Origin of the sequence: Commensalibacter melissae (genome assembly GCF_009734185.1) — a bacterium.
GTDB lineage: Bacteria > Pseudomonadota > Alphaproteobacteria > Acetobacterales > Acetobacteraceae > Commensalibacter > Commensalibacter melissae.
Window position 1 is genome coordinate 245,001 of sequence record NZ_CP046393.1, and the last position, 52,500, is coordinate 297,500.

The following is a 52,500-nucleotide window of genomic DNA, read 5'->3' on the forward strand; positions in this document are numbered from 1 at the left end:
TGTCTGAACATGGGGGGACCTCCCTCCAAGCCTAAATACTCCCTGGTGACCGATAGTGAACAAGTACCGTGAGGGAAAGGTGAAAAGCACCCCGACAAGGGGAGTGAAAGAGACCTGAAACCAAATGCTTACAAACAGCTGGAGCCTCTTATGGGGTGACAGCGTACCTTTTGTATAATGGGTCAGCGAGTTTCTGTTAGCAGCAAGCTTAAGCCGATAGGTGTAGGCGCAGCGAAAGCGAGTCTGAACAGGGCGTCAGTTGCTGGCAGAAGACCCGAAACCAAGTGATCTAGCCATGGCCAGGTTGAAGGTGCGGTAACACGCACTGGAGGACCGAACCCACGCCTGTTGAAAAAGTCGGGGATGAGCTGTGGCTAGGGGTGAAAGGCCAATCAAACTTGGAAATAGCTGGTTCTCCGCGAAATCTATTGAGGTAGAGCGTTATGTATTACCTTGGGGGGTAGAGCACTGGATGGGCTCGGGGGTCCCAAAGACCTACCAAACCTAACCAAACTCCGAATACCCAAGAGTATGAGCATAGCAGACAGACAGTGGGTGCTAAGGTCCATTGTCGAGAGGGAAACAGCCCAGACCACCAGCTAAGGCCCCCAAATGATAACTAAGTGGGAAAGGATGTGGGGATTCCAAAACAACCAGGAGGTTGGCTTAGAAGCAGCCATCCTTTAAAGAAAGCGTAATAGCTCACTGGTCTAAACAAGAAACCCTGCGCCGAAGATGTAACGGGGCTCAAGTTATCTGCCGAAGCTGTGGATGTATATCACATGATATATGTGGTAGCGGAGCGTTCTGTAGGTCTGTGAAGGAGACGGGGCGACCCTCTCTGGAGATATCAGAAGTGCGAATGCTGACATGAGTAGCGACAAACAGTGCGAGAAACACTGTCGCCGAAAGTCCAAGGGTTCCTGCGCCAGGTTAATCCACGCAGGGTTAGTCGGCCCCTAAGGCGAGGGCGAAAGCCGTAGTCGATGGAAATCAGGTTAATATTCCTGAACCTGCTAGAAGTGACGAATATGATATGTTGTCAGGTCTTATTGGATTGGCCTGGCTTTTGGAGTATTCCGGGAAATAGCTCTAGCGAATAGACCGTACCCGAAACCGACACAGGTGGACTGGTAGAGAATACCAAGGCGCTTGAGAGAACGATGCTGAAGGAACTAGGCAAAATGCTTGCGTAACTTCGGAAGAAGCAAGACCGGATTTTGGGCAACCATGATCAGGTGGCACAGAGCAGGGGGTAGCGACTGTTTAGTAAAAACACAGGGCTCTGCAAAGTCGAAAGACGACGTATAGGGTCTGACGCCTGCCCGGTGCCGGAAGGTTAAGAGGAGGTGTGCAAGCACTGAATTGAAGCCCCGGTAAACGGCGGCCGTAACTATAACGGTCCTAAGGTAGCGAAATTCCTTGTCGGGTAAGTTCCGACCTGCACGAATGGCGTAACGACTTCCCCGCTGTCTCCAGCATCGGCTCAGCGAAATTGAACTCCCCGTGAAGATGCGGGGTATCCGCGGTCAGACGGAAAGACCCTATGAACCTTTACTGCAACTTTGTAGTGGCATCAGGAAAACGCTGTGTAGGATAGGTGGGAGGCTTTGAAGCATGGGCGCCAGTCTGTGTGGAGCCATCCTTGAAATACCACCCTGAGTTTTTTTGATGTCTAACCAGATCCAGTTAGCCTGGATTGGGACCCTGCATGGTGGGCAGTTTGACTGGGGCGGTCGCCTCCCAAAAAGTAACGGAGGCGCGCGATGGTGGGCTCAAGCCGGTCGGACATCGGCTGTTGAGTGCAATGGCATAAGCCCGCCTGACTGCGAGAGTGACAGCTCGAGCAGAGACGAAAGTCGGCCATAGTGATCCGGTGGTTCCACGTGGAAGGGCCATCGCTCAACGGATAAAAGGTACTCTAGGGATAACAGGCTGATCTCCCCCAAGAGTCCACATCGACGGGGAGGTTTGGCACCTCGATGTCGGCTCATCACATCCTGGGGCTGGAGCAGGTCCCAAGGGTTCGGCTGTTCGCCGATTAAAGTGGTACGTGAGCTGGGTTTAGAACGTCGTGAGACAGTTCGGTCCCTATCTGCCGTGGATGTCGAGACTTGAGAGGATTTGCCCCTAGTACGAGAGGACCGGGGTGAACATACCTCTGGTGTACCAGTTGTTGCGCCAGCAGCACCGCTGGGTAGCTAAGTATGGACAGGATAATCGCTGAAAGCATCTAAGCGAGAAACCCCCCTCAAAACCAGGTCTCATTACGGGCCGTGATAGACCATCACGTCAATAGGTCGGGTGTGGAAGTGCAGAAATGCATGCAGCTAACCGATACTAATAGCCCTTGCACTTACTTGATATAACACATATACACTCATATCGGTCATGTTATGCGGTACTGTATGAAACAGGCCGAAATATCCGCTCTTAACCAACCAATCACATACCAATACAACCCTGCAGGGTATATTGGATGACCTGGTGGCAATGGCGGGGTATGAACCACCCGATCCCATCCCGAACTCGGCCGTGAAAAACCCCAGCGCCCATGATACTATGTCTTAAGGCATGGGAAAGTCGGTCGCCGCCAGGTCTTCCAATATACCCCCATGCAATCCCTTGCAATATTCGACAAAAAACTTTCAGTTCCCGCTGAAACATGCACCGCGAGGGAGCGTAGCCTCCAAGTCTGGTCACCACTTGTCATCCTGACATAAGTCCTGGCAGATCACCATACGCCTTGAATACCGTCAGAAAAAGGCATCCTTGTTATACTAGTGCGGGGTGGAGCAGCCCGGTAGCTCGTCAGGCTCATAACCTGAAGGTCAGAGGTTCAAATCCTCTCCCCGCTCCCAATAACTTCCACTCAAAATCGCTATATCATCACGGACAATATCCTGTCGATCCCGTGTTGAGACGCATCATCCTTGTTGCCGATCCTGCTTCCGCGGGCCAGTGGATGAACCCATGTGGTCTGTTGCCTTTGAAAGCAAAAAAAGCCTTTTATCCATGAAACCGTGAAAAAATGCGTCCTGTATGGCAATCTTGGCAAACAACATGGCCACTGGGCAGTCTTTATTCCGAGGCTGGCGTATCACTTGAAAATATCATGAATTGATGCAAACATAAACTTGCAAAACCAACATGAAATCCAGCGCCAAACCCCTCCCATCCCCTCATGCAAAAAATGAATAAACCACTTGTGAATATCGCATGCCCACCTCTCATATAACGTAAAAAACAAAATAAATATCATAACTTAATAAATGTTTATTTAGATGTTAAAAAGGCGCCTTGAGCCCTAAGACTTAGCTGTTTTTTTTGAAGTGTACTTAGTAAGCTTTGACGTGTTCTTGAGATATGCTTTTCAATAAGTGATATCGTTTTTTGTATTTTTCCTTTTTTTAAGGCAATCACTATTTGACGATGTTCATCCCATCCCGTGTGATCATATTTATTTTCAAGCCAGCGGGCTCGTCTTAATCTCATCATTGCATTTTCAGTGCCTTGAATAATAAATTCATTTTCTGACAGTTTTGCAATCCATATGTGAAAATCATGGTCAATTTGATCAAGCTGTTCATGAGTTGAGGTTGGTGAAATTGAATTCAGTAGATTTTCAACTTTTGAAATATTTTTATCTATAACTATTTGTGTTGTTTCTTGAATAGCGGCAACCTCAAGTATTTTACGATAAATGCACACTTGAGAAATTTCTTCTAGATTAATCGGGGATACAATCCAACCGGATTTTTTGTGAATAACCAGTCCCTCACTAGCAAGTTTAAATAATGCGGTTCGAATGGAGGTTCTAGAAATTCCAATGAACCCTACAATATCACGTTCTGTTATACGTTCACCCGGTGCTATTTCCATATTCAGAATAAGATTTCTTAATTTTATTTCAGCATGCTGAGCTTGAGTAAGGGTTTCGTTCATAAATTTGTTTCTTATTATTGATTATATGATAGGATCATTTTGGTATACCAAATTGGTATACCAATAAAAGACAATTTTATGGTGGATTTATCATGTCCTCAACAATTGAAACAGATCAAGATGAGTCATATTGGGTTCGCAATCTTTTTGTTTGTTTATTTGGATCATTTACAACCTTTCTTGCAATGACATTAATGTTGCCTTTTTTACCGATCTATGTTCAGCAGTTGGGAGTCAAAGATCATGCAAGTATAGCTCAATGGTCAGGAATAGCCTATAGCGCAACATATTTTATAGCAGGAATGATTGCGCCATTCTGGGGATATCTGGGGGATCGTTATGGTCGTAAACCAATGCTTCTTAGGGCGAGTCTAGGTATGGCCGTGACAATGGCATTGATGGGATGTGCGACAAATATTTGGCAATTGGTTGGATTACGATTGCTTGCGGGTTTTGCTGGAGGATATTCTTCAGGTGCAACAATCATGATTGCTGCCCAAGCTCCCAAGGATCATTCTGCTTGGGCACTTGGACTGCTTTCATCCGGTATCATGGCAGGAAATCTGATTGGTCCGCTGATTGGGGGGATATTGCCATCTTTAATAGGAATCCGTATTACGTTCATAGGGGCAGGATGTTTAATTTTCATTACGTTTCTTGTTACATTGGGTTTTATTCGAGAATCTTCAAGGTTGGTTATTCATGAAAAAACCGTTAAAGGAAATTGGTCCGATATTCCCAATAAAAGATTGATTTTCATAATGCTGGTTACGGGCATGTTACTAATGATTGCCAATATGTCTATCGAACCAATTATAACCTTATATGTTCATCAACTGGCTGTTGAGCAATCCAGAATAACTTTCTTTGCAGGTTTGATTATGTCGGCTGGTGCTTTTGGGAGTATCTTGTCTGCTTCATGGCTTGGTCATTTAGCGGATAAAATAGGTCATGCACGGATTATTATCTGGACCTTAATTATTGCCGGGATATTGCTTGTTCCTCAAGCCTATGTCACGTCAGTCTGGCAACTTATCGTATTACGTTTTTTTATGGGATTGGCCCTTGGTGGTTTAATGCCCTGCATTATAACAATCATTCGACATCAAGTTCCAAATCATTTAGTGGGAACTGTATTGGGTTATACTATTTCCGTACAATATGTTGGTCAGGTTATCGGTCCATTGGCTGGCGGGTTTGTCAGTGGTTATATGGGTATGTATTTCGTATTTCTCGCAACAAGTGTTCTATTGCTGATTGGTGCCATAGGCAATTGGTTTGCGCTAAAAATATTGGATTATAAATATTAATATTATATTAAAAAGGCTAATTTAATGGTTTATTTAAAAATGAATAAAGAAAAACAGCTTTTCTATTTATGGATTTTCAAGATTTTATATTAAATAATTTTATATCTTTTTCAGTCGCTGGACAGATTACGGCACTGGATTATAAATTAACTGTTTTAAAAGCTGCTTGTGTCAATAGTGATTCTGCAAACACATAATTTTCTGACAGATAATTTTTTTTCAAAAATTTGGTTCTGTTATATATAATGATGAATTACTAAGTCAGCTTTCATAATACTACTGATACGTCTTCCCGATAAATTAAATTAAAACATTTTTCTTTCATGGGTCTAGATAGTAGGTTCTATTTTTATTCATAAAATCTTCTGTTACTTTTGATTCCTTTGCAAAAAACATTCTTATAAACGAAATTCAGGTTTTGATCCTATATCTGTTTTTTTTGCAAATAAAAGGTTGATTAATTCAAAAATATGTCTCATTAACAGTATCCTTTGCATAAGGCAAAGTAAATCTGTTGATAACAATGATATGTGATATTAATTTGTAAAAAATATTTTCTTAATAAAAAAAATATTTTCTTAATAAAAAAAATAGTTTCTTAATAAAAATGTTTTGTTACTATAAATTCTATAAATAATGTTCTCAAAATTGTTTGTAAAATTTATTTAGATAATAAAGGCAGGCATATGAATGAGTTAGCACCGCACCAAGCTCAGTTATCTCTTTGGCGAGTTATTATCATCGGGATAGCTTACATGACTCCCATGACTGTTTTTGACACATTTGGTATCGTATCAGGTGTAACGAATGGTCGTGTTCCTATGGCTTATTTATTGGCATTGGGTGCCATCATGTTGACTGCTTTTAGTTACAGTCGACTCGCTGTTATTTTTCCTAAATCAGGCTCTGCTTATAGTTATACCAATCAAGTTTGCGGTAAAATTAGTGGTTTTATTGTCGGGTGGGGAACCCTGCTTGATTATCTCTTATTGCCAATGATTAATAGTTTACTTTCAGGAATTTATCTCAAAGCTTTATTCCCTGATATTCCCGCGTGGATGTTAATCATTCTTTATACGGCATTAGTTACGTTTATTAATTGTCGAAATATTAAATTTCTTGCCAATCTTAATGCCTTGTTCGTTGGTATTCCTTTAATTTTGATGGTTTATTTCATCTATTTGGTTATTCATGCCTTGGTCTTTAAATATGATGTATCGCACGTAATGACGTTAAAACCTTTGATGAATGGGGACAATTCTTTTATTCCCTTGGTAAGTGGTGCTGCTATTTTATGTTTTTCTTTTTTGGGATTTGATGCTGTAACCACGCTTGCAAATGAAACTTTTGATGCCAGAAAAAATATACCGCGGGCGATTATTGCTACGGTTTTAACGGGTGGTATTATCTTTTTTGTATCGGCATGGTTTATCCAGCTTTATTATCCGAATAATAGCCCTTTCAAAGATCCTATTGAGGCAATGCCTGAAATTGTTTTGTACGTGGGGGGGAAATTGTTTCAATCGATCTTTTTATTAGCTATCTTGATTAATACTTTCGCTTCGGCTCTGGCATCGCATGCTAGTGCAGCACGCTTAATTTATATTATGGGGATTGATGGGGTTATTCCATGGAAAAAATTGCAATATATTCATCCTCACTATCGCTCTCCTATTGTTTGTGTGCTGTTGGTGGGAATTCTTTCTTTAAATGCTATTTTCTTTCGGTTAGATACAGCCGTCTCATTAATTAGTTTTGGTGCGATGGTAGCTTTTAGTGCGGTTAATATTTCTGTGTTTATATGGTTTGTATGTTATAAAAAAGAGTTTTCAACGCTTAAACAAATTTTAAAAAATATTATCTGTCCTTCTTTGGGAATGTTCTCCGTAATTGTGATGTGGACTAATTTAAAAGAAGACGCACTTTTATTGGGAGGCTTTTGGACCGCTTTAGGAATAACCTATATTTTATACTGTAAAGTTCGTAAACGGCCTTTATTTAAAAGGCATGATTTGTCGTTAACGTCTGGAGCAGATATTCATGTAGCTAAATCAACATTATAAGTGTGGTCGGATGAGAATGATGAATACAGAACAAAAACTTGAAAAACCTATTTTAACAGAAGATGTTACCTTTAGAAAAACGGATGAAGGTCCTAAACAGGAAGAATGGAATTGGGTTGATTCGCGACAAGTACAAGATGAGGATGTATTAGCTAGACCCGCCAATTATTATGAGGCGACTTTATCCCCATGGAAAACATTTCCAGCCTTAGAACATGATTGTGAATGTGATGTGGTAGTGGTTGGTGGCGGATTGCTTGGGGCTTCAACGGCTTTACATTTGTCAGAATCTGGGGTTGAAACAATCCTTCTTGAAAAAAATAAGGTGGGGTCAGCTGCTTCGGGAAGAAATGGCGGACAATTGACGCCTGGATTGGCACGATGGGAAGCAGAATCTATTATTGAGAATTTCGATTATGACGAAGCTTGTCGTTTGTGGAAATTTACATCCATTGAATCGTTTGATCTTATTCAAGAAATAACAGAACATTATGCCTTGGATTTGGATATGCGTCGTGGGCATTTAACCGCGGCGATTCATCCTGGTCATATCAATGCTTTGACGGTTGGGGCAGATGCACGTCGATATTTAGGTGATGATAGTGTTCGCATTTTAGGGCCTTATGAAATTCGTGATCATATCAATTCAGAACTTTATTATGGTGGTGCTTTGGATAAGATTGGAGGGCAAATTCATTCTTTAGGTTTAACGCGTGGTTTGATTTATGGTTTTGTTAAAAATGGTGGGCATGTTTATGAGGATAGTGAAGTTCTAAAAATAGAAACTGTATCAGAAGGGGTATCTATTGAAACGGCACAGGGTAAAATTCTTGCTAAAAAAGGCGTGGTATTAGCCGTTCACCATACGACCTTTCAATTATTATCAGATGTTAATTCAACCATTCCTTTTTATACTTATGTTGGTGTTACTAATCCGATTGAGGGGGGGAGTAAAACATTGCTTCCGACACAAATGGCTGTTTATGATACGCAGCTACAAATAGATTATTATCGCCCGGTCCGTAAAGAGCGTATCTTATTTGGAGGGCAAGGAACAGGAATGCGATGGAATTCTGATAAAGTTGTTGATTATTTAATGTCACGAATTAAGACTATTTTTCCTCAACGTGATGATATTCATTTAGAATTAGCGTGGAGTGGAACAACTGATTTAACCCTAAATGGGGCGGTAGATTGTCGTAAATTAGGAGAAAAAGCGCCTATTTATGCGGTTCATGGATGGAGTGGTCATGGGATTGCCCAAACGGTCCGTATAGGCAAAGCGATACGAGATGATTTCTTAAAATTAAATGATGATTTTGAAATGCTGGCCTCTATCGAGCACCGTTCAATTTTAATGGGGAGACAACTTGCACCTGTTGCAATTCCTTTAGCCAAGTCGCTGTTGGGACTTGGAAATAAAATTACACCCGGTAAAATGATTTCTTTCTGATAAAATTGCTCGTCATTATTATTTATTTATTGAATTTTGACGAGCTTTTTATAAAAGAAATAGAAATGTTATTTTTTAAAAATAGGTTTGAGTTTTACGATAAAATCCCAGCACATAATTAAAGCGCCTATAGAAAAGAAAATATCCCCTATTATACGTAACCATTGCCAAAATGTTTTGGTGTCATAAAAGCTTAAGCTTCTGGCGTAAGTTAATCCGTGTTCGTAAACAGCGTTGAGTTGGGGCCAGCCGACAGGGAAAAAGGTTAATGTAGTCCATAGGACAAGTGTGATATTATAGAGGAATAAGGCAATATATCCCCATTTTTCTATAAATGGATATTTGTCACTAGCAATATATCTTAAACAGAAATAAATCATTCCCAGTCCTAAAAGACCAAAGGCTCCAAAAAGAGAGGTGTGGGCATGATTCAAGGTTAAAAACGTCCCATGTTCATAATAATTAACAAGTGGTGCATTTAATACACCCCCACCAAAGACACCCGCACCAATAAAATTCCATACTGCAGCAGCAATAATATACATATATCCCAATTTATACTGGAAAGTCTGATGGGCTGTAATGATTTTATATTCGTCAATAGATTCGATAACCAATAGAATTAGGGGTAAAACCTCGATAAATGAGAACATGCTTCCCATGGGGATCCAAATGGATGGTTCACCGGCCCAATACATATGGTGACCTGTGCCAATGACCCCACCAATAAAGATTAGGATAAGTTCAAAATAAACTGTCCGCTCAGCAAAACAACGGGAAATCAATCCTATCCCCATCAAAAGATAGGCGGTAACACATGCCGTGAAGAATTCAAATGATTCCTCAACCCAAAGATGAACGACCCACCATCTCCAGAAGTCGTCCATGGTATAGGACTTGCCTATTTCAAACATAGGGATCATGCCAAATACGTATAAAACGGCAATATTTAGAGTCGATAACCAGAATAAATGTTCAAGACGTATATTTCCAATACGGAATGATTTAAAGGCTCTTTGCCAGTGACGTTTATCGGGCCAGAAGGAGCGGAATACTAAATAACTCCAAAACAAAAGAGCGGCAAAAAAAGCATATTGCCAACCTCTGCCTAATTCCAGATAGGAATTGCCCTGGTTGCCGAACCAAAACCATAAATGAGGCAGGTAACCCATGATGCCCAGATAGTTGCCAATGACAATACCCGCAATAACTATCACTGATGCATAAAATAAAAGATCAACAAGTATATTCTGATATTTTGCTTCTTTTCCACTGATAATTGGCCCTAAAAACAGAGCTGAACCAATCCAGGAAAATGCAATCCATACAATCGGGGTTTGCAAATGAATACTTCGTAGAAAATTAAAAGGTAAATATTTTCCTATTTCAAATCCGTAAAAACTTGTCCGTTCAGAATAATAATGGGCCATTAATCCACCCATTAGAAGCTGGACGAGGAAAATAGTGGCAACAAATAAAAAATATTTACCGATTTTTTTCTGGCTTGGGGTCAGATTCTTAAATCCGTCGATAACCTGGTCAATCGCCTCCCTATCTTCACCAGATAGCCAGATACGATTGATCATGATCACGGCACCAAAGCCTGCAAAGGCAAAACAGAATCCAGCCCATGTCCAGGTAAAGGTTTGGCTGGTAGGTTGGTTTCCTGCAATGGGTTCATAAGGCCAATTTTGTGTCCAGGATATGGTGCTGTTGGGGCGATGGCCTACGGATGTGAGGGCTGTATAGATAATAAATTCAGAAGTACTTTTGGCATCCGCCTGATTTAATGTATGAGCCCGCGAGTAACCGGCCTTGAAATTATCCTGTACTAATTCTTGAGATAAATTTTTTCTGACATCGACGATTGCCTGACTAAACGCAGTAGGAAAACGTAAAGATTTCTGTGTAAGATCAACGTTATGTAACATTATTTGCATTTTCCTTTGAATAAGGAATTGTTGATCTGAAGTTAATAAATGAAAAGACTGATGAAATTTTTCTTGGGCTAGATATTCTCGAATTGCTTTGGCAAGATCCACGAGAGTTTTGGCAGTATAATCGGGTCCAAACATGGATCCCATACCGTATAATCCACCGTAATCAATCAGATCGGCTTTTTGAAAACCTTGTTTTCCAAGAAAAACATCTTTGTCTGTGAATAAAACCTGATCTTGTGATGAAATGAATTGAACTGGAATAGGTGGGCTTTGCTGATAGGTGAATAATGTTGCCCATCCCATAAATAAAAAACATAGAAAGGCTGAAATTAAAAGTAGCCATTTCAATTTTCTGTTAACAGGGTTCCTGTTAAGCTTTGTAAGTATTTCTGATGTTAGAGTACTGATAACACCATCTTGATAATTACTTTTCATAGACTTATCGATTCAGTATTTTTAAATATATTTATTTGAAATAAAAGGATTCTTAATATTTAAGTAAAAGATTTATTTCAAATACATCTTATATAACGTTTAATATGAAAAGGCAATAAAGATGTATTTTAATTACATCTTTTTAATTTTTACGAATTAATAATAAAAATGGCGAATAAGTTTGATTGTAATTGAAAAAATGTTAAAAGATATTAATTGATTAGTAATAATGTTAATATATATAGAAAATTGATTTTCAATTATAAAAAAGAATTTATAACGAACTTAAATTAATATTTTAATTATTTTTTAATTATTTTATTCAAAAAAGATGCAAGATTTTTCTCTTTAAAAAGATATCCTGCAATATTTGCATTTTCTGCAGCCTGTAAATCAGTCGATTTATCACCAATCAAAAAAGAATGCTGACGATCAATGAATAAATCATGAATTGCATGTTCAATCATTCCTGGATGCGGTTTACGATCAGGGTGATCCTGTCGATACTTTTTAATCTTGGCTTCTGGATGGTAGGGACAATAATAAAAGGCATCAATAGCGGTATTATATTTTTTTAGTTTTTCTTGAATATAGCGATGAAAGTTCTGGACATCCCGTTCTGTGAAAAAACCGCGTGCAACCCCAGATTGATTGGTTACTACGACGGTAAGGAAACCGAGTTTCTTGGCTTGACAAATAGCTTCTTCAACCCCTTCAACCAAAATTAAATCTTCCAGACGATAAGGATAATTCGTATCGATATTGATAACACCATCCCGGTCAAAAAAGATTGCAGGTTTTATAAATTTTGATAAAAAACGGGACATTCGAGAATATTTTCTATTTCATTGATGATTGTTAAATAAAATAATTAATTCGTTTTGACCGGTTATGAAACAGAAATCAATTTAAAAGTTTTCTTATCACGTTTAAAGATTTATGATGATTTCAAATAAAGAAAGCGGTTGATTGTAAGATATAATAATAATTTATTAAAAAAATCATGTATAAAATTGCTTTTACAGAATAGTGAACTAATTCAATAGGAATTAATTTTAATCATAATTTATTTTAATTTTTTCATGCAAGGGTTAACGGATGCCTCAATATCGTTCATACATTTCTACTCATGGTCGTAATATGGCTGGTGCACGTGCTTTATGGCGTGCAACTGGAATGAAAGATGATGATTTTCATAAACCAATTATTGCTGTGGTTAATTCTTTTACCCAATTTGTTCCTGGCCATGTTCATTTAAAAGATTTGGGCCAGATGGTTGCAAAAGAAATTGAAAATGCCGGTGGCGTAGCAAAAGAATTTAACACAATTGCGATTGATGACGGAATTGCGATGGGGCATGATGGAATGCTATATTCCTTACCGAGTCGAGAGATTATTGCTGATTCAGTAGAATATATGGTGAATGCGCATTGTGCAGATGCAATGGTTTGTATTTCGAATTGTGATAAGATAACTCCTGGGATGCTAATGGCTGCAATGCGTTTGAACATCCCTGCTGTTTTTGTGTCCGGTGGTCCAATGGAAGCGGGTAAAAGTCATCTGGCTAATCATAAACTGGATCTGATTGATGCGATGATTGCCGCCGGTGATGATAATGTTCAAGATAGTCAGGTAACGGAATATGAGCGAAACGCCTGCCCAACCTGTGGTTCCTGTTCTGGTATGTTTACGGCCAATTCCATGAATTGTCTAACCGAGGTTTTGGGTTTTTCCTTTCCTGGTAATGGCACTTTGTTGGCTACGCACAAAGATCGCCAGTTTTTATTCAGAAGGGCGGGCAAAAGAATTGTAGAACTTTGTAATTCTTATTATAGGGATGGTAATGATAAAATATTGCCACGTTCCATTGCAACGAAAGAGGCCTTTGAAAATGCGATGGCCCTAGATATTGCTATGGGGGGGTCAACGAATACGATTTTACATCTTTTGGCCATAGCACAAGAAGGGGAAGTTCCTTTTACATTACAGGATATTGACCGTCTATCTCGTAAAATACCACAATTATGTAAAGTGGCCCCGAATACTCAGCTCTATCATATTGAGGATGTGCATCGGGCCGGAGGTGTTTACGGAATTCTGGGTGAACTGGCTAAAGCGAATTTATTGCATCTCAACACGATCACGGTCCATTCAGATAGTTTAAAGGATGCTATTCTTCATTGGGATATTATTTCAACACATGAAAAATCTGTTTTGGATTTTTTTAAAGCCGCTCCCGGTGGTATCCCTTCTCAACAGGCCTTTAGTCAAAATCAGCGTTGGAAAACGCTGGATCAGGATCGTGTTGGCGGCTGTATCCGTGATATTGAACATGCATATTCCAAAGATGGTGGACTGGCTGTTTTGTATGGTAATTTAGCCGAAGATGGGTGTGTTGTAAAAACAGCCGGTGTTGATCAATCAATTTTGGTATTTGAAGGCAAGGCACGTGTTTTTGAAAGCCAGGATAGTGCAGTTGAAAGCATTTTATCAGACCAAATTGAACCCGGGGATATTGTTGTTATTCGTTATGAAGGACCTAAGGGAGGTCCGGGAATGCAGGAAATGCTTTATCCAACCAGTTATTTGAAATCAAAAAATCTTGGGAAACTTTGTGCGTTATTGACAGATGGACGCTTTTCAGGTGGAACATCAGGTTTATCAATTGGGCATGTATCTCCAGAGGCTGCCGACAAAGGAACAATTGGCTTGGTTAAAGACGGGGATACAATTAAGATTGATATTCCTAATCGCTCCATTCATTTGCAGGTATCGGATGATATCCTGAAACAGCGCCGAAATGAGCAGGATCAAAAGGGCTGGAAACCTGTCAGGGCAAGAGCACGAAAAGTTAGTATGGCCTTGAAATCCTATGCGATGATGGCAACCAGTGCGGACAAGGGGGCTGTTAGAAATAGAAAATTATTTGATTAATTAAAACAACTACGCTTTTAGTGGGATAATTGTTTCATTATTTTATTGAAAGCGTATTATTTCGTAAAAAAATGTGTTTTGAAAATGCAATATAGGATTTTATTTAAAAAAGAATATTTTTAACTTTATAATTAAATCCATCTTTTATTCCATTAAATAAATATCTTAAGGATTGGACTCTATTTTTTTGAATCACGCATAAAAGGAAACATGTCATAATTCTGCATAAAGTTGAAGGCAAAGTAAAAAAAGGTTTGTTCCTGTAAATTTTATGGGTAATGATCAGGTTACGTACAAGATAATATAATTTCTTATTTGAAAAAATTTGGGAATGTAAAATAACATCATGTACAAAAATAAAATCTGGAACATACAGAATTTTATTATTTTTTTGTGACAAGTAATATGAAAAAGCCAAATCGTCAAAATAAATAAACAGATCATCTATTATTATATGGGCGTATTTTTTTAAAATGTTTTTATGAATAATGGTTCCTACAAACGAAAAGGTTTGTACCTCACAGATTGCATCAGACTGCGGTAAAAACTGTTTTGGGTTTATTTTATAATGTATTGTGGCCAGTAAAGTTGAAGGTATTTTTTTAAAGGGTATGTTCATGGAACATATTTTATAATCAGGGGTTAATACCCTGCAGCAAAAAATTTGATAATTGTCTTTTTTGAACTGGATAAAATTATCAAGCAAATTCTCAGCTGGATAGGCATCATCATCAAAGAAAAAAATCCAGTCTATGTCTAAAGACGCAATATATTGGGCACCGTACTTAAATCCACCCGCACCTCCAATATTATTTTTCATGCGCAAGATTTGTAGGCGGGATTCTTTTAGAGAGGATAGCCATTGTTCTGTACCATCTGTGGATGCATTGTCAATGACTATTATGGTATCAAATTTAAGGGCAAAAGTTGCGCGTAAACATAATTGTAATTTATTCAGCCGATTGTAAGTTACAATGAGAGCAGCACATTTCATTTATGGGAGAGCCATTTAAAAGAATACATATTTCTTTATATAGCATAAAACAATAGAATAAGTTAAAATAACAAATGGTTATTTAACTTCAGACTAGATATGAATAATATTCGATGCAAATAATTTATGCAATAAATTATTGGCGTCCCGTACGGGAGTCGAACCCGTGTTGCCGCCGTGAAAGGGCGATGTCCTAGGCCTCTAGACGAACGGGACAGAGGCAATGAAGGTTTTAATACATGGGTGTGATCTCTTGGTCAAGTAAAAAATATTAATTTTTTATAAAACTTGCATCTTTTATAAAAAAAGTTGTATTTTCCTTTCCATTCCATTGATTGTTACGTAACCATCCTGCCAAATGAACAGGTCGCCGGTTTTGAGAATCTTCTAAGAATACAGTTATCGGATTCTGATCTGCACGGAAGAGAAGGGCTTTTAAGGATTGTCTTTCTTCTCCCTGAATGATTAACCGTAAGGTATTCCCATCTTTGCCTATCCTGTCCGTACGGATAATGTGTACATAAGACAGGACAATGAGGGGTTCTTCATTTCCATTTCCAAAGGGAGCCAGATTTTCAATCTGTTTGGCCAGTTCAACGGAGGCTCCTGCTGGAGTGATGACGGTTTCAATTTCTAAATCTGCGACAGTCGGATAATGAGTGGCCTGGTTTAAATAATGATTAAGAAAATCGTGTAATTTCTGGCTTTTGTCTTTATGATAGCAATAACCGGCGGCCATTGTATGACCTCCTCCCTGGATTAATAAATCAGCCTGTTTTGCTGCGATAATAGCGGCTCCCAAATCTAGGCCAGGAACAGACCGGCCAGAGCCTTTGACGGTGCCATCCTGTAGTTCTGTCCCGATTAAAATTGGACGGTTGATTTGTTCCTTGATGCGGCCTGCAACAATGCCAACGATACCGGAATGCCATTTTGGATTGCTAAGCATAATGACGGCATTACCTTGTCTATATTGTTCCATTGCTTGTTCGGTGGCCTGATCCAATACATCTTTTTCAATATTCTGCCGTTGTTTATTGATGGTATCCAGACGCTCGGCAATCAGTCTTGCATCAAAGGGGTTAGAGTTCGTTAAAAGCTGTAATCCAAGACTTGCTTCGGAAATACGTCCACCAGCATTAATTCTCGGACCTAATGCGAATCCGCAACTAAAGGCGTTGGGTACTTGCGTAATTCCAGCAACATCCAATAAGGCAGCCAACCCTATACGTTCACGTTTTGCTAGGATTTTCAAGCCTTGCGTGACAAAGGCTCTATTTAAGCCTGTCAAAGGCATAACGTCACAAATTGTCGATAAAGCGACGAGATCCATTAATTTAAAAAGATTAGGTTCAGGGTTGGTTTGAAAATAATTTTTTTCCCGCAGATTTCGGGTAATTGCAATGGATGCAATAAAGCTTACTCCACCGGCACAAAGATTGCCTAGTCTGGATGTGCAGTCTAAACGATTAGGATTGACGGTTGCATAAATATTGGGAACGATCTCTGATTTATGGTGGTCAAAAACGATAAGGTCTGTTTTTTCCTGATTAATCTGATCAAAAACGGAATGAGCTGCGGTTCCACAATCGACACAGATGATAAGGGTTGCCCCTTGTTGAATAAGCTGTTCCAGCGCTTGCACATTTGGACCATAACCTTCCTTGAAACGATCTGGAATGTATGAAATGGCTTGATTTCCCAGCATGGAAAAAAAATCGCTAAACAGGGCTGTGGCACAGCCACCATCTACATCATAATCGCCAAATATGGCAATTTTCTCATGGTTAATTATGGCATCGGCAATACGTGCTGCCGCTTTGTCCATATCTTTTAAACAAGAGGGATTGGGGAGTAATGCTTTAAGGGTTGGGGATAAAAAAAAAGGCAAATTTTCCGCGGAAACCCCTCTTAATGCCATCATGCGACCAACAACCTCGAAAAGGGAAGCTTTCTGAGCAATCGCTTGTGCCTGACGATCCAGAAAATGCTGGTCCAGAGAAGAATGACGCCATACCCACTGGCGTCCTGAAAGACTTTGACTGACATTAAGGACTAGAGAAGAGGTTTCCGACATAGAGATTTGAGGAATTTAAATAGTTGTTTGAGGTTTGTTACGCGGGTCGTGGCAAGCGTTAATGAAACGGATGGTTTTTGATACTGATCTCGTAACTATTGAATTTGTCCATACATGATTTCCTTTCCAGCGTACACCTTTAAGGATATCACCATTTGTAACCCCTGTTGCCGAAAATAAGACATTTCCATTGGCCATGTCATGAAGGGAAAGTTTGCGTTGCGGATCAAGGGGATTCATCTTTCTGGCACGATCAATCTGCTCTTTATTTTCAAAAAGCAGTCTGCCCTGCATTTGCCCATCAAAACAACGTAATGCCGCAGCAGCAAGAACGCCTTCTGGGGCACCACCTGATCCTATGACAATATCAACATTACTTTTTGGGAGACAAGTTGAGATAATGCTGGCAACATCGCCATCAGAAACTAGTTTGACATGAGCGCCGGCTTCACGGGCTTTGGCAATAATTTCCTCATGACGCTCTCTTTCCAAAATGCTGAGAGTTAAATCAGAAACATCAACTTTTTTCGCTTTTGCAAGGTTCATTAAATTAGTTTTAACATTATTATCTATGTCAATGACACCTTCGGGGTAGCCCGGACCAATGGCAATTTTGTCCATGTAGATATCAGGGGCATGAAGAAAGTTCCCCTTTTCCGCCAGTGCAACGACAGTGATCGCATTGGGCAGATTCTTGGCAACGAGATTTGTTCCTTCCAATGGATCGACAGCAATATCCATTTCGGGTCCGCCAGCCCCAACTTTTTCACCAATATAAAGCATGGGAGCCTCATCCATTTCACCTTCACCGATTACGACGGTGCCTGAAATGGCAACAGTATCAAAAGCTTGCCGCATGCCTTGAACGGCTGCTGCATCAGCTTCGTTTTTCTTGCCAAGTCCAACCCAGTGAAAGGACTTAAGTGCTGCAGCTTCCGTCACGCGTACGAGTTCAAGCGCCAAGTTTCGATCAGAGACGGTATAACCAGATTGAAAAGGAGGCTTATTCATGATTTAAAATTTCCTTGTATGTAATGATTATGGCTCTTCAATGCGGATTATGATGGGTTTTTCCAGAATTGCAGGAAGGTCATAAATTGCTTTTAATGACTTTAATAAAGAACTTTCCCTGTTTTTATGAGTCACAAGTACGATAGGAACCGTATTTTCAGAATCAGTAGTCATATGATTTTTATGTTGCAACAGGCTTCGTAGGGAAACATTGTTTTCTTTGAAAATGGTTGCAATATCAGCCACAACACCTGGTTTATCCTCAACAATAAGACGTATATAATAGGCTTTGTTAAAATCCGAGTTGGGGACAAGTGTTGCGGGACGGAGTTCATTCCAGTCCGTTCCCCACATGGGTATTGTATTGCCTCTGGCGATATCGATGATATCAGCGCAAACAGCCGTGGCGGTTGGGCCTTCGCCAGCTCCGGCACCTTCAAGCATCAGATAACCTGAAAATTCGCCTTTTGTTCTGATGGCATTAATTACGCCATTAACACGGGCCAAGGGAGAGGACTGAGGCAAAAGTGCGGGATGAACACGTAATTCCAGTTTGTTTTCTGAATGATATTGTGCCATACCCACCAATTTAATCGTGTAACCCAATTCTTGGGCATAATGGATATCATGTGGAGAGATGTTTCGAATTCCTTCAACAAAAATATCTTTGAAATTGAAAGTATACCCAAAACCAAGGCTTGCCAGAATGGCAAGTTTATGGGCGGCATCAAGTCCATCAATATCGGTGGATGGATCAGCTTCGGCATATCCAAGTTGCTGAGTTTCCTTTAGGATGTCTTCAAAACCTCGTCCAGTTCTTGTCATGGTGGTCAACATGTAGTTACAGGTTCCGTTTAAGATTCCGCCAATTTCAATCAGGCGATCTGCCGCCAAGGCTTCTTTGATGGTTTTAATAATTGGAATTCCACCTGCAACGGCAGCTTCAAAAAGTAATGGAACATTTTGACTGGCAGCCATTTTGGCAAGTTCGTTACCGTGCAGAGCAATCAGGGCCTTATTTGCTGTAACAACAGCCTTTTTATTTTTTATTGCTTCACAGACAAGTTCATAAGCCGCTCCATTTGTACCGCCGATCAATTCAACAACAACATCTATATCAGGATCAGTTGCAAGATCTAACGGATCTTCGTACCATTTAAAAGTTGTTAAATCAATATTTCGATTTTTATGGCGGTTTTTGGCATTCACGGCATGGATGCGGATCGGGCGTCCAGCACGGTTCGTTATAGTTTTTTGATTATTTTGCAATAATCGTAACACGCCAATTCCTACGGTTCCAAGACCAGCGATTCCAAGGTTTAAGGGTTTATTAACCGAAGGATTATCCATAAAATTTCTCCGAGCAAGATATATATTTTTTCTTAAATAAAGATAGTTGCGCTATTTAGAATAAGCCTGCATGAAATGTTTTATTGAACGGCAGGCTTGTCTCAATCTTTGGGTATTTTCCACCAGACCAATTCGAACATGATCGTCACCATATTCACCAAAACCAAGACCAGGGGCGACAGCAACCTGGGCTTCCTTGAGAAGGAGTTTGGAAAAATCAACACTTCCCATTGATTTAAACTGTTCAGGAATGGGGGCCCATGCAAACATGGAGGCTTCAGGGGAAGGAACATTCCATCCAGCTGAATGCAACCCTTTGATTATGGTATCCCTTCTTTCTTTATATAGGGTCCGAATTTTTTCTACATAATCCTGGGGATTGTTCAGGGCTGCTGTTGCGGCAACTTGAACTGGTGTGAAGGCCCCATAATCTAAATACGACTTGATTCGGGTTAGTGCAGCAATCAGTTTTCTGTTACCGGCGGCAAAACCGATACGCCAGCCAGCCATTGAGTAGGTTTTAGACATGGAAGTAAATTCGACAGCGATATCTTTTGCTCCTGGTATTTCCAAAATGGAGGGTGGAATTTTCTCACCAAAATAAATTTCAGCATAAGCCAAATCAGAGAGAATCCAGATTGATTCTTTTTTTGCAAATTGAACGAGCTCACGATAAAAATCCAGATCTGCCAAATAGGCGGTGGGATTTGAAGGAAAATTGACGATAAGGGCGGTGGGTTTCGGAATGGAATGTTTAACAGCACGATGCAGTGCCTCCAGCATATGTTCATCTGGTTTTGCAGGAATTGAGCGAATTGCAGCACCAGCGATAATAAATCCAAATTGATGAATGGGATAGGAAGGATTGGGAACAAGAATAGTATCGCCAGGACTGGTGATTGCAGAAGCCAGGTTTGCCAATCCTTCCTTTGATCCCAAAGTCACGATTGTTTCATGTTCAGGGTCAAGGGTGACATTAAAACGTCTTTGATAATAATTTGCAAGGGCTTTGCGTAGACCGGCAATTCCACGGCTGACGGAATAACCGTGGACACGGGGGGCAGAGGTTGTTTCAATTAATTTTTGGATAACATGTTCAGGGGGACGGCTATCTGGATTTCCCATACCCAGATCTATAATATCTTCTCCACGTGCTCGTGCGGCCTTTTTAGCGGCATTTACTTCAGCAAATACATAAGGTGGCAGGCGACGAATACGATGGAATTCTTCTGTCATGACATAGGCTCGTTTGAATAGAATAAATTGAAATTAAAAAAGAAAATACTAATTGTCCATACGAATCCGAACGCCATGTCCAAACGCATAGGCCCGGATTACAATAGCGGATTCTGGTACATTATGGGCGATTAATAATTTTGCAACTGTTTTTGCACGTAGCAAGGCAAGTGAAACCGCCGCAGTTTGTGTATCGGGGTCAAGAGAGGTTGTGTCACCATATCCGTGAACAAAAACGGTTCTGCCTTTTCTTTGCCAGGCAATATTATTTATTATATCTTCTTGTTTGGCATAAGGCGTGTCGGAATCAATCGGAAAACGTATAAGCGTTCCTGTTGGTTCCTTAAAGGATAAACCTGAAGGATGGGATGGAGGGGGAAGGTTGATGTCCGGTGGGACATCAAAATCAGGGAAGTGGGATGGAGGGGGGGGATTGACGGGAATAGAGGGAATTACAACATTTTGTTCATCAATTCTTTCCCTAAGTTCTGGCATAACCACGGGTTCGGTTTTATGGGATTCGACAGTCTCGACTGGTTTAACCGATTTTTCTTTTTGATTGATCGTGTTGTGAATATCCGAGTTCTGGTTTGGTTGAGGTGGCTCTCCTGCCGCATCAAAATTCGCAGAGGATGCGAGATTTTCCGCAGGTTGCATGTTGGTGTTCTGACCAGGTTGATTATTGACAGGTTTGGTTTGAACGGACGATTTTGCAGGTGGGTTATTCTGCTGTGCAGGTAATGGAGGAATATCAGGAATAATAATTGGGTTTTTTACATTTTGCCACTGTGTCTCATTTCTATCCTGTGAGAGAGAATCTGTGATTGCATTACGTAAATCTTGGGAGGGCAGAGGAGGGGAGGCTGTTGGTGTCAACCCTACATAGGGATATTTCTGATCATTTCCCGGAACAGGCAGCCTGGGTTGAGATACAATGCCGCCTTCTATATCATGATATGCGTTTACGGGGGCTTTAATAAACACAGATTGGGAGCATCCCCCCAGACAGAAGAGATTGAAAAATAAGAAATATCGTAAAATTGGCTGCTGGATGGAAGACACTCTATCTATACCCTTCTATACCCTTAATTTATAAAATAAAAACATATTTGATGAATTTTATAGTGTTTATAGGTTTTTTCTTAATACGCTATTTTGTTTCCATAATATAGAGAAATAATCTTTTCCCCCTGATTTATAAGATAAATTGCAGATCATAATACGTTTTGTTGTGTAAAAATGATAATTTTACAGGCATATATAAAAAACTGATCAGTGAATAAAAAAAATTTTCATTTATCAATGTAGGGTGTATAAAAAATAGAGTAAATAAAATAAAAATTGTTTTTTTGAAAAGATAATTTGAAGGAAGATATTGGTGAAGCTTATGCAGCTTTCAGATGGTGGACAAAAACATTTCAGTGACAGTGATCCAGATGATGAAGAGAAAAAGGAGGATAAAAATTTTCCTGAGGCTGGTGCAAATAATGAATTGGAAAATAAACTTTTCAAAGAACGTACAATTCTAATTTTTGGTGAAGTGAATGACAAGCTTGCAAGGGAAATAAGCGGGCGTTTGTTGGCCCTGGCTTATGAGTCGTCTAAGCCGATCAATATTTATGTCAATTCGCCTGGCGGTCATGTGGAAAGTGGTGATACAATTCATGATATGATCCGTTTTGTGGACAGCCATGCACCGATTAACATGATTGGTACAGGATGGGTCGCATCGGCAGGGGCCCTGATTTATGCCGCAGGACGTAAAGAACGACGTTTCTGTTTAGCCAATACACGTTTCTTATTGCATCAGCCAATGGGTGGGGTCAGAGGACCGGCGACGGACATTGATATCGAGGCCAGGGAAATTATAAAAATGCGTGAACGTTTGAATGCAATTTTTGCAAAAGAGACTGGACATTCTTATGATAAAATTGCCAAAGATACCGATAGAAATTATTGGATGTCTGCCCAGGAAGCCATCAAATATGGGCTTGTTAACCGTATCATCCATAAATTATCAGAACTGAAATGATTTAAAAAATTAATGATTTTAAAAGTAAGGAGTCGATTTGGAAATGTCTGACTTGGAAGCAATTTATACGCAATTACCTGAAGATTTACATACCTTGCCTCAGCCAAAATCAGATAAAGAGCTCGAGGAGATGAATTATCGAGTGCGCCATTGGATGAGTAATATTCCAGGCTCGATTAAAATCGGTAGTAAAGAGCATAGGCAAATGGTATGTCAGATGTTCCGTGAGACTTTTAATCCTTACAGACCAACTTTTATGGACTGGCCAAAGCTTACCGATCAGGAAATTGATCGTTTAAAATCGTTGCCTATTTGGGATATCGCTGTGCAGACAGAGGGCAAGGCCCGTTTGAGGATGGCTGCCTATGTCAAAGAAATTGTGGATCCAGAATGGGCTGATGCCATTGCACGGAATGCGTGGGAGGAAAATCGTCATAAGGAAGTTCTTTCTGATTTGGTCAGGTTTTATGGTATCCCTCTTGCATCAGAATCCCCTTATTCGGTTCCAAAAGATCCGGAATGGGCCTATTTGGTAACAGGATTTAGTGAATGTTGGGATAGTTTTTATGCTTTCGGTTTGTTTGCAATCGCAGAAAAGTCTGGATTTTTCACGAAAGAACTGATTGAAACCTTTGAGCCTGTTATGCAGGAAGAATGTCGCCATATCCTTCTATTTGCAAACTGGTTGGCTTGGCATCGTGCGAATTTGCCCTGGATAAAACGTATCTTGTTTGAACTAAAAGTTATCGCTGTTCATGCATTTTTGGTTTACGAACGGATCGGTTTGATTAAAACGATGGATGCAGAGGGAGAGGAGCATTTCCAAGATAATAATTTCACGATTAACGGAGTTGCTGAGCTGGGTAATGAAAAAACGACCCTTGCTGATTTTCTTCGCTTATGTCTTTCAGAAGATGATCGTCGTTTTTCTGGTTATGACCGTCGTTTATTACGTCCAGAAACAGCACCCTTTTTGACAAAAATGGCTCTTTGGCTTCTTCCTAAAAAGCTGCTTAATAAACAATTGGTTGGCTGAACGTTGGTCTGGGTTAATGCCTCATTATTTTAAGGAGGCATTAAAGTGTTACACAAAACTGCTTGGCGATACGACCCGATTTCAGGCTGTTGGGGACTTGACCCAAAAGTTTGAATTCATCGATATATTGGGCAACCTGCTCCCACAAGTTATCATTTATTATGGCCATATTTCTGTTTTCATTCAAAAACATTTTTAATATTTCTTCAGGTCTCATTTTCTGCCATTCATCAGTTAGGATTTGACTAGCTTCCTGAATATGCTGTGATTGCCATACGGAGGCATTTCGAATTGCTGTTGCAAGATATTTGAGTGCAAGTGGATTGGATTGTTGAAAATGATTTGAGATTCCCAAAACATAATTGATTCTTTGACTCCAGCTACCTGTCTGGCTCCCGGCAAGTTGGAACAATTTTTTATTGTTATGATGAAGAATTTGCCAGATAAAAGGGTCAGAACCTATTAATGCCTGTATTTGACCTGATAAAAGAGCGGGAAGTAATTCATCTTTTTCCAGTTCAACCCATTTAACATTCAAATCCGGATTTATGCCTTTACGTCTTAGAAGAATAGAAAAGAATAGTTTTTCTTTTTCGGAATGAGGTTGAATTCCAATGGATAGATTTGCCAAATCCATCAATCTTTGGATTTTTTGTTTATGTGTAACCAATAACCGAAAATCCCCACCATTTAAACCAATCATTAATTTTCCACCTTCAGAGCGGGATTTAAGAAGTTGTGGCAGCCAGTCCAGAATGGATAAAATAGCCGCATCACACTGATTGGTCTTGAGTAGATCGAAAATCTGGGTTTTATTTTTAATATTGGCAATGGGATCAAGGCTTATTTTGTAATGTTTCAGAAAACCTTTTGTCTGGGCAATGGTGAGAAGCTGGTTTTCTTCATTCTTTAGGTATGCAATACGAATCATTTGTGGTGAGATATCCTGAGGCATTATCTCGGGATCATGTTTGTTGATGGAATGATATAATCCCATTCCTGTTAAAGAGCCTATTGCCCCTAGTCCAACCAGTAAATTACGGCGATTAAAAGATTTTTTTGTTTTATTTGAAAAAGGGGTCATAGAGCAAATTCTAGAAAATGAAAAAAATTGGATTTTATACAAAAAAACACTTTACCATTAATTTTAAATTAGGTATACAAAGTCTACTAAATGATCCCGAATAGCTCAGTTGGTAGAGCAAGCGACTGTTAATCGCTCGGTCGTAGGTTCGAGTCCTACTTCGGGAGCCATCTAATTTAAAAGATGTGCAAAAAACAAGTTGATAAATTATATCACCTAATAAATATCATTCCTGTAAAATTGGCTATTGTTCTTGATGTTGATAATTTGGAGTAGAGTCAATTGTCAAACCTGTTTAAAAGTTAGTCGATAATTAATAATGATACTATTATTAAATAGTATCATGGGTTTGGGTTATTGAATGCAGTGGGCATTAATTTGTATTATTCATTAATGGATATATATATGGATGTTAAATGAAGACCATAAATTTAAAATATATACCCATTTATTGAATCATTGAAAGTTATTGGTGCTCTGTAACATGTATAGACATTTCTATCATGTCTTTTGTCTTGGGTTTAATAATTTGCATTTGATTCATTAGTGTTCCAACCTCAAGGCACATCACTTGATTCCATAATGATGCAGGAAATTGATCTAAGGTTTTGGCTTGTTCTTTCCAAGGTGTCCATAACACGGCAGAATGTGAGAAAGGAGCTCGGATGATAATGTTTCTTTTCCATATAGGATCAAAAATAGTTATTTCAGAGGGAACATCACTGTAAATTCGATCAACGGGACCAGTTAAATGGTGAAAGAATTTTTGTATGCCTGATTTCTGCTGACCCAATGCATTTTGTTCTGTATAGGTTAGATTTTCCAATCCATGAATATGGATATTACGGATATCACTGACATGGAAATAGTTATGTAAAGCCTGAGTTATGGCAATATCCTGGTTACTTTTGTTTTCAATATGAAGTTGTATGCTTAAAATCTCATTAAAACATATAATGAATTTCAATTCCGTTTCATGTGGCCATTCCGGAGTTAATGTTGGTGAGGTTTGTAGACTATTAATGATAATGATCCCTGATTTTGATGCATCAAGCTGATGATTTTTCCATTCAATGCAACGTGCAAAGCCATGCGATAATGCGGGATGAGTTAGGCTATGCATATTTTGGACTATTGAAGGATTGGCTTTAAGATGACCGAACCAGGGCCTGCATAACGGGATGCCACTTCTTATGGCTTTGCCATCCTGATAGGTAGCCTTTGAATTTCCCCATAAAATATCCGGCTTTTTAAGAGATCCATAACGTATGATCTGAGCTCTTTTAGGAATATAATCGAGAAATTTGTCTAAAAAATGTAAACGTAAGGCTTCATAGGGACCATATTGAATTTTTTCAATTTTCATTTTCTTCCATTGAAATAATATTGATGATTAAAATGACCTACTTGCTATAAAAAAACAAATAAGACAATTTAGGTTTATAGTCCTAATAAATCTATAAGCCAAAACATATAATGGTTGTTTTTTAATGATGCAGAATTTGGGTGGAATAAATGAACAAAAGAAGTGATTTGATTCCATGTTGTAAAAATCGTGTCGTTTCGTCCAGTTTTGATTATTCCTTGAATTTTGGAAAAATAGATTTTCGCAAACATCCTGAATATTATCGCATTGGCAAGGGAGAACAAGGAGTATTGCTGGTCGAGCCATACAAGTCAGAAATATTGCCTTATTGGCAATTTGCGACTGTTGAAAAGGCAAGGGAAAGCAGTGAAAAGATATATCAATTATTTTTGCAGTATTTGAAACAAGAAGATTTTGTTGGGGCTGATATGGCGCGTAAATTTTTGCAGATAGGTTATACGCGTGCCCGACGTTACGCTAATCATAAAGATGGCAAAAAATATAATGGATTTGTTCCCAAAGATAAAAAGGGTTTGAGTGGATCTCATGGTCGTCAGGAGTTACCCAAAGGTTTTGAGGATCCGATTAAGGCAAAAGCGGCATCAGTTTTTAAACAGAAATGGAAACAGGCAAGAGAACATTCAAAATATAAAAGTTTGAAAGAGAATTTTGTAAAAAAAGTTTCAAAAACAGCGGTCAATAATTAAGGTATTATAAAAGTTTTTTGCTCTTTTCCAAGAATATAACCATTTTGTTTTAAGTAGGTATGCCAATATTTTTCAATTTGGCATAATCATGGTAACTATTTGGTAAATTTTTTTACTGTGGTTAAATTCAGCTGCATGGCACAGCTCATGGAGGATAACATAATCAATGGCGGCGGGATTTGCCTTGATTAGATGTTGAGTTAAGGTAATGATCACATTATTTTTTTGATTATAACTACCCCATTGATTTTTCAATTCGTAACAAAGGTGGTTTATTTTGCCAATCAATTCAACAAATTCTTGATTTTAAAAGGGAAAGACGTTCAGAAAAAACCTCTAAAGCCTCAAATTTATACCAGTTTTGAAGCATGCTATAGATACTTGACGGAAAATTCTCTCGAACTGTTATTGCAATATGATGATCAATTAACTGGATAGTTTGTGCCTGATTGGTTATTTTAAGAATTTTTAAAGGATAAAGGTGTCTTAAATAAAGATGTTTTTCATGATTGATATACTGGTAATGGGATTCTTGAAATATAGGATTGGTGAAAATCCAGTTCTTATGATAATCCAGAATTTCAAGAACACGCTGATGGGAAACAGATGGATGAGCCTTTATTTTGATAATTTTATCTGTAGTGATTTCAAGGGTAATTCTGTTCCTATTATGATTATGAGTTAGATGAAGCTGACAGTTGAATTTTTGATTTTTACAAGAAAAATCAAAATGTTTGACAGGATAATCCAAAATAAAACAGATTTTGAAGGGGACAATTATATCATAATACAAGATGGCTGGGGTGGGAGGATTCGAACCTCCGCATGGCGGAATCAAAATCCGCTGCCTTACCGCTTGGCTACACCCCAAGGTTTGTTAAAGCATCTTTTAAAGGAGTTATTAGGTTTCGTAAAGAGGAAAAATAAAAAAATTTTTAAAATTTATTGTTGGTTTCCATCTTTATCTGAATAATAGGAAGTATCCACTTGATTCTTCTTTTTTCCATTTTGATCTGTTACAGTTCTTTGAACACAATAACGAGCAAATTTTCCAGCTTTTTTAAAGCTTTTATCTAATGAAGCCATGGTTTGGGATAAATCTGGGCTTTCATCTTTTAACCAGATACGCATATTTAGCGCCCAAATGGCTGTCAGTCCCTTTATACAAGCAATTCCACGTAGGCCGCTTGTGTTGATTTCCGCTGCTTCAGCTAGCCATTTCATACTGTTTTGAATGGCTATCTGTAGAAGAAATGCTAATGGAGGGTTAAGGGGTAAGGAATGAATTGCAGAAATCAAACCTTGTCGATATTGTTGGAACGTATCAAACCGTTCCATAAAAAGATCGAATAAATATTCAGGAACGGGTTGATGCTGGTAGGATTGTTTCAATGCAGCCTGATCGGCGAGACGGTTCAGATAAAGTAAAAGGGAGGATTTGCAAGGGAATAATTTTCGTGCCATATCAAGCGAAACATTACAGCGTCGTGCCGCGTCACTTAATGACATGGCGTTCCATCCTTGTTCTGCCGCCAGATCCATGGAATTTTTTAAAATACGGTGGCGTATTTCTTCATCAGACATCATCAATCTCCTATATTGCTTTTGTTATTTTATGAAGATAAAGCCCTGGAACGATCTGCAGCTGCCTGTAGGGCCTTAGAAAGAATATGGGGCCATGCATCGGGTTGAATTAGAACATTAACAGATTGTTCTGTTATCCCGTTAGGGGTCGCAACATTTTTTCTTAGTGTTTCCGCCTCTTCCCGGGAATGATTCAATAATGCGGCAGAGCCAATTACGGTTTGTCTGGCTAAAAGACGTGCCAGGTCTTCTGACAATCCTTTCTCTTGTCCTATCTTTTGTAACAATTCCGCTAATAGGAATATATAGGCGGGCCCACATCCAGCAATTGCTGTGGCGATGTCAATTTCCTGTTCTGTATCAAGCCATGCGATTTTACCAATGGCATTAAACAATCGTTCTGCAATTTGTTTTTGATCCGATTGTGTTTGGGAGTTGGCAATCATGCTGGTCATACCTAATCCTAATTCCGAAGGGGTATTAGGCATAACTCTGATAATAGACTGATGATCTCCGAATTGTTGTTGTAACCAGGCAAGCGTTTTCCCGCCAAGAACGGAAATAACAGGTATATTTTTACACCATGGTTTTAAATGGGGGATAAGTTCGGCAGCTTGATCCGGTTTGACGGCAAGTACAACAGCTTCTGGTTGAAACGTTTTTGGAACATCCTGAATAGTATGTGCCAATTGATGTGGAGTAACTAGATCGAAATCATGTCGATTAACAATGAAAGAATGATTCAAGCCTTTTTTTATCCAGCCTTTTAACATGGCTTTCCCCATATGCCCGCAGCCAATCATTAAAAGGGAGGGAAGTAGTGATGACATAATGAATTCCTCGATCAATAGTGAATAAAATAGGATTGTTTCTTTGTATATGATTGTAAGAATTCTAACATAAAAACGTTCAAATAAAAATATTTGTACATTGTCAGAAAAACCATATTTATTTAACAAAAATTAGTATTAAATAATTAGTATAAACTTTAATGTTTTATTTCATGAAAGAAAATTGTTCCATCATTTTTTTTAAGTTAAGTGCGTCCCAAGGCATGTGTTCTGCAAAAGTTATTCCGGCTATATCCGTTACGAGGGAAACATCCTGGATGATTTTGCTCAATTGGGGAATGGTCATTTCTTCTTTTACGTTATTAAAGGTTTGTGGTGAGATGGGATTATTTGAAAATTGCGAATAAAAAGATCGGGGATTAAGGACATCAACGTCCACATGTATTGCAAGATGCTCAAAATTGTTTTTTCTAATCCATGCCAAAATGGCTTGATTATCTGGGGTAAGATCAGGACTGGCAATGGTTTGCAATCCTAAATCATGTACAATTTTTTTTCATAGGCATTGTTATAATTATGAATGCCAATGATTAAAACCTGGTTGGCTTTAAAAGGTAATCTGACTTCATTTGCAAGATATGGATCACCTTTTCCCAATAAATTTCCCAAAACCATTGCATGTTCTCGATCAAAATGTTTGGGGGTGGAAATATCGGGATGGGAATCAATCCATAACAACCCTATTTTTCCGTTATAATGTCTATTGAGATAGGCAAAAGGCGCTTGGTTAACAATACAAGTACCGCCGAATGTAATAATCCAATCAGGTTCGTGTTCATCTATAATTTTTTGCGTTGCTTTTAATTGATGAATAATGACATCTTGCCAAACAACACCATTTTCCCTGGTTCTTTGTTGTTGATGATAAGGTTCAATGGGAACTTCAACAATCGGGGATGTATTATTTTGGGGAGCTAAGAAAGTTAACAGACGAGCTCCCAGGGGGGTAGATCTTGCCGGAGGGTTGATTGTCATAATCTCCACTTTGCCATTCTGGAATTAGAAGTCTTAGGGTTTTGCAATGTTCAGTTTTATAAATCATAATTATTTTTCTTGTCTGAAAATTCAATGGAATTAAATTATTGAGCAAAAAGGAATTATGGATCAACAAGATAGCTAGAATTCAAGTTATTTTTGTACCGTTAGGCACGGGGCGTTCCACGGTTGTAATAACGATTCCATCTTCTGTTTCAAAACCTGTTAGTAAGAATTGCGAACGAAAAGGACCAATTTGTTTTTCAGGAAAATTAATAATTCCTATAATTTGTTTATGAATTAAATCCTCGGGCTGGTAGAGTTTAACCAGTTGAGCGCTTGTTTTAAGCTTGCCATAGTGTCCAAAATCAACCCATATTTTATAGGCGGGTTTACGGGCTTCAGGAAATTTTTCTATTTTTATAATGGTTCCAGTTACCATTAAAATTTTTTCAAAATCTTTCCATTCTATTAAATCCATCAATAAAATTTCCCTGGATTGATCAATATAAAAGGGGTTTGAAATATCCCCCTGTTAAAATATTTACGATTAAATATTTGCTTTTTTTTCTAATTCTGTGATTTTTTCCTCAAGTTTTTTGACATGTTCTTCTAATTTTTCTTGAGCGGCACGGGTACGGCTGGCAATTTCTGTAACAATTTCAAATTCATCACGTCTGACCAGTTGAAGGGTTGACAAAACCTCATCAACCCGTCCCTTGACAATGGCAGCAATCTCTTCCTTGATACCACTGAAAACAGAAAATACACTGCCAGAAGCATGAGAGGCATCGTCAAATATTTTTTTTGGATTAGGCATGATTTTTCCTTATTATTATTTCAAAATTAGTAAATTAGTATAAGTTAATCTAATACGTTATCAAAGTTATAATATAGCATGTTTTTTTTAATTTATAATTTATGTGTATGAAAACAATATGATTATTATCACTGGTGCAACAGGGTTTATCGGTTCTTGTTTACAGGCCAGACTCTATGATTTGAAAGAGAAGACGGTTGTAATTGACTGGTTGGGGGATGAGGGAAAATGGCGCAATATTGCAAATCATGTGCCAACAGATTTAATTTTTCCTGAATATATTGATGATTTTCTGGTGCAGCATTGCAAAGTAATAAGGGCTGTCATTCATTTGGGTGCAATTAGTGAAACAACGGCCCGTGATGGGGATCTGGTTTGGAAAACCAATGTCAATTTGTCAAAAAAATTATGGCATTGGTGCGCTTTGAATCAGGTAAGATTTATTTATGCTTCATCTGCCGCAACCTATGGGGGAGCCAATCAGCTGGAGGAATTTACAGATGAACCCAACCATATTGCAGATTTAAAACCCTTGAATTTGTATGGGTGGTCCAAACAGGTTTTTGATCGATTTGTATTGGAACAGGTTAGGAATCATCAACCTGTCCCCCCGCAATGGGCCGGATTAAAATTTTTTAATGTATATGGACCAAATGAATATCACAAGGGTAAGATGATTTCAGTTGTAAAGGTCAAATTTGATGATATTCAGAAGGGAGGTGTTCCCCGTTTATTCAAGTCTGATCGCGATGGTTTGACAGACGGTGCCCAGGCCCGTGATTTTATTTGGGTTGGGGATGTTATTGAAATTATTTTATGGCTTTTAAACAATCCCGATGTAAATGGAATATATAATTGTGGTACCGGACAAGCTAGAACCTATCTTGATTTGGCATATGCCGTCTGTGATGCGGTTGGCTGTAAAAGAGAGGTTGAATTTATAGATATGCCCCAGAGTTTGCAGGGACAATATCAATATTTTACCCAAGCTGACATGACACGTTTGAAAGTTGTCGGATATCAACGGGCATTTACCTCATTGGAAGAAGGTATTTCAAAATATATTCAGGATTATCTTTTACGGCCAGACCCTTATTTATAAGGTCATATTTTTTAATGAAAGACAGGTTTTATGTCATCTCCCTTGTATTATCCTAATTTTGATCCTGTTATGTTGCATATCGGCCCCTTATCGATACGTTGGTACGCTATGGCCTATATAGCAGCATTGCTTGCCGGTTGGTTTTTGGTAAGACGATTGGTTCAAAGGGAACCCGTGGTTGCAACTGTTACACAAGTTGATGATTTTTTAACTTGGGCGACGTTGGGCGTTATTTTGGGGGGACGTTTGGGATATGTTTGCTTTTATCAGCCTGCTTATTATTTAACGCATCCATTACAGATCATTCAGGTATGGCATGGAGGAATGTCCTTTCATGGTGGTGCTTTGGGGGTTATATTCGCCTTAATAATATTCACCCGTTATAACCGTTTAAGTTTTCTTGGTTTTTCTGATCGTGTCACAACCGTAGTGCCTATGGGACTAGGATTTGGAAGATTGGCAAATTTTATTAATGGGGAGCTAGTGGGTCGTGAAGCTCCGGACTGGCTACCCTGGCGTATGATTTATCCCGGTGTTGAAGGTGCAAGACATCCATCTGAATTATATGAATGTTTTTCAGAAGGTGTGTTGCTATTTTTTATCATGCTTTGCTTGATTCAATGTAAAGCCATTCGAGAGCGGCCAGGATTTCTTTCCGGTGTGTTTCTATTGGGGTATGCCATGGCACGAAGTTTTTGTGAGTTGTTTCGTGAGCCAGATGCTTTTTTGGGTTACTTTGCTTTTGGTTTGACGATGGGGCAAATTTTATGTATCCCAATGGCGATTGCCGGGATATATTTCATTTGGCAGTCTTATCAATTGCCGAAATTGCAAAATTTGACAGTTTCTGAAAAGTAAAGGCAGAAATGAAGAATTGTTCAGAAATGCGATTGGATCAATTTATGGAAAAGGCAAATGCCGCCTATTATGAAAAAAGGGATCCATTTTCTGATTTTATTACTGCACCTGAAATTTCACAGATTTTTGGTGAATTGATCGCGGTTTGGATCATTACGGTCATTCGGTCTATGCCCAAACCAGACAAATTGGCAATCGTGGAGGCCGGGCCGGGCCGGGGGACGCTCATGATGGATATTTTAAGAGTTTTATTCCGTTCGGCTCCTGATATCTGCCAATATTGTACGGTTTTTCTGATTGAAACCTCGTCGCGTTTACGTCAAATTCAAGAAAATACATTGAAAAATTATGAAATTGAAATTCAATGGCTTGATTGTGTTTATGATATCCCGACTTTACCCCTGATTATGGTGGCGAATGAATTTCTTGACGCTTTACCTATTCGTCAGTTTATTTACAGGGGCGGAAAAAAATGGGATGAGAATTATGTTTCCCAAGGAAATATGTTTCATAAGCCTATATCCCAACTGCCTTTTTCACCTGTATTCCAGCGCCCTATAAAGGTTGGTGACACTGTAGAGGTAAATGAAGCTGGACAGGATATTGTACAATATGTTTCAGCACATATCTGTCATTATGGGGGGGCGGCTTTATTTATTGATTATGGGTATTCTTCCCAGGTTTGGGGAGACAGTTTACAGGCAATTGCAAACCGAGAAAAAGTTTCTCCTTTTGTTCCGCCCGGAGAGGCTGATCTAACCGCTCATATAGATTTTCCTTCCTTGAAAGAAATTGCAGAAAAACAGAATGTGACTGTTTACGGGATACAAACACAAGGTGCTTTTTTAAAGCAGCTTGGCATACTGATACGGGAAAAAATCTTATTGGATCATGTACCGATAGAACAACGAAATGAAATTCGGTCTTCTGTACAACGTTTGATTGACCCTACAGAAATGGGGGATTTGTTTAAAGTTATGGCAATTTGTAATGCTGAGTTATGTGCTCCACCGGGTTTTTAGGAAAACACACTATACTTTTTTATATTTCAAAAACAAGGCTAATTTAAAAGGGTTATAAATTTCATGAACTGTAAACCATTGGCCATTCAGCATTCCTTATTGTCGAATATTGTTCGGCATGGTTTTTTTACAAGAATAGGTGGGGTTTCTCAAGGAGAATATACTTCGTTAAATTGTGGTTTGAAATCAGGTGATAACCTTCATTTAATTATGGAGAACCGTAAAATTGTTGCTGAGTATATGAAGGTATCCCCGAATTATTTGTGGGGAGGGTTACAGATTCACAGTAATAAAGTTTTATGGATTACAAAATCGAATTGTATACCTGTTGAGGGGGATGGAGCCGTGACGACCGATCCTGATATTGCTATTAGTGTTGTTACAGCTGACTGTGCCCCTGTATTATTTAGTACAAAAACTGGTGATATTGTTGGGGCAGCCCATGCAGGCTGGCGGGGCGCAGCATGTGGAATTTTAGAAAATGTCGTGGATCAAATGGAGGCTTTGGGTACGGATAGACAGGATATCATTGCTGTTGTAGGACCCTGTATTGCCGTGACACATTATGAAGTGCAGGAAGACATGCGTAATGAGGTTTTGAGACAGGATCCAGATGGAAAAGTTTTTTTTACCCCCGTTCGTGAAGGATATTATTTGTTTGATTTGGGTCGTTATTGTATTGACCGGTTAAGACGTAAACATGTGGGTATTGCGGCTATAACAGGAAGGGATACCTTTATGGATACCACTCATTTTTTTAGTAATCGTAGACGTGTCATGGAACGGAAAGCGGTGTTTGGACATCAAATTTCAACAATTGCCTGTCGTTAATATTCGTAAGGGAAATCATAAAGATGCAATTTAAAAGTTCAAAGTCTTTTAAGATTGGATTCAGTTTTTTAGGTGTTTTATCTTTAATAGGTTGCATCCAGGTTCCACATCCATTTGAAAAAAACAAAACCACATCATTGACGACACCTCCTCCGTCAAGGTTAATTGTTCCACCACCTTCTAATTCAATGTTAAATGATAAAAACGCCCAAGGATTTGCCGAGGAAATGGCAAAGGCAATGTTGGAACAGACAGTTCCCGCAGTTGCACGACCCGCTCAAAAGGGGGACTGGATTTTATTGACCAAGGTGAGATCAGAAGAAGATATGATTATTCCTTCTTTTACAATTATTGCCCCTAATGGAAAAGTCGAAGCGGTGAGAAAAGGAATGCCCGTTTCAAAAAAGGATTGGATAAGTGGACAGCAAAGCATTTTTCATGATGTTTCAGAACAATCTGCGCCAATAATCAATCAGGTATTAACAGGATTACAAGCTCGGCAGATGGCAGCTGATCCACATAGTTTAAAACATCGGGCAGCCAAAATTTATTTCAAGGGTGTTTTTGGGGCTCCTGGAGACGGAAATAAAATTATTGCTCAGCAATTTGCTATTTCGTTTGCAGACAAGGCAAATGCTATTCAATATAAACCTGACCAGGCAGATTATACTGTGGATTGTCATGTCAGTGTAACAGATGGTGCGCAGGGGACACGTGGTAATCCGGTACAACATGTTGAAATTATTTGGCGGGTGACCGATAATAAGGGAAAAGAGGCGGGTAAAGTTTCACAAATCAATGATGTTCCTGCGCATCGTCTTGATCACTATTGGGGTGATATTGGCTCTGCGGTTGGAGAAGAGGCTGCTGGTGGGGTTAAGCAGGTCATCACTAATTATTCTGGTCGTGATAATCAGCCTTTGCCTGCAAATAATGCAAAAGAGTCTGCTTCTTCTAATGCACCAGAATTGAAAAATATTCAGATGCAACATAAATAATATGTTTTTTATGGTATAAATCGTTTTAACTGGTTCTGTGTGTTGGAGTTCGTTGATGAAAATTATTGCAGGGAATAGTAACCGTCCATTGGCAGAGGCGATTGCGGCAGAGTTGAAAATGCCTTTATGTGATGCGTCCGTACAACGTTTTTCGGACAAGGAAGTTTTTGTGGAAATCTATGAAAATGTAAGGGGTGAAGATATCTTTGCTGTACAAAGCACGAGTTATCCAACCAATGATAATCTTATGGAATTATTGATTATGTTGGATGCCCTGCGTAGAGGGTCTGCACGACGAATTACAGCTGTTATGCCCTATTTTGGCTATGCCCGGCAAGATCGTAAATCAGGTCCAAGAACGCCCATAAGCGCGAAGCTTGTTGCCAATCTTTTGGTTGAAGCAGGAGCGAATCGTATTTTAACACTCGATTTGCATGCAGGACAGATTCAGGGTTTTTTTGATATTCCTGTAGATAATTTATATGCGGCACCTCTATTCACACGTGATATTAAACACAAACATGCTGGTAAATCGAATTTAATGGTTGTTTCTCCTGACGTTGGCGGAGTTGTAAGAGCGCGTCAATTAGCAAAAAGACTTGATGTTGATTTGGCAATTATTGATAAGAGACGTGAGCGTGCCGGTGTTTCCGAGGTTATGAATGTTATTGGTCGCGTTAAGGGACGTCACTGTCTATTGGTCGATGACATTATCGATAGTGGCGGTTCACTTTGTAATGCGGCACAAGCTTTGATGGATGCGGGGGCAACTGGAATTGACGCATATGTGACCCATGGGGTTTTATCCGGCAGTGCCGCACAACGTGTTGAAGATTCCGTTATTGGAGAGTTAGTCATCACCGACAGTATCAAAATGACAGATGCAGTGCGTTCCGTTCGTAAAATTCGTCAGATTAGTTTGAATAATTTGATTGGTCGGGCCATTCGTGCCGTAGCGGATGAAAGCTCCGTTTCTTCTTTATTTGATTAATTATTTGAAAGGTATATCATTATGTCTCCTTTACTGCATCGACCCTACTGGTATCTTCGTCATGGGCAAACAGATTGGAATGTATCAAATCTGTCTCAGGGTAGAACAGATATACCTTTGAATAATACCGGCATTAAACAGGCCATAACCGCAGGGAATGCGTTGGCTAGAAACTGGAACAATTTAGAATTATCCATTACTCAGATTATAAGTTCACCTCTTGGAAGGGCAAGACGTACAGCAGATATTGTGAAATCAATCATTCATGACAAAGTTGGTGTCCAATTACCATTGGAATTGGATGATGGGCTCAAGGAGGTGTGTTTTGGTGAAGAGGAGCAAAAACCTATGGGACCATGGTATGACAAATGGATTTCAGGTGAATTTACGCCAAAAGGTGCCGAGCCTTTTCATGTTTTATGTAAAAGGATTAGCGACGCTGTAAACCGTTCTATACTGAAAGCTGGTGATGGTCATGTTTTGATTATTGCGCATGGAGGTGTTTTCCGTTCCTTGCGTTATATGATGGGATTAAAACCTAATGTAAGATTGGCCAATGCACAACCTTTATGTGCTTGTCCTCCCTTTCAGGGAGGTAAGTCCTGGTCTTTGGATCCTGTTTCTCTGGAAGCCTGATAGAGTTGGACTGGAAAGGGTGATACAATTTTTTCTTTCCTGGATAGGGTATTTATTGTGCAAATGATCGAAAGATAATTGCAACGGCTCGCCCGATTGACGCGGGAATTACACTTTGATGATCTTCATTTTCAAATTTTGTGCATGTTGTTGAAAGATCATCTATTTTTTTAAATGTTTCACAAGCTGCCAGAATACGAGAAACTTGCTGTTTTCTAAGAAGCTGTTGTTTTATTTTTGCGACTTGAGGAATTGATTGCCAATAATCAGGAAATTTCTGTTCATACTCTCCAACGGATAGGGATAGGGTTGGATGTAGTTTATGAACGTCAAGACTGGATTTAAAAGATTGGGTATGCTTGTCAATAATGCTTGGATCAAGCCATAAAGAAGGACTTGCGGCTATATAAATCTGATAGGAATCTGGATGATAGATAAGATTATATATTGTAAATAATCCACCAAAAGAGTGACCGAAGATGGCTTGTTTATGGTGATTAATTTTAAGATGTTTATCCAGTAGGGGTTTCAGATCATCTTGGATGAAATGATAAAAATAATCAGCCCCTCCAGTTTTGTATAAAATGGGGATCAAGGTATTTTGCGGTGGTGTTAAATCATAAGTTCGCAATTTAAGAATATTTTGATCTGGAGGATAGCCAATTCCAACAAGAACAGCATGATTTTTATGGATGTTATCCGGACGCTTTTCATAGGATCTTATTGTTTCCCGAACCGTGTCAAAAATACTGTTGGCATCTGTGATATAAATGATTGGATAACCATCTTCTGGGGGTGGTTCTTTTGGAATAGAGGCAAAAATCTTATAAATTTGTGATGTCTTTTTATTTTGCAGGTTAAAAGTGATGGTATCGTTGATTGTTAAGGGTTCGGTGGAAAGGCCAGCAAGGGGAGAATTACTGTTAATTGCCTTTACCGGACTGAATAACAGGAAATTCAGACAGACTAGTGTCAGATAGAACCAGAGGCGTATCATAAGATTATATCCATTATATTATTTGATAATGAAAAGAGCATATTACCATTGTGCTCTTACCTGTCCCATTATAACGCGACGTGTTCCATAAAAACAGTTAACTTTTGATGCGCAAGCAACAACATATTTTTTATCAGCAATATTGGTTATATTCAGCTGTAATAAGGTGCTGTTAATTGTGGGAAAGCTGTTTTTAAGGTCATAATGTACCTGCATATCACCAATGACAAAGCTTGGGACCTTAAAACTGTTGGCATTATCCCCGAATGTATAACCATTGTAACGAATGCCACCGCCAATTCCAACACCCTTGAACATCCCCTGTTGCAGATCATATGTTATCCATCCAGAAACCAGATTGGCAGGAGCTCCCAAGGGGCGGTTACCGATATTGTTTTTATTTGTGTCAGCACGGATCTGGATATCATTGTAGGCATAGCTGGCGATAAGATTCAGTCCCGGCAATAATATTGCACGAGCTTCCAATTCAAAGCCGCGGGATCGTGTTCTGCCTGTCTGAATATTGTAGGTTGTATGTTCCGGATCGGTTGTGGTTACATTCTCTTGTGAAATGGTATAGGCAGAACCTGTCACCATGATATTGTTATTAGGCTGGTATTTGATTCCGACTTCATATTGATCTCCCTTGGTAGGTTTAAAAGCCTTACCTGCAAAGGTTGTCCCGGGTGTAGGCATGAAAGAGGTGGAATAGGAGAAATAGGGTGAAATTCCATTTTGAAAATTGTAAACGATACCGCCGCGATAGGTTACAGCTCGATCAAAATTAGAGGCTGATTTTCCGCCATATTTGAAATTGGTCGAGGTGCCGACCCAGTCATATCGCCCACCCATAATAAACGACCAGTTTTTGTAATTTGCTTGATCTTGAATGTAAACACCCAACTGGTTCTGGGATTGTGTTCCGTATGAAGTGATTAGGGGTGTAAAACGTGCGCCATAAACAGGATTGAACAAATCAAGGCTTGAAATGGCCGTATTGCCCAAGGCACGTTTGGAATCTGCAAGCAGATAATCAATTCCTGTAATCAGTATATGTTTTACATTCCCTGTATCAACATGAAACTGAAGGTTACTGTCGATATTATAACTGTTCAAATGTTCATTTGATATTGTCGCCATTCTTGATACAGTTGCCTGATCACTGGCAAGTCCCTTGATAGAAATGGATCGGAAATCTGAATCAAGATGCAGGTATCTGAATTTCTGATTGAATTGAATAAAATCCGTAAAATCATGGGTTAGATTGTATTCAAACATATATTGAGAACGATGATACTGATCAAAACCAGGTTCACTGGTGTTAAGATGTGTTGAAATCTTTCCATGTCGATTTGGCAGAACTGTACCTGACGCGGGAAGTGCGATACCATAAAGGCTATTTGGATCATACTGATATAAGAAACGCATGGATACAGAAGTATCATCAGTGGCTTGCCAACTGATCTGGGGCATAATGGCGATATGGCGTTCCTTGGCAAAATCAACCTGTGTATCTCCATACCGTCCCACAGCTGTTACCCTATAGGAAAGTGTCTTGTCTTTGTTTAAAGAACCGCCAGCATCACCCATAATGTCTCCATAATTAAAGGAGGCACCACTTGCCCTCATTTCATAAGAGTCTACGGGACGTGCTTGTTTCATGGTCATATTTACAAAACCGCCTGGGCTGGCCTGTCCATAAAGTACGGAGGCGGGTCCGCGCAGGACTTCAACGCTTTGCATTAAATATTCATCAAAGGAAGGAACGGCATATGACATGCCACGTAAAAGACGAAGACCATCAAGGAACTGGACATAATTGGCATTTCCCCCAAATCCTCCAAACCCTCTTAAATAGATACTATCAAACCGTCCGCCTGGCCGACTTCCTGCAGAAATACCCGCACTATATGCAAGTGCATCTGAAACGGTCCTGGCATTTTGGTCATCCATCTGTTTGCGGGTGATGACGGTAATGGATTGGGGAACTTTTCTTAATGGACTGTTTGTCTTGGTAGCAACATCAGAATTGGTTTCAACGAATGGATTGTAATTGCGTTTGCCAACGACGGTTATTTTTTCATTATCCTTGTTTTCTTGATCTTCCTTGGAATAGGCTATTGGGTCTGCAAAAATTGTTGTAGAAACGATTAATAAAGAGAATGTTACGGTAAAATGATTAAATCGCATAGATCAGATTTTCTTGCATAATTTGAGAATGATTGTAATTATTATTTTCAACAAGAAAGAAAATCAATTTGTATTTTACTTAAAATCTTCAATTAATTTAGAAAGATATTTGCACTTTTCAAGTTTATTAGGTAAAGAGGATAGTGCATCAACACCCCTGGAGGTTGATGTTTCAGTTTTGCCTTATTTACTAGGAGTTATAACGTGGCAAGAAATTTTGTTGAATTAAAAGTATCGATGCGTGCGAAGGCTGGTAAGGGGGCAGCGCGCGCAACCCGTCGTGAGGGACTGGTTCCTGCTGTTGTATATGGTGGCAAATCAGAACCAGCCATGATTGCCCTTGATCCGCGTCTTGTTATGCGTGAATTGGGAAAATCAGGATGGCGCTCTCAACTGTATCAATTGATGGTTGATGATAAGAGAACAGTTGCCTTGATGCGTGCCGTGCAATTACATCCCGTAACCGATCGACCATTACATGTGGATTTCCAACGTATGGTTGCTGGTCAGCATATTCGCGTTGAAATACCGGTCACTTTTGAAGGTGAAGAAATCGCCCCTGGTGTAAAACGTGGTGGTGTTGTAAATATCGTTCAACATTCTGTTGAAGTAAACTGTGACGTTGAACATATTCCAGAAGCCTTTATTGCTGATCTTTCCAAATTGGATATTCACGATAATATTCGTTGGTCTGATTTAAAAGGTGCGGATAAAGTTACGCATACAAATCAGCATGAAGAAGATTTTGTAATTGCAACTATTGCGCCGCCAACCGTTGCAGTTGAAACAAGTGAAGAAACTTCGGAAGAAACATCTGAAGAAAAAACGGCCGAAGTTTCTACTGAAGAATAATTTAATGAAAGAATAGATCATGTTACTGTGGGCTGGGCTTGGAAATCCCGAGCCTGGGATGCAGGCAAATCGTCATAATATCGGTTTTATGGCGATAGATCGAATTGCTGAACGTCATGGATTTTCTCCATGGCGTAAGCGGTTTAAGGGCGAAATTGCCGAAGGTGTTATAAAGGGTGAAAAAATCCTTTTACTAAAACCTATGACCTATATGAATCTTTCTGGTGAAAGTATTCAGCCTTGTATCGCTTTTTATAAAATTCCACTTGATAACCTTTTTGTATTTCATGATGAAATGGATTTGGTCCCTGCCAAGATACGGATTAAAAAAGGGGGAGGGGCGGCTGGTCATAATGGTTTGCGTTCTACGGATAAAATGCTTGGCAGTCAGGACTATTGGCGTGTGCGTTTGGGGATAGGGCATCCAGAAGACAGATCTCAAGTTGTACGTTATGTCTTGGGAGATTTTTCAAAACAGGATAGGGAATGGCTTGATCCATTTATTGATGCAGTTGCGGAAAAGGCATCATTGTTAACTGAACGAAAAATGGACGCTTATCTATCCAAAGTGGCTTTATTGTTAAAAGGATAAAAAAAGATATGGGGTTTAATTGCGGTATTGTTGGATTGCCTAATGTTGGAAAATCAACATTATTTAATGCGTTAACGGCAACGGTTGCCGCTCAATCGGCGAATTATCCATTTTGCACCATTGAACCTAATGTTGGACGGGTTGCTGTCCCCGACCCGCGTTTGACTATTTTATCAGAAATTACGCATTCTCAAAAAATTATTCCCACAAGCTTGGAATTTGTTGATATTGCAGGTCTGGTTAAGGGAGCTTCACGTGGAGAAGGGCTCGGAAACCAGTTTTTGGCGAATATCCGAGAGGTTGATGCGATTATCCATGTTCTGCGTTGTTTTGAAAACGATGATATCACGCATGTTGAAGGGTCTGTGAATCCTATTCGGGATGCTGAAATTATCGAGACAGAGTTGATGATTGCAGATTTGGAAAGTTTAGAAAAAAGAACGGTTGCTTTACAGAAAAAAGCCAGAGGAAATGATAAAGAGGCTCAGGCCACTCTTGAATTAATTGAACCTTTGATCAAGGCCCTGCAGGATGGTAAGCCGGTTAGGGATGTCATTCCTGTTGGCGAGGAGAAGGCCATCGCCCGATTACAGCTTCTAACGAGCAAACCTGTTTTATATGTGTGTAATGTTAACGAAGAAGCCGCCGCAACTGGAAATGGGTATTCTCGGCAGGTTATTGAAATGGCAAGAAAACAGGGGGCTGAAGTTGTTATTGTTTCTGCTGATATCGAGGCAGAGGTCAGTCAGTTGGGTAAAGAGGATCAGACAGAATTTTTATCGGGTCTGGGCTTGGAAAATAGTGGTCTCGATCGTGTTATTGCTGCAGGATACAGATTGTTAAATCTGATTACCTATTTTACATGTGGTCCAAAAGAAACCCGTGCTTGGACAATTTCAGAAGGAACCAAGGCCCCGCAAGCGGCGGCAGTTATTCACAATGACTTTGAACGGGGATTTATTGCCTGTGAAACGATCGCTTATGATGATTATGTTAAATATAAGGGGGAAGTTGGGGCAAAAGAGGCCGGTAAAGTTCGAATTGAAGGAAAAGACTATATCGTTCATGATGGAGATATTTTATTGTTCAGATTTAATGTATAATCTGCAATAATGTATTTGTTCAAAATTATAAAGGAGTGGGTGGAGTGAATCGTAATTCTACCTTATCTCAATCGAACTCGATCCAACAATTGGCTAGAAAGGTTAAAAAAGCTTCTTATTCATTGGCTCACAGCTCACTTCAACAGCGTAACAAAGCTTTGCTTTGTGCAGCAGAAGCGCTGCGTGCTTCAATGAATGCCATCCTGTCTATTAATTCCGAGGAAGTGGAGAAAACAGAAGTTGGTGAAGCCTTTAAGGATCGTATGACATTGAATGAAAACCGGTTGGAGGCAATGGCGCATGGCTTGGAGGCGATTGCGATGTTACCTGATCCTTTAGGAAAAGAACAGGCTTGCTGGACAAGACCAAATGGACTGGAAATTAGACGAGTTACTGTCCCTCTGGGTGTTATTGGCATGATTTATGAAAGCCGTCCGAATGTTGGTGCTGATGCGGCAGGTATTTGTATCAAATCTGGTAATGGTGTTATATTACGAGGTGGTTCCGAATGCTATCAAACGGCAATTCTAATCCATCAGGCCATGCAAAAGGGTGTTCAGGAAGCCGGCCTTGATCCTGATATAATAGCCATGGCACCGGATAATAATCGTCAACATGTGAAAGACATGTTGCAGGCCGTTGGATTAATTGATGTTTTAATCCCTCGTGGGGGACGATCCCTTGTTGAATTCATTCAGAAAGAAGCCCGTATACCTGTTTTGGCTCATGCAGCTGGATTATGTCACACCTATATACATGGATTAGCGGATTTCGAGAAATCACGTGCTGTTTTAATAAATGCAAAAATGCGTCGAACAGGGATTTGTGGTGCCACTGAAACTTTATTGATTGATCAAGCGGTAGCCAGACAATATTTACCCAAATTAGCCGATGATTTAATTGAGTTGGGATGCCGTCTGGTCGGAGACACTATGGCAGTGAAAATTGATTCCCGTATCGGTGTGGCAAAGGAAAATGATTTTGCCACAGAATGGCTGGATTCGGTGTTATCAGTTAAGGTAGTTAAAAATATTTATCAGGCAATTCAGCATATATTAAAATATGGTAGTGGACATACCGAGGCTATTTTAACCGAGGATAAAGAGGTTGCCCGTTATTTTATGGATCATGTTGAGAGTGCTGTTGTTATGTGGAATGCCTCCACACAATTTTGTGATGGAGGTGAATTTGGGTTTGGAGCCGAAATTGGCATTGCTACAGGTCGTTTACATGCACGAGGACCTGTTGGAGTTGAACAATTAACAAGTTATCGTTATGAAGTTATTGGAAATGGACAGGTGAGACCTGTATGATATCAATACCGACATGGGGTGATCAGAGAAATATAAAGGTTGGATTATTAGGCGGATCCTTTAATCCTGTTCATAGTGGTCATTTACAACTGGCTCGTCGGGCTTTTACCATTTTACAATTGGATCAGGTATGGTTGATGGTATCTCCGGGAAATCCTTTGAAAACCGGAAAAGAAATGGCTTCTTTTTCGGAACGTTTTCAAGGGGTACAAAAATGCGTTGATGGTCGGCATATCATTGCGACAGATATAGAAAGCCGGTTATATACACGGTATAGTTACGATACGTTGAAAAAATTATATCAACGCTTCCCAAATTGTAAATTTGTTTGGCTGATGGGCGCTGATGGATTGTCACAAATGGTATTCTGGTCAAGATGGCAAAAGATTTTACGGCTCGTGCCTATAGCAATTTTTCCACGCCCTCCTTATATTTATAAGGCTTTAAACGGAAAGGCTGCACAATGGGCCCGTTCATATCGATTGCCCTCACAGAAAGCTTCGGTTTTGGCCAGTTATAAGCCGCCAGCTTGGGTATTTGTTCCATCTCCAGAAAACAAAATTTCAGCCACAGCTTTAAGGGCTCAAGGAAGATCAGGTTTATAACGGTTACATGTAAATATTAAACAATAGAAATAGAGTTATTAATGAATCAAAATAATTTATCGGAAACATTACAACAAAACAGACAACAACATAATATCAATGACAAAACGATTATAGATATTGAAAAATTGCAGAAATGCGTCAATTTGATTATTGAATCTTTGGAGGGAGATAAGGCGGAGAATATTGTTGTCATTGATTTGGTGGGAAAAGCTTCATTTGCAGATCGTATGGTTATTGCAACAGGTATGGTGGATCGCCAGATCATGGCGATGGCTGAACATCTTGACAAGATTTTGTATGAACAGGGAATAAGAAAGATAGCAATAGAAAAAAGCAGTGATTGGGTTTTATTAGATACAGGAGATATTATAGTTCATTTGTTTCGAGCAGAGGCAAGAGAATATTATAATATTGAACGTATTTGGGGGGTTGAAATTCCTGAATTTTCTGAACCTGATCAAGTCTAATTTTTCTATGTTTTCAATTATTGCCATTGGCAAAATGCGGGATAAGGCAGAACTGGATTTATTTAATCGTTATTCCAAACGTATTCGTCCCAGTTTGGAACTAATCGAAATTAATGAAAGTAAAGGTCAGCCTATTGAGACCAAGATAAAGGACGCTCAAAATCTTTTGAAGGCAGTTCCAGGTAAATCCTTGATCATTAGTTTGGATGAGGGTGGAAAAAGTTACAATAGTTTTGATTTTGCAATGCATATGCAAAAGTGTTTGGAATTATCTAAATCAATTTCATTTTTAATTGGTGGGGCAGAGGGATTGCACGCTTCTGCAATCAAGACCTCTCACTCTGTTATTTCATTGGGAAAGTTAACCTGGCCTCATATGATCGCCAGAATCTTATTAATTGAGCAAATCTACAGGGCTCAAATGATCTTGTCAGGACACCCCTATCACCGACAGGGTCGTCCGTAGACTATTTTAAAGAGCGGTTAGGGGCGTCAGATCCAAAGAGATCACTGTCAGAAATGTTTGGCGCCAATGCAACTTCAGTTGTTGTTTTTGCTGTAGCGGCGTCAGCTGTCCACGTCCGTATATTTCCTTTTGTATTTTCACGAATAATAGGACGGGTTGTTTCCTGAGTGGATGGATATATAAATCCATGAGTAGGATAGATACTTCCAAAGGCATTTTTATTGCCATTTAAAGCCACACGAACGGCTGACCAGTCATTGTTTGCGGATACGTCTATGACAGGTGTATTATGACTGATGCCTCTTTGCGCCCAATGAGATTGGTCGATTATGATTGTTCGCGAATTAACCACTTGTTTTACGACGGCAACATGTCCCAAGGGCATTCTTCTGGTTGGACGAAAACTCAAAACACTATTTGCTTCCGGAGTGTTTCCACGTTTATAGACGCCTTCCGCATTATTCCACCAGTCCCTTGCATTTCCCTTCAGTTGAATGTCAGAAGCGGACCGGGCAAAAGCGACACACTGGATGACATGACCATAAGATTTGTGTTTGAATTTATAGGTTCGGGTTCTGAAATGTGAATTTCTCGTATGATGAGTGGCAGAAACCTTGTGAACATTTGCTTTTTTATGGATTCTTTTATGTGTATGATGAACAGGGGAACGTGCTTCTACATTTGTTGACACAGTATAAAAAGATACAAGGGAAAAAAGTAGAATTTTAATTCTTCTGGGAATAACTGGTTGAATCTTTTCCATTGGAATCCTGGTAGGTTAGGGCTTGGATTTTACGACGAATAAAATTTACTTATACTGATCTGTATATCAAGGACAATATTAATTTGGGAGTTTTTTTATTTTTTTAGAAAAATTTCTCCGAATGTGTTCTGTTATGGTGCAAAATAGCAACGATCGTATGGTTAAGGTTATTATTTGAATATTTATTTATATTTGTATAAAGAATGAATGTTATTGAAGTAACAAAATATAAATATTAAGGGTGAACACGCTTTGTTTTTAGAAATGTCCAGTTTGAAAATAGAAATTATTCCAGTTACACCCATCTATCAAAATTGTACACTAGTTTGGAACAAGGAAAATAATAACGGAGTTGTAATAGATCCGGGTGCATATGTTGATACGATTCTATCTGCAATTCAAACCAATCATATAGATATACAGGCTATTTTGTTAACGCATGGTCATTTTGATCATGTTGGTGGGGCTATGTTGTTACAGGAAAAATTTGGGCAAATATATAATAGGGCGGTTCCTCTTCTTGGTCCATCAAAAGAGGATTTGTTCTTGTTAAGTAAAGTTGTTGAAAACTGTAATCATTTTGGTTTTCCCACTTCAGAAATTCGAGATGTTAAACCATCGCGTTTTTTAAAGGATAAAGAGCGTTTGACATTTGATGGAATAAATTTTGAAGTTATTCATATTCCTGGTCATACGCCAGGTCATATAGTTTATTTTGAACCTTCTGCACGTTTGTTAATTACCGGAGATACTCTTTTTAAGGGCACGATAGGACGTTCTGATTGGGAATATGGTAATGGAGCTCTGTTGATCAAAAGCATCAAAGAGCGTTTATTAACATTGGGAGATGATATTTACTTTATACCCGGGCATGGAATGGGTAGCACCATTGGTGTTGAAAAAAAGACTAATCCATTATTAACTTAAAAATTCAGGATGTCTAAAATGAAAAAATTTTTTTTCCGCTATAGTTCAGTATTAATAGGAATTGTAGGATTATTTACAGGAATGAGCCGGGAGGTTGTTGCAGAAAATCCCGATCATGTAATAAATAAAGCGCAGGCTGAATTGGCAAAAGAACCTCTGACAATTTCCTCTAAAGATGGAAGAAAGCATAGTTTTATAATAGAAGTTGCGAAAACCCCTAAAGAGCAAGAGGTAGGGGAGATGTTTAGAACTTCAATTCCTGAAAATGGAGGAATGTTGTTTATGTGGCCAGCCCCGCAACGTAGCATGATGTGGATGAAAAATACACTTGTTTCCCTGGATATGGTTTTTATTGGTGTAGATCATCATATTCAAGCAATTGCTGAAAATACGGTTCCATATAGTTTGGCTCCTGTCAGTAGCCAGGGTCCGGTCATCGCCACCTTGGAGTTGAAAGGTGGGATAACAGAAAAATTGGGGATCAAGGTAGGGGATGTGGTTGATAGTGCAATTTTTGATAATTCCATATTAAATGAAAAAAAATCTGTACAAAATCAATAATAACAGTTTTAGAAAATAAAAAAATCTGCTGGAAAAAATACCAGCAGATTATAAAACAAATTATGTAAAACAAAATTTCAGATAAAAGCTACTTGGCGTGTAACTTGGATGGATAGGGTTTATGTGCCTCCAGGAACCATAGTTGTTGATCCATTGCACGGGACACCTCGGTAAACAAGTCAGAAGTATCCGCATCACCAGCCTCATCAGCTTCATCAATAGCTTTGCGAAGGGCATTGGCATAGATTGCAAATCGTTCAGAAAGTGCGGTCAGATGGTCATCGACACTGATGATATCTGTTGGATATTCAGCAATGCTTGAATTCTTGGCGATTTCCTGAGTTGTTCCCAAGGCTGTTCCACCGATGGCGGCAATTCTTTCAGCCATTTTATCATTCAGCTCGTTTTGTTCATTGCGGAAATCATCCATCATTTTGTGAACACCTATAAAATTGTGCCCTTTCATATTCCAGTGGGCCTGTTTGGTAATAAGCGCGATATCAAGACCATCCGCAAGACGGGCATTTAATAGTTGGATAACAACGGTTTTAGTATTGGAATGCAAATTATTACGAGTAGGATGTAGCGGGTATTTTGTTTTGGTCATTAGACTATCTCCTAAAATAATTATTTGTAAGAATTATAAAATATTTTAAGTAATGATACAATAATAGTTTATTTTTAATTATGAGTTATCGATTATATTTAATAATTAATTAATATTTATTTATGGTAAAGTTAAGTGTTTAGAAAATAATTAAGCAGGGCTTCAGACTTGAAGATCTGGGAAAATTCTGATTATAATCCGTTTTTTATAATTTTAAGTGACAAGAGCTCAAAAGTGATTTTTTTGATTACGGGTGCGGCAGGATTTATCGGTTTTCATATTTCAAAAAAATTGTTAGAACGTGGTGAAACGGTTATTGGTTTGGATAATCTTAATGATTACTATTCCATCGGTTTAAAAAATGCTCGATGTGACAGATTAAAAGAATATAAAAATTTTATTTTCCATCAAGTTGATATTTCTGATCAAGAGGCGATAACCTCATTATTCGACAAATATAGAGATATTAATTATATAGTTCATTTAGCTGCACAAGCGGGGGTAAGATATTCCCTGAAAAATCCTTTTGTCTATATCCAGACCAATGTTACAGGACAGTTGGTTATATTAGAGGAAGCACGTAGATTGGAAAAACTGGAGCGCATTTTTTACGCTTCATCTTCTTCCGTCTATGGGTTGAATAAAAAGATTCCTTTCAGTGAAAAAGATCGCGTCGATAAACCGGGTTCGGTTTACGCGGCTTCCAAAAGGTCTGCCGAATTATTGTCCTATAGTTATAGTCATGTTTATGGCCTGAAACAAACGGGATTACGGTTTTTTACAGTATATGGTCCATGGGGTAGACCTGATATGGCATACTATATATTTGCAAGGGCAATTGAACATCAACAGCCAATCACATTATATACAGGGGATAATCTTTCACGTGATTTTACCTACATTGATGATGTAGTGGGTGCATTAACAAGTTTATTTGATTGTTCTACCTTGGAGGATTATGACGTATATAATATCGGGAATAATTGTCAGGAACGGGTTGAAAAACTTATTGTATATTTGGAAAATTTTCTCGGTAAGAAAGCATTGATCAATTATGTAACTCGCCCTAATACGGATATTGAGGCGACACTTTCAGATATTAGCAAAATCAAACAAAAAACGGGCTGGTTACCCAAAACAAACCTAAAAAACGGTGTCGAATATTTTGTCAGATGGTTCAAGGAGTGTATTTAATATCGATTAAGATTTGGACTGATTACTGTCCAAATCTTAAACTCTAAATAAATCAGGCTATATGTAATTGTTGTTGATACTCTGATTTTTCATTAATATAATAATCATGGGATAGTACTTGGATTATCAATATGCCGGGTTTGTCAGCTTTGCCATTGTCAATATTTATTACAGCATTACCATTAGTCCAGCGAGCATTGGTATTTTCCCGTGTATGCCAGCCATCCAAGGTATGAGAGGAGAGGTGCTCTGTTAGGGAGAATGCCTGGTTTTTACGCAAAAGCGTCACATTTCCAATTAAAACACCGAGTATGCGACGGTCATCAATGTAAGGACCGATAACCCGGTTTGGGCAGCTCGCACGAGAAACTAAACGTACATATACGGTGTCTGGTGGAATCTTAAAAGCAACATATCCTTCTTTTTGATATAGTTTGGTCAAAGTTATTCCAGTATTGGTTACCAGGCGCAATGCACTGTCATTGGTGATGCTTTTTTCAGGCAGTTCAATTTTATAACCTAAATCTTTAGCCCTATCCATTAAGTGATTGAAAATAGGCTCAACTAATTCCTTTGTTGTTCCCAAGGGAGCTGCTGAATCAATATTCCAGCTTTTTCCCCGATTGATAATGCTGACCACTTTTTGGTCGTGATTGAATACGGAGCGATGTCCTGTATCCAGATAGCTTTCAGTCAGAGCGCCATTAGCTTTGATGATTGCGTGTTCTTCAGTTTCAATGTGATAATAGGTATATTCTTTAATTGAATGATCATAAAAGATGGTGGATCCATTAACCAGCATGCGAACCGGAATGAAATGATTCTTAAAGAACATGCAATGTTCGGCTGTAATCAACATATCCTTAAAAGGAACACCATCAGCGATTGCATTTTTGATAATACGTACAGGATATCCGGCATTCTCGTCATTAAGGGTTGTTTTGACTTTGATTGTACGATGACCTACCCAAATAACAGGAGACGGTTTTTCTTTACCGTCAAGATAGGTGATTATCTGGTCCCCCTCTTTAATATGTTCAACGGCTATTAAACCTTTAGGGCTGGCTATCATTGTGCCTTCTAAGAAACAAGGATCGGAATTGTCCTGGTTGTTGATTATACCACCGTTTACCAATACCTGGTATGTTCCGGCATTCTTGTCAACACCAACATAAGATCCATCAAAAACACCCCCTTGTGTTAAATCGACAACTCGGTTCTGACCGTTCGAATCTGATGCGCAAAAAGGAGCGGTGGCAGATTGATAGAAAAAATCATGCTTAGTAACAGAGCCTTTTGCGCCATTGTAATTTATGGAATAAAAGGTGTTATTTTCTGTTACTGCGCCAACGTGATTATTAATGGTGCTGTTTGATAATATGGAATCTTTAAGAGTCCCATAATTATTAATGGTGGAATCAGCTGATCTTGTATTTATTGTTACCCTGAGATGTTCAACAACAGCTCCTTTATTGATGGTCAAGGAATTAATGTCCACAAGATTGATAGGGCCTTCAACGATAATTTTCGTGATATTATTTGTATAAACTGTTCTTCCAGTATCCGGATCCAGGCTTGCAACCCAGTCTCCACCGATAAAAACAGGATTTTCATTCAATCTTACCAATGTTTGGTTTATATTATTTATATAATTATTTTTTACATCTATATTACCAAATTCTGTACCGCCATTTAATGTGAAATTACCAACCGTTGGTTCACCTTTGATAATAGGATTTATTATTTTGGCATTATTCAATAAATTGAACCCACTGACAATGCCATTGTCAGGTGTAAAATGATAGGCACCATTCGCAGAGATAAGATGTGAATCATAAATCTGCCCGTTATTATATCCACCAAAAGTATCATTTTTTGAAATGCCTTGGATACCCTTGCATATGTCTGCCATATTTATTGATGTATACGTGTTGTTTTGAGATAAACCACCATCTTCAATATTTAACCAGGCGTTATAAACATTTGAATTTTGAAGTATTCCACCATTTTGAATGTCAACGGTTGGCCATTGTCCATCACTGGTAATTACTATCAAATCAGTGGCAACCGCACCATTCTCTACAATTAATTTACCTCCAGATATATTGATAGGTCCTTCATAAATACCATCAGGTGCGCCAAAACAAGTATCAGCACCGGTGACTTTGTACATTGTTTTGCCGGTTGCCTGGTCATAATAAGCATGAATTGTCGCATTG

Annotated in this window: 48 protein-coding genes, 4 tRNA genes and 2 rRNA genes (2 of these 54 running past the window's edge); 28 read left to right on the forward strand and 26 right to left on the reverse strand. The window is 39.0% G+C overall.

All coding sequences use genetic code 11. The features are described 5' to 3' along the window. The 3 genes from GN303_RS01045 to GN303_RS01055 all read left to right on the forward strand — a co-directional run. Window positions 1-2,363 (forward strand): 23S ribosomal RNA (locus tag GN303_RS01045); it begins 377 nt to the left of the window's first position. Window positions 2,364-2,483: 120 nt separating this feature from the next. Next, window positions 2,484-2,599, forward strand: a 5S ribosomal RNA gene (gene rrf / locus GN303_RS01050). Between the two features lie 185 nt (window positions 2,600-2,784). Further along, a tRNA-Met gene (locus GN303_RS01055) sits at window positions 2,785-2,861 on the forward strand. Window positions 2,862-3,276: 415 nt separating this feature from the next. On the opposite strand, the gene GN303_RS01060 is transcribed toward GN303_RS01055, so the two are convergent. Next, window positions 3,277-3,945: a GntR family transcriptional regulator gene (locus tag GN303_RS01060; protein WP_110439544.1), complete on the reverse strand. Its 669-nt coding sequence runs from the start codon at window positions 3,943-3,945 to the stop codon at window positions 3,277-3,279. Between the two features lie 92 nt (window positions 3,946-4,037). Here GN303_RS01060 and GN303_RS01065 point away from each other — a divergent pair, with 92 nt between their 5' ends. The 3 genes from GN303_RS01065 to GN303_RS01075 all read left to right on the forward strand — a co-directional run bounded on the left by GN303_RS01065 (window position 4,038) and on the right by GN303_RS01075 (window position 8,771). Then, on the forward strand, window positions 4,038-5,255 hold the full coding sequence (locus tag GN303_RS01065) for an MFS transporter (RefSeq protein WP_110439545.1): 1,218 nt from the start codon (window positions 4,038-4,040) through the stop codon (window positions 5,253-5,255). Window positions 5,256-5,941: 686 nt separating this feature from the next. After that, window positions 5,942-7,318: an APC family permease gene (locus tag GN303_RS01070; protein ID WP_110439546.1), complete on the forward strand. Its 1,377-nt coding sequence runs from the start codon at window positions 5,942-5,944 to the stop codon at window positions 7,316-7,318. Between the two features lie 16 nt (window positions 7,319-7,334). Continuing rightward, complete coding sequence (locus tag GN303_RS01075) at window positions 7,335-8,771, forward strand: NAD(P)/FAD-dependent oxidoreductase (RefSeq protein ID WP_231504044.1); 1,437 nt, start codon at window positions 7,335-7,337, stop codon at window positions 8,769-8,771. 68 nt (window positions 8,772-8,839) lie between these two features. On the opposite strand, the gene GN303_RS01080 is transcribed toward GN303_RS01075, so the two are convergent. Continuing rightward, the gene (locus tag GN303_RS01080; RefSeq protein WP_110439548.1) at window positions 8,840-11,146 is read right to left on the reverse strand and encodes a nitric-oxide reductase large subunit; all 2,307 of its coding nucleotides are present in this window, start codon (window positions 11,144-11,146) and stop codon (window positions 8,840-8,842) included. A 302-nt stretch (window positions 11,147-11,448) separates the two neighbouring features. Beyond that, on the reverse strand, window positions 11,449-11,973 hold the full coding sequence (locus tag GN303_RS01085) for a D-glycero-alpha-D-manno-heptose-1,7-bisphosphate 7-phosphatase (protein WP_197037460.1): 525 nt from the start codon (window positions 11,971-11,973) through the stop codon (window positions 11,449-11,451). A gap of 271 nt (window positions 11,974-12,244) precedes the next feature. Here GN303_RS01085 and ilvD point away from each other — a divergent pair, with 271 nt between their 5' ends. Continuing rightward, window positions 12,245-14,080, forward strand: coding sequence for a dihydroxy-acid dehydratase (gene ilvD, locus GN303_RS01090; RefSeq protein ID WP_110439549.1), 1,836 nt, complete (start codon window positions 12,245-12,247; stop codon window positions 14,078-14,080). Window positions 14,081-14,183: 103 nt separating this feature from the next. Here the strand turns inward: ilvD and GN303_RS01095 are convergent, their stop codons facing one another. From GN303_RS01095 to GN303_RS01125, 7 genes are all read right to left on the reverse strand, one after another. Then, window positions 14,184-15,074 carry a glycosyltransferase gene (locus tag GN303_RS01095; RefSeq protein WP_110439550.1) on the reverse strand — a complete coding sequence of 297 codons (891 nt, stop codon included), beginning with the start codon at window positions 15,072-15,074 and terminating at the stop codon, window positions 14,184-14,186. Window positions 15,075-15,214: 140 nt separating this feature from the next. Continuing rightward, window positions 15,215-15,290: transfer RNA gene (locus GN303_RS01100), tRNA-Glu, on the reverse strand. A gap of 55 nt (window positions 15,291-15,345) precedes the next feature. Continuing rightward, window positions 15,346-17,151 carry a single-stranded-DNA-specific exonuclease RecJ gene (gene recJ / locus GN303_RS01105; protein ID WP_110439551.1) on the reverse strand — a complete coding sequence of 602 codons (1,806 nt, stop codon included), beginning with the start codon at window positions 17,149-17,151 and terminating at the stop codon, window positions 15,346-15,348. A gap of 15 nt (window positions 17,152-17,166) precedes the next feature. Continuing rightward, on the reverse strand, window positions 17,167-18,162 hold the full coding sequence (gene glpX / locus GN303_RS01110; RefSeq protein ID WP_110439552.1) for a class II fructose-bisphosphatase: 996 nt from the start codon (window positions 18,160-18,162) through the stop codon (window positions 17,167-17,169). Window positions 18,163-18,189: 27 nt separating this feature from the next. Then, complete coding sequence (locus GN303_RS01115; RefSeq protein ID WP_110439553.1) at window positions 18,190-19,512, reverse strand: homoserine dehydrogenase; 1,323 nt, start codon at window positions 19,510-19,512, stop codon at window positions 18,190-18,192. A 51-nt stretch (window positions 19,513-19,563) separates the two neighbouring features. Further along, the gene (locus tag GN303_RS01120) at window positions 19,564-20,748 is read right to left on the reverse strand and encodes an LL-diaminopimelate aminotransferase (RefSeq protein ID WP_110439554.1); all 1,185 of its coding nucleotides are present in this window, start codon (window positions 20,746-20,748) and stop codon (window positions 19,564-19,566) included. A 48-nt stretch (window positions 20,749-20,796) separates the two neighbouring features. Continuing rightward, window positions 20,797-21,732 carry a hypothetical protein gene (locus GN303_RS01125; RefSeq protein WP_231504045.1) on the reverse strand — a complete coding sequence of 312 codons (936 nt, stop codon included), beginning with the start codon at window positions 21,730-21,732 and terminating at the stop codon, window positions 20,797-20,799. Between the two features lie 403 nt (window positions 21,733-22,135). Here GN303_RS01125 and GN303_RS01130 point away from each other — a divergent pair, with 403 nt between their 5' ends. Then, window positions 22,136-22,780 (forward strand): ATP-dependent Clp protease proteolytic subunit, encoded by a 645-nt coding sequence (locus GN303_RS01130; RefSeq protein ID WP_110439590.1) that lies wholly within the window; start codon window positions 22,136-22,138, stop codon window positions 22,778-22,780. Window positions 22,781-22,823: 43 nt separating this feature from the next. Next, a complete protein-coding gene (locus GN303_RS01135; RefSeq protein WP_110439556.1) occupies window positions 22,824-23,816 on the forward strand; it encodes a ferritin-like domain-containing protein in 993 nt (330 codons plus the stop codon). A 40-nt stretch (window positions 23,817-23,856) separates the two neighbouring features. Here the strand turns inward: GN303_RS01135 and GN303_RS01140 are convergent, their stop codons facing one another. Beyond that, entirely contained in the window at window positions 23,857-24,900 is a 1,044-nt protein-coding gene (locus GN303_RS01140; protein ID WP_110439557.1) for an ABC transporter substrate-binding protein, read from the reverse strand. Between the two features lie 94 nt (window positions 24,901-24,994). Here GN303_RS01140 and GN303_RS01145 point away from each other — a divergent pair. Continuing rightward, a tRNA-Asn gene (locus GN303_RS01145) sits at window positions 24,995-25,070 on the forward strand. 296 nt (window positions 25,071-25,366) lie between these two features. On the opposite strand, the gene GN303_RS01150 is transcribed toward GN303_RS01145, so the two are convergent. Next, on the reverse strand, window positions 25,367-26,266 hold the full coding sequence (locus tag GN303_RS01150; protein WP_110439558.1) for a D-hexose-6-phosphate mutarotase: 900 nt from the start codon (window positions 26,264-26,266) through the stop codon (window positions 25,367-25,369). 149 nt (window positions 26,267-26,415) lie between these two features. Here GN303_RS01150 and GN303_RS01155 point away from each other — a divergent pair, with 149 nt between their 5' ends. Next, the gene (locus tag GN303_RS01155; protein ID WP_110439559.1) at window positions 26,416-26,973 is read left to right on the forward strand and encodes a DUF4385 domain-containing protein; all 558 of its coding nucleotides are present in this window, start codon (window positions 26,416-26,418) and stop codon (window positions 26,971-26,973) included. A 72-nt stretch (window positions 26,974-27,045) separates the two neighbouring features. Here the strand turns inward: GN303_RS01155 and GN303_RS08915 are convergent, their stop codons facing one another. The 9 genes from GN303_RS08915 to GN303_RS01200 all read right to left on the reverse strand — a co-directional run bounded on the left by GN303_RS08915 (window position 27,046) and on the right by GN303_RS01200 (window position 31,203). After that, window positions 27,046-27,189: a M48 metallopeptidase family protein gene (locus tag GN303_RS08915; RefSeq protein WP_158523903.1), complete on the reverse strand. Its 144-nt coding sequence runs from the start codon at window positions 27,187-27,189 to the stop codon at window positions 27,046-27,048. A gap of 73 nt (window positions 27,190-27,262) precedes the next feature. Continuing rightward, window positions 27,263-27,724, reverse strand: a complete 462-nt coding sequence (locus GN303_RS01165) for a YgjP-like metallopeptidase domain-containing protein (protein ID WP_158523904.1) — start codon at window positions 27,722-27,724, stop codon at window positions 27,263-27,265. Window positions 27,725-27,768: 44 nt separating this feature from the next. Then, a tRNA-Gln gene (locus GN303_RS01170) sits at window positions 27,769-27,843 on the reverse strand. 72 nt (window positions 27,844-27,915) lie between these two features. After that, the gene (locus GN303_RS01175) at window positions 27,916-28,560 is read right to left on the reverse strand and encodes a TetR/AcrR family transcriptional regulator (protein ID WP_146206673.1); all 645 of its coding nucleotides are present in this window, start codon (window positions 28,558-28,560) and stop codon (window positions 27,916-27,918) included. 26 nt (window positions 28,561-28,586) lie between these two features. Further along, the gene (proC, locus tag GN303_RS01180) at window positions 28,587-29,387 is read right to left on the reverse strand and encodes a pyrroline-5-carboxylate reductase (RefSeq protein WP_110439563.1); all 801 of its coding nucleotides are present in this window, start codon (window positions 29,385-29,387) and stop codon (window positions 28,587-28,589) included. Between the two features lie 166 nt (window positions 29,388-29,553). Further along, entirely contained in the window at window positions 29,554-29,880 is a 327-nt protein-coding gene (locus GN303_RS01185; RefSeq protein WP_110439564.1) for an arginase family protein, read from the reverse strand. Window positions 29,881-29,882: 2 nt separating this feature from the next. Beyond that, window positions 29,883-30,383 carry an arginase family protein gene (locus tag GN303_RS01190; protein WP_110439565.1) on the reverse strand — a complete coding sequence of 167 codons (501 nt, stop codon included), beginning with the start codon at window positions 30,381-30,383 and terminating at the stop codon, window positions 29,883-29,885. 148 nt (window positions 30,384-30,531) lie between these two features. Further along, entirely contained in the window at window positions 30,532-30,864 is a 333-nt protein-coding gene (locus GN303_RS01195; RefSeq protein ID WP_110439566.1) for a tRNA-binding protein, read from the reverse strand. Between the two features lie 69 nt (window positions 30,865-30,933). Further along, a complete protein-coding gene (locus GN303_RS01200) occupies window positions 30,934-31,203 on the reverse strand; it encodes an accessory factor UbiK family protein (protein ID WP_110439567.1) in 270 nt (89 codons plus the stop codon). Between the two features lie 118 nt (window positions 31,204-31,321). On the opposite strand from GN303_RS01200, the gene rfaD reads away from it, so the two are divergent. The 7 genes from rfaD (at window position 31,322) to GN303_RS01235 (ending at window position 37,641) form a co-directional block, all read left to right on the forward strand. Beyond that, window positions 31,322-32,305, forward strand: a complete 984-nt coding sequence (gene rfaD / locus GN303_RS01205; protein ID WP_110439568.1) for an ADP-glyceromanno-heptose 6-epimerase — start codon at window positions 31,322-31,324, stop codon at window positions 32,303-32,305. A 30-nt stretch (window positions 32,306-32,335) separates the two neighbouring features. Continuing rightward, window positions 32,336-33,163, forward strand: a complete 828-nt coding sequence (lgt, locus tag GN303_RS01210) for a prolipoprotein diacylglyceryl transferase (RefSeq protein WP_110439569.1) — start codon at window positions 32,336-32,338, stop codon at window positions 33,161-33,163. Between the two features lie 8 nt (window positions 33,164-33,171). Then, window positions 33,172-34,185 carry a class I SAM-dependent methyltransferase gene (locus tag GN303_RS01215; RefSeq protein ID WP_110439570.1) on the forward strand — a complete coding sequence of 338 codons (1,014 nt, stop codon included), beginning with the start codon at window positions 33,172-33,174 and terminating at the stop codon, window positions 34,183-34,185. A 63-nt stretch (window positions 34,186-34,248) separates the two neighbouring features. Next, window positions 34,249-35,016 carry a peptidoglycan editing factor PgeF gene (pgeF, locus tag GN303_RS01220; protein ID WP_110439571.1) on the forward strand — a complete coding sequence of 256 codons (768 nt, stop codon included), beginning with the start codon at window positions 34,249-34,251 and terminating at the stop codon, window positions 35,014-35,016. Window positions 35,017-35,039: 23 nt separating this feature from the next. Further along, complete coding sequence (locus GN303_RS01225) at window positions 35,040-36,014, forward strand: hypothetical protein (protein WP_110439572.1); 975 nt, start codon at window positions 35,040-35,042, stop codon at window positions 36,012-36,014. Window positions 36,015-36,069: 55 nt separating this feature from the next. Then, window positions 36,070-37,005: a ribose-phosphate pyrophosphokinase gene (locus tag GN303_RS01230; protein ID WP_110439573.1), complete on the forward strand. Its 936-nt coding sequence runs from the start codon at window positions 36,070-36,072 to the stop codon at window positions 37,003-37,005. Between the two features lie 21 nt (window positions 37,006-37,026). Continuing rightward, window positions 37,027-37,641, forward strand: coding sequence for a histidine phosphatase family protein (locus GN303_RS01235; protein ID WP_110439574.1), 615 nt, complete (start codon window positions 37,027-37,029; stop codon window positions 37,639-37,641). A gap of 52 nt (window positions 37,642-37,693) precedes the next feature. Here the strand turns inward: GN303_RS01235 and GN303_RS01240 are convergent, their stop codons facing one another. Beyond that, window positions 37,694-38,638 carry an alpha/beta hydrolase gene (locus GN303_RS01240; protein WP_110439575.1) on the reverse strand — a complete coding sequence of 315 codons (945 nt, stop codon included), beginning with the start codon at window positions 38,636-38,638 and terminating at the stop codon, window positions 37,694-37,696. 42 nt (window positions 38,639-38,680) lie between these two features. Continuing rightward, complete coding sequence (locus GN303_RS01245; RefSeq protein WP_110439576.1) at window positions 38,681-40,828, reverse strand: TonB-dependent siderophore receptor; 2,148 nt, start codon at window positions 40,826-40,828, stop codon at window positions 38,681-38,683. Between the two features lie 204 nt (window positions 40,829-41,032). Here GN303_RS01245 and GN303_RS01250 point away from each other — a divergent pair, with 204 nt between their 5' ends. Genes GN303_RS01250 through GN303_RS01280 form a run of 7 tightly spaced genes read left to right on the forward strand, consistent with a single transcriptional unit; the run spans window position 41,033 to window position 46,229 of the window. Next, window positions 41,033-41,680, forward strand: a complete 648-nt coding sequence (locus tag GN303_RS01250) for a 50S ribosomal protein L25/general stress protein Ctc (protein WP_255412384.1) — start codon at window positions 41,033-41,035, stop codon at window positions 41,678-41,680. Window positions 41,681-41,699: 19 nt separating this feature from the next. Next, a complete protein-coding gene (gene pth / locus GN303_RS01255) occupies window positions 41,700-42,272 on the forward strand; it encodes an aminoacyl-tRNA hydrolase (protein ID WP_110439578.1) in 573 nt (190 codons plus the stop codon). Window positions 42,273-42,280: 8 nt separating this feature from the next. After that, entirely contained in the window at window positions 42,281-43,375 is a 1,095-nt protein-coding gene (ychF, locus tag GN303_RS01260; RefSeq protein ID WP_110439579.1) for a redox-regulated ATPase YchF, read from the forward strand. A 44-nt stretch (window positions 43,376-43,419) separates the two neighbouring features. Next, a complete protein-coding gene (locus tag GN303_RS01265; RefSeq protein ID WP_231504046.1) occupies window positions 43,420-44,688 on the forward strand; it encodes a glutamate-5-semialdehyde dehydrogenase in 1,269 nt (422 codons plus the stop codon). Further along, a complete protein-coding gene (locus tag GN303_RS01270; protein ID WP_110439581.1) occupies window positions 44,685-45,293 on the forward strand; it encodes a nicotinate-nucleotide adenylyltransferase in 609 nt (202 codons plus the stop codon). Before GN303_RS01265 ends, GN303_RS01270 begins: the two co-directional genes overlap by 4 nt. Window positions 45,294-45,334: 41 nt before the next feature. Next, a complete protein-coding gene (gene rsfS / locus GN303_RS01275; protein WP_110439582.1) occupies window positions 45,335-45,763 on the forward strand; it encodes a ribosome silencing factor in 429 nt (142 codons plus the stop codon). Between the two features lie 7 nt (window positions 45,764-45,770). Next, window positions 45,771-46,229 (forward strand): 23S rRNA (pseudouridine(1915)-N(3))-methyltransferase RlmH, encoded by a 459-nt coding sequence (locus tag GN303_RS01280; RefSeq protein ID WP_110439583.1) that lies wholly within the window; start codon window positions 45,771-45,773, stop codon window positions 46,227-46,229. 1 nt (window position 46,230) lies between these two features. Here the strand turns inward: GN303_RS01280 and GN303_RS01285 are convergent, their stop codons facing one another. Further along, window positions 46,231-46,992: a CHAP domain-containing protein gene (locus tag GN303_RS01285; RefSeq protein WP_110439584.1), complete on the reverse strand. Its 762-nt coding sequence runs from the start codon at window positions 46,990-46,992 to the stop codon at window positions 46,231-46,233. 264 nt (window positions 46,993-47,256) lie between these two features. On the opposite strand from GN303_RS01285, the gene GN303_RS01290 reads away from it, so the two are divergent. Together GN303_RS01290 and GN303_RS01295 are read left to right on the forward strand one after the other, a co-directional pair. Then, complete coding sequence (locus GN303_RS01290) at window positions 47,257-47,919, forward strand: MBL fold metallo-hydrolase (protein ID WP_110439585.1); 663 nt, start codon at window positions 47,257-47,259, stop codon at window positions 47,917-47,919. An 81-nt stretch (window positions 47,920-48,000) separates the two neighbouring features. Continuing rightward, window positions 48,001-48,480, forward strand: coding sequence for a DUF192 domain-containing protein (locus GN303_RS01295; RefSeq protein WP_110439592.1), 480 nt, complete (start codon window positions 48,001-48,003; stop codon window positions 48,478-48,480). A gap of 88 nt (window positions 48,481-48,568) precedes the next feature. On the opposite strand, the gene dps is transcribed toward GN303_RS01295, so the two are convergent. Continuing rightward, the gene (gene dps, locus GN303_RS01300; protein WP_110439586.1) at window positions 48,569-49,087 is read right to left on the reverse strand and encodes a DNA starvation/stationary phase protection protein Dps; all 519 of its coding nucleotides are present in this window, start codon (window positions 49,085-49,087) and stop codon (window positions 48,569-48,571) included. Window positions 49,088-49,321: 234 nt separating this feature from the next. Here dps and GN303_RS01305 point away from each other — a divergent pair, with 234 nt between their 5' ends. After that, window positions 49,322-50,281, forward strand: a complete 960-nt coding sequence (locus GN303_RS01305) for a GDP-mannose 4,6-dehydratase (protein WP_110439587.1) — start codon at window positions 49,322-49,324, stop codon at window positions 50,279-50,281. A gap of 52 nt (window positions 50,282-50,333) precedes the next feature. Here the strand turns inward: GN303_RS01305 and GN303_RS01310 are convergent, their stop codons facing one another. Continuing rightward, window positions 50,334-52,500, reverse strand: partial view of a Hint domain-containing protein gene (locus GN303_RS01310; protein WP_110439588.1) — the 3' portion only. It continues 110 nt past the right edge of the window; 2,167 of the gene's 2,277 nt are visible here — the last part of the coding sequence; its start codon lies off the right edge, out of view — the gene reads right to left on this strand; the stop codon is at window positions 50,334-50,336.

Bases quoted from the DNA above. Each gene is read 5' to 3' on its own strand.
- pgeF (WP_110439571.1), top strand. From the start codon at position 34,249: ATGAACTGTAAACCATTGGCCATTCAGCATTCCTTATTGTCGAATATT.
- recJ (WP_110439551.1), bottom strand. From the start codon at position 17,151: ATGTCGGAAACCTCTTCTCTAGTCCTTAATGTCAGTCAAAGTCTTTCA.
- rsfS (WP_110439582.1), top strand. From the start codon at position 45,335: ATGAATCAAAATAATTTATCGGAAACATTACAACAAAACAGACAACAA.
- GN303_RS01215 (WP_110439570.1), top strand. From the start codon at position 33,172: ATGAAGAATTGTTCAGAAATGCGATTGGATCAATTTATGGAAAAGGCA.
- GN303_RS01095 (WP_110439550.1), bottom strand. From the start codon at position 15,074: ATGAAATGTGCTGCTCTCATTGTAACTTACAATCGGCTGAATAAATTA.
- GN303_RS01290 (WP_110439585.1), top strand. From the start codon at position 47,257: ATGTCCAGTTTGAAAATAGAAATTATTCCAGTTACACCCATCTATCAA.
- GN303_RS01080 (WP_110439548.1), bottom strand. From the start codon at position 11,146: ATGAAAAGTAATTATCAAGATGGTGTTATCAGTACTCTAACATCAGAA.
- GN303_RS01190 (WP_110439565.1), bottom strand. From the start codon at position 30,383: ATGACAATCAACCCTCCGGCAAGATCTACCCCCCTGGGAGCTCGTCTG.
- GN303_RS01235 (WP_110439574.1), top strand. From the start codon at position 37,027: ATGTCTCCTTTACTGCATCGACCCTACTGGTATCTTCGTCATGGGCAA.
- GN303_RS01195 (WP_110439566.1), bottom strand. From the start codon at position 30,864: ATGGATTTAATAGAATGGAAAGATTTTGAAAAAATTTTAATGGTAACT.
- GN303_RS01085 (WP_197037460.1), bottom strand. From the start codon at position 11,973: ATGTCCCGTTTTTTATCAAAATTTATAAAACCTGCAATCTTTTTTGAC.
- pth (WP_110439578.1), top strand. From the start codon at position 41,700: ATGTTACTGTGGGCTGGGCTTGGAAATCCCGAGCCTGGGATGCAGGCA.
- GN303_RS01175 (WP_146206673.1), bottom strand. From the start codon at position 28,560: ATGATGTCTGATGAAGAAATACGCCACCGTATTTTAAAAAATTCCATG.
- GN303_RS01065 (WP_110439545.1), top strand. From the start codon at position 4,038: ATGTCCTCAACAATTGAAACAGATCAAGATGAGTCATATTGGGTTCGC.
- proC (WP_110439563.1), bottom strand. From the start codon at position 29,387: ATGTCATCACTACTTCCCTCCCTTTTAATGATTGGCTGCGGGCATATG.
- GN303_RS01240 (WP_110439575.1), bottom strand. From the start codon at position 38,638: ATGATACGCCTCTGGTTCTATCTGACACTAGTCTGTCTGAATTTCCTG.
- GN303_RS01155 (WP_110439559.1), top strand. From the start codon at position 26,416: ATGAACAAAAGAAGTGATTTGATTCCATGTTGTAAAAATCGTGTCGTT.
- GN303_RS01115 (WP_110439553.1), bottom strand. From the start codon at position 19,512: ATGGATAATCCTTCGGTTAATAAACCCTTAAACCTTGGAATCGCTGGT.
- GN303_RS01135 (WP_110439556.1), top strand. From the start codon at position 22,824: ATGTCTGACTTGGAAGCAATTTATACGCAATTACCTGAAGATTTACAT.
- GN303_RS01130 (WP_110439590.1), top strand. From the start codon at position 22,136: ATGCAGCTTTCAGATGGTGGACAAAAACATTTCAGTGACAGTGATCCA.
- GN303_RS01270 (WP_110439581.1), top strand. From the start codon at position 44,685: ATGATATCAATACCGACATGGGGTGATCAGAGAAATATAAAGGTTGGA.
- glpX (WP_110439552.1), bottom strand. From the start codon at position 18,162: ATGAATAAGCCTCCTTTTCAATCTGGTTATACCGTCTCTGATCGAAAC.
- GN303_RS01150 (WP_110439558.1), bottom strand. From the start codon at position 26,266: ATGAAAATTGAAAAAATTCAATATGGTCCCTATGAAGCCTTACGTTTA.
- GN303_RS01200 (WP_110439567.1), bottom strand. From the start codon at position 31,203: ATGCCTAATCCAAAAAAAATATTTGACGATGCCTCTCATGCTTCTGGC.
- GN303_RS01295 (WP_110439592.1), top strand. From the start codon at position 48,001: ATGAGCCGGGAGGTTGTTGCAGAAAATCCCGATCATGTAATAAATAAA.
- GN303_RS01140 (WP_110439557.1), bottom strand. From the start codon at position 24,900: ATGACCCCTTTTTCAAATAAAACAAAAAAATCTTTTAATCGCCGTAAT.
- GN303_RS01070 (WP_110439546.1), top strand. From the start codon at position 5,942: ATGAATGAGTTAGCACCGCACCAAGCTCAGTTATCTCTTTGGCGAGTT.
- GN303_RS01280 (WP_110439583.1), top strand. From the start codon at position 45,771: ATGTTTTCAATTATTGCCATTGGCAAAATGCGGGATAAGGCAGAACTG.
- ilvD (WP_110439549.1), top strand. From the start codon at position 12,245: ATGCCTCAATATCGTTCATACATTTCTACTCATGGTCGTAATATGGCT.
- GN303_RS01225 (WP_110439572.1), top strand. From the start codon at position 35,040: ATGCAATTTAAAAGTTCAAAGTCTTTTAAGATTGGATTCAGTTTTTTA.
- GN303_RS01285 (WP_110439584.1), bottom strand. From the start codon at position 46,992: ATGGAAAAGATTCAACCAGTTATTCCCAGAAGAATTAAAATTCTACTT.
- GN303_RS01060 (WP_110439544.1), bottom strand. From the start codon at position 3,945: ATGAACGAAACCCTTACTCAAGCTCAGCATGCTGAAATAAAATTAAGA.
- lgt (WP_110439569.1), top strand. From the start codon at position 32,336: ATGTCATCTCCCTTGTATTATCCTAATTTTGATCCTGTTATGTTGCAT.
- GN303_RS01230 (WP_110439573.1), top strand. From the start codon at position 36,070: ATGAAAATTATTGCAGGGAATAGTAACCGTCCATTGGCAGAGGCGATT.
- ychF (WP_110439579.1), top strand. From the start codon at position 42,281: ATGGGGTTTAATTGCGGTATTGTTGGATTGCCTAATGTTGGAAAATCA.
- GN303_RS01245 (WP_110439576.1), bottom strand. From the start codon at position 40,828: ATGCGATTTAATCATTTTACCGTAACATTCTCTTTATTAATCGTTTCT.
- GN303_RS01120 (WP_110439554.1), bottom strand. From the start codon at position 20,748: ATGACAGAAGAATTCCATCGTATTCGTCGCCTGCCACCTTATGTATTT.
- dps (WP_110439586.1), bottom strand. From the start codon at position 49,087: ATGACCAAAACAAAATACCCGCTACATCCTACTCGTAATAATTTGCAT.
- GN303_RS01075 (WP_231504044.1), top strand. From the start codon at position 7,335: ATGATGAATACAGAACAAAAACTTGAAAAACCTATTTTAACAGAAGAT.
- rfaD (WP_110439568.1), top strand. From the start codon at position 31,322: ATGATTATTATCACTGGTGCAACAGGGTTTATCGGTTCTTGTTTACAG.